The organism is Rhodanobacter sp. L36 (assembly GCF_009765755.1).
Lineage (GTDB): Bacteria > Pseudomonadota > Gammaproteobacteria > Xanthomonadales > Rhodanobacteraceae > Rhodanobacter.
Genome location: NZ_LMUV01000002.1, coordinates 115344 through 173014, shown reverse-complemented (window position 1 = coordinate 173014; position 57671 = coordinate 115344). Strand labels below are relative to the sequence as shown.

The 57671-nt window shown below is 63.1% G+C and carries 45 protein-coding genes (2 of these 45 cut by a window edge); 24 read left to right on the top strand and 21 right to left on the bottom strand.

The window, feature by feature from the left end:
• Positions 1-1793, top strand: the 3' portion of a protein-coding gene (secA, locus tag GSQ73_RS00685; RefSeq protein ID WP_158879896.1) for a preprotein translocase subunit SecA. It extends 943 nt beyond the left edge of the window; only the last 1793 of its 2736 coding nucleotides appear in the window; the start codon falls outside the window, past its left edge; its stop codon occupies positions 1791-1793.
• A 44-nt stretch (positions 1794-1837) separates the two neighbouring features.
• Here secA and GSQ73_RS00680 read toward each other — a convergent pair whose 3' ends face one another.
• The 9 genes from GSQ73_RS00680 to GSQ73_RS00640 all read right to left on the bottom strand — a co-directional run bounded on the left by GSQ73_RS00680 (position 1838) and on the right by GSQ73_RS00640 (position 11038).
• The gene (locus tag GSQ73_RS00680) at positions 1838-2689 is read right to left on the bottom strand and encodes a symmetrical bis(5'-nucleosyl)-tetraphosphatase (RefSeq protein ID WP_158879893.1); all 852 of its coding nucleotides are present in this window, start codon (positions 2687-2689) and stop codon (positions 1838-1840) included.
• 15 nt (positions 2690-2704) lie between these two features.
• Positions 2705-3088: a Co2+/Mg2+ efflux protein ApaG gene (gene apaG, locus GSQ73_RS00675; RefSeq protein WP_158879890.1), complete on the bottom strand. Its 384-nt coding sequence runs from the start codon at positions 3086-3088 to the stop codon at positions 2705-2707.
• 64 nt (positions 3089-3152) lie between these two features.
• Positions 3153-3941, bottom strand: coding sequence for a 16S rRNA (adenine(1518)-N(6)/adenine(1519)-N(6))-dimethyltransferase RsmA (rsmA, locus tag GSQ73_RS00670; protein ID WP_158879887.1), 789 nt, complete (start codon positions 3939-3941; stop codon positions 3153-3155).
• A complete protein-coding gene (pdxA, locus tag GSQ73_RS00665) occupies positions 3938-4933 on the bottom strand; it encodes a 4-hydroxythreonine-4-phosphate dehydrogenase PdxA (protein WP_158879884.1) in 996 nt (331 codons plus the stop codon). The genes rsmA and pdxA overlap by 4 nt, the downstream gene beginning before the upstream one ends.
• Positions 4934-4939: 6 nt before the next feature.
• The gene (locus GSQ73_RS00660) at positions 4940-6295 is read right to left on the bottom strand and encodes a peptidylprolyl isomerase (protein ID WP_158879882.1); all 1356 of its coding nucleotides are present in this window, start codon (positions 6293-6295) and stop codon (positions 4940-4942) included.
• 24 nt (positions 6296-6319) lie between these two features.
• The gene (lptD, locus tag GSQ73_RS00655; RefSeq protein ID WP_158879879.1) at positions 6320-8767 is read right to left on the bottom strand and encodes an LPS assembly protein LptD; all 2448 of its coding nucleotides are present in this window, start codon (positions 8765-8767) and stop codon (positions 6320-6322) included.
• A 157-nt stretch (positions 8768-8924) separates the two neighbouring features.
• The gene (locus tag GSQ73_RS00650) at positions 8925-9842 is read right to left on the bottom strand and encodes a histone deacetylase family protein (RefSeq protein ID WP_174236057.1); all 918 of its coding nucleotides are present in this window, start codon (positions 9840-9842) and stop codon (positions 8925-8927) included.
• Positions 9843-9853: 11 nt separating this feature from the next.
• A complete protein-coding gene (locus GSQ73_RS00645) occupies positions 9854-10426 on the bottom strand; it encodes a cob(I)yrinic acid a,c-diamide adenosyltransferase (protein ID WP_158879873.1) in 573 nt (190 codons plus the stop codon).
• 6 nt (positions 10427-10432) lie between these two features.
• The gene (locus tag GSQ73_RS00640) at positions 10433-11038 is read right to left on the bottom strand and encodes a hypothetical protein (protein ID WP_158879870.1); all 606 of its coding nucleotides are present in this window, start codon (positions 11036-11038) and stop codon (positions 10433-10435) included.
• Between the two features lie 88 nt (positions 11039-11126).
• On the opposite strand from GSQ73_RS00640, the gene ubiH reads away from it, so the two are divergent.
• From ubiH to GSQ73_RS00625, 3 genes are read left to right on the top strand one after another with little or no spacing between them, the layout of a single operon-like run.
• Positions 11127-12356, top strand: a complete 1230-nt coding sequence (gene ubiH / locus GSQ73_RS00635) for a 2-octaprenyl-6-methoxyphenyl hydroxylase (RefSeq protein ID WP_158879867.1) — start codon at positions 11127-11129, stop codon at positions 12354-12356.
• Entirely contained in the window at positions 12353-13561 is a 1209-nt protein-coding gene (locus tag GSQ73_RS00630; protein WP_158879865.1) for a UbiH/UbiF/VisC/COQ6 family ubiquinone biosynthesis hydroxylase, read from the top strand. The genes ubiH and GSQ73_RS00630 overlap by 4 nt, the downstream gene beginning before the upstream one ends.
• Positions 13562-13615: 54 nt before the next feature.
• Complete coding sequence (locus GSQ73_RS00625) at positions 13616-14410, top strand: dienelactone hydrolase family protein (RefSeq protein ID WP_158879863.1); 795 nt, start codon at positions 13616-13618, stop codon at positions 14408-14410.
• 21 nt (positions 14411-14431) lie between these two features.
• Here GSQ73_RS00625 and GSQ73_RS00620 read toward each other — a convergent pair whose 3' ends face one another.
• On the bottom strand, positions 14432-15448 hold the full coding sequence (locus tag GSQ73_RS00620; RefSeq protein ID WP_158879861.1) for a polyprenyl synthetase family protein: 1017 nt from the start codon (positions 15446-15448) through the stop codon (positions 14432-14434).
• Between the two features lie 196 nt (positions 15449-15644).
• On the opposite strand from GSQ73_RS00620, the gene GSQ73_RS00615 reads away from it, so the two are divergent.
• The 9 genes from GSQ73_RS00615 (at position 15645) to GSQ73_RS00575 (ending at position 26671) form a co-directional block, all read left to right on the top strand.
• Complete coding sequence (locus GSQ73_RS00615; protein ID WP_158879859.1) at positions 15645-16628, top strand: VTT domain-containing protein; 984 nt, start codon at positions 15645-15647, stop codon at positions 16626-16628.
• Between the two features lie 239 nt (positions 16629-16867).
• Entirely contained in the window at positions 16868-16960 is a 93-nt protein-coding gene (gene kdpF / locus GSQ73_RS00610; protein WP_158879857.1) for a K(+)-transporting ATPase subunit F, read from the top strand.
• Positions 16957-18735 (top strand): potassium-transporting ATPase subunit KdpA, encoded by a 1779-nt coding sequence (gene kdpA / locus GSQ73_RS00605; protein ID WP_158879855.1) that lies wholly within the window; start codon positions 16957-16959, stop codon positions 18733-18735. Before kdpF ends, kdpA begins: the two co-directional genes overlap by 4 nt.
• Positions 18736-18767: 32 nt before the next feature.
• Positions 18768-20840, top strand: coding sequence for a potassium-transporting ATPase subunit KdpB (gene kdpB, locus GSQ73_RS00600; RefSeq protein WP_158879853.1), 2073 nt, complete (start codon positions 18768-18770; stop codon positions 20838-20840).
• Positions 20841-20851: 11 nt separating this feature from the next.
• Complete coding sequence (locus GSQ73_RS00595) at positions 20852-21055, top strand: hypothetical protein (RefSeq protein ID WP_158879850.1); 204 nt, start codon at positions 20852-20854, stop codon at positions 21053-21055.
• 69 nt (positions 21056-21124) lie between these two features.
• Complete coding sequence (locus GSQ73_RS00590; protein ID WP_158879847.1) at positions 21125-22585, top strand: outer membrane beta-barrel protein; 1461 nt, start codon at positions 21125-21127, stop codon at positions 22583-22585.
• Between the two features lie 7 nt (positions 22586-22592).
• Entirely contained in the window at positions 22593-23195 is a 603-nt protein-coding gene (gene kdpC, locus GSQ73_RS00585; protein ID WP_158879844.1) for a potassium-transporting ATPase subunit KdpC, read from the top strand.
• A gap of 102 nt (positions 23196-23297) precedes the next feature.
• Entirely contained in the window at positions 23298-25979 is a 2682-nt protein-coding gene (locus GSQ73_RS00580; RefSeq protein ID WP_158879841.1) for a sensor histidine kinase KdpD, read from the top strand.
• Positions 25976-26671 (top strand): response regulator transcription factor, encoded by a 696-nt coding sequence (locus GSQ73_RS00575; protein WP_158879838.1) that lies wholly within the window; start codon positions 25976-25978, stop codon positions 26669-26671. Before GSQ73_RS00580 ends, GSQ73_RS00575 begins: the two co-directional genes overlap by 4 nt.
• A gap of 12 nt (positions 26672-26683) precedes the next feature.
• Here the strand turns inward: GSQ73_RS00575 and GSQ73_RS00570 are convergent, their stop codons facing one another.
• A complete protein-coding gene (locus tag GSQ73_RS00570) occupies positions 26684-27520 on the bottom strand; it encodes a hypothetical protein (protein WP_158879835.1) in 837 nt (278 codons plus the stop codon).
• Positions 27521-27711: 191 nt separating this feature from the next.
• Here GSQ73_RS00570 and ssb point away from each other — a divergent pair, with 191 nt between their 5' ends.
• The 7 genes from ssb to ligD all read left to right on the top strand — a co-directional run bounded on the left by ssb (position 27712) and on the right by ligD (position 36235).
• Positions 27712-28239: a single-stranded DNA-binding protein gene (gene ssb, locus GSQ73_RS00565; protein WP_158879832.1), complete on the top strand. Its 528-nt coding sequence runs from the start codon at positions 27712-27714 to the stop codon at positions 28237-28239.
• Between the two features lie 130 nt (positions 28240-28369).
• Entirely contained in the window at positions 28370-29116 is a 747-nt protein-coding gene (locus tag GSQ73_RS00560; protein ID WP_158879829.1) for a DUF3348 domain-containing protein, read from the top strand.
• Entirely contained in the window at positions 29109-31205 is a 2097-nt protein-coding gene (locus GSQ73_RS00555; protein ID WP_158879826.1) for a DUF802 domain-containing protein, read from the top strand. Before GSQ73_RS00560 ends, GSQ73_RS00555 begins: the two co-directional genes overlap by 8 nt.
• The gene (locus GSQ73_RS00550; RefSeq protein WP_158879823.1) at positions 31202-31852 is read left to right on the top strand and encodes an OmpA family protein; all 651 of its coding nucleotides are present in this window, start codon (positions 31202-31204) and stop codon (positions 31850-31852) included. Before GSQ73_RS00555 ends, GSQ73_RS00550 begins: the two co-directional genes overlap by 4 nt.
• A 4-nt stretch (positions 31853-31856) precedes the next feature.
• Positions 31857-32483 carry a DUF2894 domain-containing protein gene (locus tag GSQ73_RS00545; protein WP_216844708.1) on the top strand — a complete coding sequence of 209 codons (627 nt, stop codon included), beginning with the start codon at positions 31857-31859 and terminating at the stop codon, positions 32481-32483.
• Positions 32484-32605: 122 nt separating this feature from the next.
• Positions 32606-33544, top strand: a complete 939-nt coding sequence (locus GSQ73_RS00540; protein WP_158879818.1) for a Ku protein — start codon at positions 32606-32608, stop codon at positions 33542-33544.
• Between the two features lie 3 nt (positions 33545-33547).
• Positions 33548-36235, top strand: a complete 2688-nt coding sequence (gene ligD / locus GSQ73_RS00535) for a DNA ligase D (RefSeq protein ID WP_158879816.1) — start codon at positions 33548-33550, stop codon at positions 36233-36235.
• Positions 36236-36339: 104 nt separating this feature from the next.
• On the opposite strand, the gene GSQ73_RS00530 is transcribed toward ligD, so the two are convergent.
• From GSQ73_RS00530 to GSQ73_RS00500, 7 genes are all read right to left on the bottom strand, one after another.
• Entirely contained in the window at positions 36340-37419 is a 1080-nt protein-coding gene (locus tag GSQ73_RS00530) for an oxidoreductase (RefSeq protein WP_158879813.1), read from the bottom strand.
• A gap of 85 nt (positions 37420-37504) precedes the next feature.
• Positions 37505-39460: a M1 family aminopeptidase gene (locus GSQ73_RS00525; protein ID WP_158881629.1), complete on the bottom strand. Its 1956-nt coding sequence runs from the start codon at positions 39458-39460 to the stop codon at positions 37505-37507.
• Between the two features lie 54 nt (positions 39461-39514).
• On the bottom strand, positions 39515-42049 hold the full coding sequence (locus GSQ73_RS00520) for a GH92 family glycosyl hydrolase (protein ID WP_254063227.1): 2535 nt from the start codon (positions 42047-42049) through the stop codon (positions 39515-39517).
• Entirely contained in the window at positions 42036-43271 is a 1236-nt protein-coding gene (locus GSQ73_RS00515) for an AGE family epimerase/isomerase (RefSeq protein ID WP_158879810.1), read from the bottom strand. Before GSQ73_RS00515 ends, GSQ73_RS00520 begins: the two co-directional genes overlap by 14 nt.
• Positions 43268-44248: a carbohydrate kinase gene (locus GSQ73_RS00510; RefSeq protein WP_158879807.1), complete on the bottom strand. Its 981-nt coding sequence runs from the start codon at positions 44246-44248 to the stop codon at positions 43268-43270. Before GSQ73_RS00510 ends, GSQ73_RS00515 begins: the two co-directional genes overlap by 4 nt.
• 57 nt (positions 44249-44305) lie before the next feature.
• The gene (gene fucP / locus GSQ73_RS00505) at positions 44306-45538 is read right to left on the bottom strand and encodes an L-fucose:H+ symporter permease (RefSeq protein ID WP_254063271.1); all 1233 of its coding nucleotides are present in this window, start codon (positions 45536-45538) and stop codon (positions 44306-44308) included.
• Between the two features lie 98 nt (positions 45539-45636).
• Complete coding sequence (locus GSQ73_RS00500) at positions 45637-46689, bottom strand: LacI family DNA-binding transcriptional regulator (RefSeq protein WP_158879801.1); 1053 nt, start codon at positions 46687-46689, stop codon at positions 45637-45639.
• 131 nt (positions 46690-46820) lie between these two features.
• Between GSQ73_RS00500 and GSQ73_RS00495 the strand changes: the two genes are divergently transcribed.
• From GSQ73_RS00495 to GSQ73_RS00480, 4 genes are all read left to right on the top strand, one after another.
• Positions 46821-49157 (top strand): GH92 family glycosyl hydrolase, encoded by a 2337-nt coding sequence (locus GSQ73_RS00495; RefSeq protein WP_256371878.1) that lies wholly within the window; start codon positions 46821-46823, stop codon positions 49155-49157.
• A gap of 179 nt (positions 49158-49336) precedes the next feature.
• A complete protein-coding gene (locus tag GSQ73_RS00490) occupies positions 49337-51115 on the top strand; it encodes an ATP-binding protein (protein WP_158879798.1) in 1779 nt (592 codons plus the stop codon).
• A 10-nt stretch (positions 51116-51125) separates the two neighbouring features.
• Positions 51126-51566, top strand: coding sequence for a response regulator (locus GSQ73_RS00485; protein WP_158879795.1), 441 nt, complete (start codon positions 51126-51128; stop codon positions 51564-51566).
• 131 nt (positions 51567-51697) lie between these two features.
• Complete coding sequence (locus GSQ73_RS00480) at positions 51698-53236, top strand: response regulator (RefSeq protein ID WP_158879792.1); 1539 nt, start codon at positions 51698-51700, stop codon at positions 53234-53236.
• A 21-nt stretch (positions 53237-53257) separates the two neighbouring features.
• Here GSQ73_RS00480 and GSQ73_RS00475 read toward each other — a convergent pair whose 3' ends face one another.
• The 3 genes from GSQ73_RS00475 to GSQ73_RS00465 all read right to left on the bottom strand — a co-directional run.
• Positions 53258-54661 carry a sigma-54 dependent transcriptional regulator gene (locus GSQ73_RS00475; protein ID WP_158879789.1) on the bottom strand — a complete coding sequence of 468 codons (1404 nt, stop codon included), beginning with the start codon at positions 54659-54661 and terminating at the stop codon, positions 53258-53260.
• Between the two features lie 112 nt (positions 54662-54773).
• On the bottom strand, positions 54774-55847 hold the full coding sequence (locus tag GSQ73_RS00470; RefSeq protein ID WP_158879786.1) for an alpha/beta hydrolase: 1074 nt from the start codon (positions 55845-55847) through the stop codon (positions 54774-54776).
• Positions 55848-55891: 44 nt separating this feature from the next.
• Positions 55892-57671 carry the 3' portion of a glycosyl hydrolase family 65 protein gene (locus tag GSQ73_RS00465; RefSeq protein ID WP_158879784.1) on the bottom strand. Its footprint extends 479 nt past the window's final position, so only the last 1780 of its 2259 coding nucleotides appear in the window; its start codon lies beyond the right edge, outside the window — the gene reads right to left on this strand; the stop codon is at positions 55892-55894.

Below are 57671 nucleotides of genomic sequence, written 5' to 3'. Positions count from 1 at the left end.
ATCAGCGCGACGTGGATTACATCGTTCGCGATGGTGAAGTGATCATCGTCGACGAGTTCACCGGCCGCACGCTGGCAGGTCGTCGTTGGTCCGATGGCCTGCATCAGGCGGTCGAGGCGAAGGAAGGCGTGCCGATCCAGCGCGAGAACCAGACGCTGGCCACGGTCACCTTCCAGAATCTGTTCCGCATGTACAAGAAGCTGGCCGGCATGACCGGCACGGCCGACACCGAGGCGTTCGAGTTCCAGAGCATCTACGGCCTGGAAGTGGTGGTTATCCCCACGCACATGCCGATGGTCCGCAAAGACAACTCGGACATGATTTTCCTCGCCCAGGATCCGAAATATCGCGCGGTGATCGAAGACATCAAGGACTGCCACAAGCGCGGTCAGCCGGTGCTGGTCGGTACAACCTCGATCGAGGTTTCCGAACTGCTGTCGGGCCTGCTGAGCAAGTCCGGCGTCGCGCATGAAGTGCTCAACGCCAAGCAGCATGAGCGCGAGGCACACATCGTGGCGCAGGCGGGCGCGCCCGGTCAGGTCACCATTGCCACCAACATGGCTGGTCGCGGTACCGACATCGTGCTCGGCGGCAGTCTGGATGCAGCGCTGGCCAAGCTTCCCGAAGACGCCAGCGAGATGGATCGCCAGCGCGTCAAGAATGAATGGAAGAAGCTGCATGAGCAGGTACTCGCCGCTGGCGGCCTGCACATCATCGGTACCGAGCGGCACGAATCGCGCCGTATCGACAACCAGCTTCGCGGACGTTCGGGTCGCCAGGGCGATCCGGGTTCCTCGCGTTTCTATCTCTCGCTGGAAGACAATCTGCTGCGCATCTTCGGTGGCGAAGGCCTGATCCGCTGGATGAAGCGCTTCGGCATGAAGGACGACGACGCGCTGGAAGATCGCATGATCAGCCGGCAGATCGAGAAGGCGCAGCGCAAGGTCGAGCAGCACAACTTCGATATCCGCAAGCATCTGCTGGAATTCGACGACGTCGCCAACGACCAGCGCAAGGTGATCTATCGCCAGCGCGACGAGCTGCTGGAAGGTGATGACGTCTCCGGCACCGTCGCCGATATTCGCGAGGACGTCGTGCAATCGATGGTGCGCGCGCACGTGCCTGCCGAGAGCATCGACGAGCAGTGGGATATCGCCGGTCTCGATCGCGAACTGGAAAGCGAGTTCGGGCTGAAGGCAGATCTCAAGCACTGGGTTGAGCAGCAGCACGAAATCGATGCCGAGATGATTCTCTCGCACGCCCGCGGAGCGGTGAACGAACTGTTTCAGGCCAAGGAGTCGCAGATTGGCTCTGAAACCATGCGTCAGCTTGAGAAGCACATCATGCTGACCGTGGTCGACAACGCTTGGAAAGATCACCTGTCGAACATGGATTACCTGCGCCAGGGCATCTATCTGGTGGGGTACGCGCAGCAGGATCCGAAGCAGGCGTTCAAGCGCGAGTCGTTCAAGCTTTTCTCCGACATGCTCGATCGGATCAAGGCCGAAGTCGTGCAGATGCTGGCGCGTATCCGCATTCGCAGTGAAGACGAAGTCGCCGCGATGGAAGCCGAGCAGCAGCGCATGGCCGAGCGTCTGCAGAAGCAGATGCTGGCAACCGGTGGTGGCGCGCCTATCGATGCCTTCGGCAGTGCAGCGGAATTGCCGGCGGGCGCCGGCATGAGCGTAACGGCAGCACCTGCGCAGCACGACGGCCCCAAGGTAGGTCGCAATGATCCATGCCCTTGCGGCTCGGGCAAGAAGTTCAAGCACTGTCACGGACAACTGTCCTGATGGCATGAAAAGACCCCGCTGCGGCGGGGTTTTTTTTTAGTCTCTCAGTCGCCGCCGCCGGGCGGACGTTTGCGATGAGGTTCGGCGTTGACCGTGATGTACTGCGGCTCTTCCGTATCCAGCCGCAACGCGGTCAGCTGTCCGCCCCACACGCAACCCGTGTCGATCGCATGCACACCAAGCCCGGCGAAGCGGCCCAGCGCCGACCAGTGACCGCACACGATGCGGGTCTCGCGCCGGCGCATGCCAGGCACTTCGAACCACGGATACAGGCCGGCCTTCTGTGTTCCGGGAATGTCCTTGGCTTCGAAATCAATGCGGCCGTTGACGTCGCAGTAGCGCATGCGGGTCATCGTGTTGATCGTCGCGCGCTGGCGTTCCAGACCTTGCAGCCGAGACGACCACACCGCCGGGCGATTGCCGAACAGATTGCGCAGCAGGCGCGGATGGCGCGGGCTGGACAGCTCCCGTTCGACCTCCTGCGCCGAACGTTGCGCCTGGCGCAGGGTCCACATCGGCGCAAGTCCGGCATGCACCATCGTCCAGTTCAACTGCTCGTCATGATGCAGCAGTTTCTGCGAGCGCAGCCATTCGAACAGCACCGGCGCATCGTCGGCGAACAGCACTTCACGCAATTCCGGATTGACGCGTGCTTGCGCATCCGGCCGTCGCTGGGCGATGGCCAGCAGGCTCAAATCGTGATTGCCCAGCGTGACCACGCTGCACTCGCGCAGTTCATGGATCAGTCGCAAGGTTTCCAACGACTGGCCACCACGATTGACGAGATCGCCGCAGAACCAAAGCTGGTCATTCGCGGGCTCGAAGCGAATCTTGTCGAGCATGCGTTGCAGTTCGGGATAGCAGCCCTGAACATCGCCGATCGCATAAGTAGCCATGTCAGCGCAGGGCCATCAATGCAGCGTGCGCGGTATGGACAGAGTGAAGGTCGGGATCGGCGCCTCGAACTGCGTGCCGTCGTCCGCAAGCATCTGGTAGCTGCCGCCCATCGTGCCCACGGGGGTTTCGAGCACCGCGCCGGAGGTGTATTCGAAATCGTCGCCCGGTCGCATCCACGGCTGTTCGCCCACTACGCCGTCGCCGCGCACTTCTTCTACCTTGCCGTTGGCGTCGGTGATCATCCAGTGGCGGGTGAGCAGACGTGCGGGCATATCGCCAGCATTGCGCAGGGTGATGGTGTAGGCGAACACGTAGCGATTGTCACCGGGCTTGGATTGATCGGGGACGAAACGGGTTTCGACCTGCACGTCGATCGTGTAGGAAGACTTTTCATTCATGCCCGGATTGTAAGGCTTGCTGCCGTGAATGGGGCGAGGTCGCGCGGAGATACGGCGGAGAAGCTCAGAGCGCGCCGTAAACCTTCGCAAGCCGCACGAAATCCATCGGAGCGAGCGTCTCCGCGCGTGCCTTGGGATCAATATCGGCGCGACGGATCGCATCGCTGTCCATCAATTGCTTGAGCGCATTGCTCAGCGTTTTGCGACGCTGTCCGAAGGCGGCCTTGACGATGGCGTAGACGTGTTGGGGTTCGGCGTCATGCAATTCATGCGGTGCCAGCGGCACGAGGCGGACCACGGCGGATTCGACTTTCGGCGGCGGCCGAAACGCCTCTGCCGGAACGTAGAACAAGGGCTCCACACGACAGGCGAGCTGCAACATGACGGAAAGCCTGCCGTAGATCTTGCTGCCCGGTTCGGCCGCCATACGATCGACCACTTCCTTCTGCAGCATGAAGTGCATGTCCTGGATCGCCGCCGCGTGATCCACGCAATGAAAAAGGATCGGACTGGAAATGTAGTACGGCAAGTTGCCGGCGATGCGAAGACGCGGAACGCCGTGGTCGTGTGCCATCGCGGTGAAATTTACTTTCAGCACATCGGCCTCGATGACATGCAGTTCGCCTGCCGCTGCGGCGCGCGATTGAAGGCCGGGAATCAGATCGGTATCCAGTTCGATCGCGGTGAGCTTGCCGGCCACGGCCAGCAGTGGCAGCGTCAGTGCGCCCTCGCCAGGTCCGATCTCGACGACAAAATCGTCCGTGCGTGGCGCCATCGCGGTCACGATGCGGTCGATGTAGCGCCGATCATGCAGGAAGTGCTGGCCGAAACTTTTCTTGGGGCGTGCGCTCATGCAAGCGATGTCCTGCGTTCGATCAAATCCATCGCCATCCGTGTCGCTGCGATGAGGCTTGCGGGATCGGCCCGTCCGCTACCAGCCAGATCCAGCGCCGTGCCGTGATCCACCGACGTGCGGATGAAAGGCAAGCCGAGCGTGAGGTTCACCGTGCGATCGAACGCTTCGCTTTTGAGCACCGGTAATGCCTGGTCGTGATACATCGCAAGCACCGCGTCGTAGCGTTCGCGTTGCACCGGCACGAACGCGGTGTCCGCCGGCAATGGTCCGAGCAAAAACATGCCTTCGCGGCGCAAGGTTTCAAGCAGCGGGATCACCACGTCGATTTCCTCACGGCCCAGATGCCCGCCTTCGCCAGCGTGAGGATTGATACCGAGCACCGCGATGCGCGGTCGTTCGAAACCGAACTTGCTGCGCAGCTCCGCGTGCACGATACGCAAAGTGCGCTCGAGCGATTCGCGGGTAATTGCCGCGGATACGGCGCTCAGAGGCAGATGCGTGGTGGCAAGTGCGACACGTAATTCCGGGCTCGCCAGCATCATCACGACATCGGCATTGGCGCGCGTCGCGAGAAACTCGGTGTGCCCGCTGAAAGAAATGCCAGCCTCGTTGATGGTCGACTTCTGCAACGGTGCGGTGACCATCGCCTGGTACGAGCCATCCATGCATCCATCCGCCGCGATGGTCAGCGTCTCCAGCACATGGCGGGCATTGCGTGAATCGGGTTGGCCAGGTATTTCCTCGACCGCCAGCGCGACATGCCGGACGCGAAGGCTTCCGGGGCGTCGTTCGGTCTGTGCGCTGCCGTCATCGTCATGCAGATCGACAGTGATGCCGCATCGGGCGGCCGCGCGTTCGAGAAATGCGCGATCCGTGATCGCTACCAGATCCGCAACCAGCGAGGTGGCGGCGAGTCGTATCAGCAACTCCGCGCCGACGCCCGCCGGCTCACCGGCTGTGAGGGCGAGCCGGGGCAGGTGCGTGCTCAAATCGGGTTACGGCGACGTGCCGGTCGAACTATGGTCGTCCGTGTCGCGCAGCTCGGGAACCAGCACGTTGACGAAGGCGTTCGAACGCATGTCGCGAAGATAATCGTCATAGACCTGTTCGGCCTTCCGGTTGCCGATCGCCTCACGGGCCTGGTCGCGCGCGATCTCATTGGTTAGGTCGCTTTGACGTGAGCCAAGACGCTGCAGCACGTGCCAGCCTGCTTCGCTCTGGAACGGCTGCGACACTTCGTTGTCCTTGAGGCCAGCCAGCTGCGTGCCGATGGTCGAACCCCAATCCTGTTGCTTGAACCAGCCCATGTCGCCGCCGGCGTTGGCCGTGGTGTCGTCCTTGGAGTTGTCGCGCGCAAGTGCTGCAAAATCTTCGTGCTTGCTTACGATGCGGTTGTACAGATCCCTGGCTTTCTGTTCGGCTTGCGCCGGCGTCACCAGTTCGCTGGGCTTGATCAGAATCTGGCGCGCATGGAACTCGGTGACTACCTGGCGATCCGCCTGGCGCTGATCCACGAGCTTGAGAATGTGGAAGCCGGTCGGGCCGCGCAACGCGGCGCTGACTTCGCCGGGCTTCATCGCTGCCACCGTGTCGGCAAAGCCGGCGGGGATATCGTCCATCTTGCGCCAGCCAAGATCACCGCCATCCAGTGCGTCGGGTGCGTCGGAGAAACGGATGGCCGCCGCGTTGAAGTCCATGCCGCCCTTGATGGCCGCCAGCGCCTGCTCGGCCTTGGTCTGGCTGGCCTGGATGGCCGCTGCATCGGCACCGGAGGGGATGCTGATCTGAATGTGCGACAGATGAATCTCGCCGGCCTTGTAGGTCGGGCTGCTCAAGAGATTGTCGACTTCGCCGTCGGTGATCGACACCGAATCGTGGATCACGCTCTGGTGCAGGCGCTGCACCATCAGCTGATCACCCAACTGCTGGCGAAACTGGGCGAAATTGCCGCCGCTTTTCTCGACCTCCGCGCGCAATTCTTCGGGTGAAATCTTGTTCTGCTGGGCCACGCCGGCCACGGCCTGATCGATGTCCGCATCCGAGACGTGGATGTCCTGATCCTGCGCTTTCTGGATCTGCAGCTTCATCAACACAAGACGATCGAGCACCTGCTTTTGCAGCACATCCATCGGCGGCAGCTGGCCCGGCTGGCTGGCGTACTGCTGCTGCACCGAATGCACGGCGTCGTCCAGCTCGCTCTGCAGGATCACGTCCTCGTTGACCACGGCCACGATGCGGTCGATCGAGCCGTTGTTCGCCGACGCGGCGGGAGTTCCGGGAGTGAGCAGCTGGGCGTGAGCGGGAAGCGCGATCGCGAATGCGAGCAGCAGGAATGCAATGGGTTGCTTCATCAGTGAAAGCCGGTGCCTGAACGATTATTGATAGCCGAGAATATCACGGTGCAGCAGTGGATCGATTTGCCCGCCCGATGAACCAAGTCCCTTGAACACCACTTCGAACATCACTGCGTTGTCGCGAAGACTGTCGTTCGCAGGAACCGGACCGAAGCCGTAATAGCTCTGGTTTACATAGTTGCGATCAACCAGTCGCAGCGTGACGCAGCAGCTGTCGTACTCGATACCGGCCAACGCCTCAACGGTTCCGCGCAACGGGCTGACCACACCCTTGATGGGCTCGGCGTAAGTCCATGAGCCAATCAAACGCCAGCGATCGGACACCGGGTAGACCACGGACGCGCTGTATTGTTCCAGCAGGCCGCGACGGTAGTGATAGGAGAAGTTGAGGATGCCGTCGGTGCCCAGGCGGCGCTGCAGTTCGAACGAAGCCACATCGGTGGTGTGCGTGTTCGGGCTCCATTGGTACGTGGTGTTCACGCGCCAGGCGTCGCTGAGCTGAAGATCGAGCTGCACGACGTAGTCGGAGCCAGCCCAGTTTGTCATTGGAGAAACCGTGTCCGGACTGCTGGGTAACTGGACTTTCTGCGGCGTGAAGTAGCGAATCTGTCCGAAACTGGCCGAAAACTTTTCCACGCCGTTCTCGTCGAGGAAACGCGTGGTAAGTGCGCCGGTGAGGTTATTCGCATTCATCTGGCGATCGGCGCCGGAGAACTGGTTTGGCGAAAAGAGCTGCCAGTAATCGAATGACATCAGGTTGGTATTGAACAACGGCAGGTTGTTCTGGTTACGGTATGGCACGTACAGGTAATAGATGCGCGGCTCGAGCGTCTGGGTATAACTGTTGCCGAAAAAGGATGTACTGCGATCGAAGATGAGCCCGCTGTCCAGGCTGACGATCGGCAGTGCCCGACTGGGCGACTTGTCCGTAAACGGCGTGGCGTACCCGGTGGGCAGGACGCCGGTGTAACCATAATTCTGGTAACCATCTTGCAGCTGATATGACGTATAGCGATAGGCAACCTTGGGTCGCACGAACCATGCGGAGCTGCCGAAGTCAGCCTGCAGGTACGGGTAGAAATCCGCGCGCGCGCCATCGACATAACCGGTCTTGCGGAAATCGCCAATTTCGTTGTCCATGCCGAATTCAAGCCAGCGACTGATCGGCACGTTGAGGTTGAGCGTGGCGTATGGCAACTCGTCGTATGGAAGCGATGCATCCGTCGCGAAAGGATTCATGTTCTGGTACGAGGTGCCACCGATGGCAACATTCCACCATTTGCCACCGCCGACAATGGCCGCCGACGATGCGAGCTCATACACCTGGGTATTCGACAGCGCATTGCCATAGTCGTAGACGTAGCTGCTGTCGGATGCGCGGTTGATCGACGTGGTAAACCGCCAGCTCTGCCAGAGCGCGGTGTTGTCGGTGAAATCGATCAGATAGCGGTTCTGGCCGCTGGTGTCGGCCAGGCCGTCGCTTTTGCCGTGATCGTTTGGCACGTACTCGAAGTTGAGCTGTCCGCTGCTGTTCAGCTGGTTTTCGCTGTTGGGAATCAGGTAGCGGAATTCGCCTGCCAGCATTTCTCCACGCGACGAGTAGATACGCGGGTCCAGAGTGGCGTCGTAATTCGGCGCGATGTTGAAGTAGTACGGCGTGCTGAGCTCCAGGCCGGAGCGGCTGGTATTGCCCACCAGCGGAAACAGGAAGCCGCTCTTGCGTCGCTTGTCGAGCGGGAAGCTCATGTACGGCAGGTAGATGAAAGGCACCTTGCCTACCCACATGGTGGCATTGCGCGCCACGCCGACGCCGGTGTCCTTGTTCGTGGTGATCGACTTGGCGTGGAACTCCCACACGTGATGACCCACGTCGCAGGTCGAGTAGGTAGCTACTGAATAACGCGAATGCATCGCGTCGAACATCTGGCCTTGCTCTGCCACGCCGTTGCCACGCGAATCAAGCATCTGGTAGCGCACGTTGTCGGCGATGCCGCGCTTCGCCGTGGAGTTGCCGCGCATGTGCGAACCGGCCATCAGCTGGCTCGATTCCTGATAGCGCACGTGGCCGCGAGCGTCGTAATCGGTGGTATCGCTGTTGTAGTCGACGGTGTCCGCCTGCAACTGCTCGTCGGCTCGCGACATTTTCACGTCGCCTTCGAAGTGATAGACGGTCTGGTCGGAGCTGTCGACGGTACGCGCCTGATGCAGTTTCGTGGGGCTGGTGTCGCGCAGGTCCGGGCTCTTGTCCAGCGTCGGATCGTAGAACTCCAGCAGCGCATTGGGTCGGCAGATCGCGAAGTTGTACGGACGCGGCGCGCAATGGAAGGAACCCAGTGGGCAGGCTTCTTCCGAGCCATCGAGCGAACTTTTCGGCTTGGGATGGCCGCTCTTGGCGTCGACCTGTCCACCGATCAAGGCAAGTGCTGCGGCAACCGCCAGCAGGCGGCGAGGAGGGAACGTTGACGTCACGTGGGAATCTGCCGGCTTCGAAGGCTCGTTAAGCTAGCAGAAACGCCGCTTCCAAGGCAGGCGGAAGTTATTTCGCGCAGGTCGGGATTCAGCCGTCGGCGGCATCGCCATCACTTTGGCGTTGCACGCGAAACACGGTGATGAATCCGCGCAGCAGTTACTTCATCAACTCGTCGACGTGCGCCGCTGCACTCGCTGCCAGCGCGCCGAGGTCATAGCCGCCTTCGAGGGTCGAAACCAGCCGCCCGTTGGCATGAGCGCGGGCCAGAGCCAGCAATCGTCCGGTAATCCACGCGTAATCTTCCTGGCCAAGTCGGATGTCCGCCAACGGGTCGGCGCGGTGCGCGTCGAAACCGGCGGACACCAGTATCAGCTGCGGCTTGAACGCATGCATGCGCGGCAGCAATTGGCCATCCCATAGCTCGCGGAATTCCGCCGATCCTGCGCCCGGTGACAGCGTGCCGTTGACGATGTTGCCGACGCCGCGCTCGTCTTCGCTGCCCGTGCCGGGATACAGCGGAGACTGATGGCTGGAGAGAAACAGCACGCGTGGTTCACGCTCGAAAATTGCCTGCGTGCCGTTGCCGTGATGCACGTCGAAATCGGCGATCACCACGCGCTTCAGGTGATGCACTTCAAGCGCGTGCGCTGCTGCCGCCGCCACGTTGTTGAACAGACAAAAACCCATCGCCTGCTCGCCAGTGGCATGGTGGCCGGGTGGACGCACTGGGCAGAAGGCACGCCTGTCGTCGCCACTCATCGCGTAATCCACGGCCGCGACGACAGCACCCGCGGCGTGCAATGCCGCATCGAGCGAACCCGGTGACATCACCGTGTCCTCATCCAGGCGCAATGTTGCCGCAGCGGGAGCGATAGCGAACAGACGATCGACATGCTCGGCATCGTGCACACGCAACAACTGTGCACGCGTGGCACGCGGCGCCTCGATGCGATCGAGCGCCGCAAAGCGATCATGGTCCAGCGCCTGCAGCACGGCGCGCAGACGCGCCGGTTGCTCGGCATGACCCGGGCCGGGGTCGTGCCGCAGGCAATCGGGATGGGTATACAGCCGCAGCATGTGGCGGCTCAGCCGTCGGGTTGTGGCTTGCGGCGGCGCTCGTGTTGCCAGAGCACTTCGCCATGTCCGCTGGCGCGCGCCAGCACGCGTGAAATCACGAACAGCAGGTCGGACAACCGATTGAGGTATCGCTGCGCCTGCGGACGCACCGCCTCGGCGCGCGACAGCGCGATCACCTCGCGTTCCGCGCGACGACACACTGTGCGTGAGAGATGGCAGCACGCCGCCGCCATGCCGCCGCCGGGCAGGATGAAATCTTTCAGTGGCGGCAACGGATCGTTGAAGCCGTCGAGCACCTGTTCCAGGCGATCGATATCCGCGTCTTCGATCATCACCAAGCCGGGTATGCACAACTCGCCACCGAGATCGAACAGTGCGTGCTGCACCTGGCCGAGCACTTCGGCCACCTCAGCGTCCACGCCATCGGCGGCGAGCACCATGCTGATCGTGCTGTTGAGTTCGTCCACCGTGCCGTAGGCGGCGACGCGCAGCGAATCTTTGGCGACTCGCGAACCATCGCCCAGACCGGTGCTGCCATCGTCACCGGTGCGGGTATAGATTTTCGAGAGCCGGTTTCCCACAGTCGATCAACGCGGCAGATTGGTCAGGTCGTTGTGCTGGCGAACACGTGCAAGCTGCAGCGCGAGCACGTGAAGCACGGCACCGACGCCGACGTACATCGCGGTGGTTTCCGCGAACGGCAGATACCAGTCGCCAAGGTTTTCCCACCACGCACCCAAGCTGCGAGGCGCAGGCACGCTGCCGCTCAGCCAGTAGAAGCTGCCGTTGGAAATCACGTAGCAAGCAGTCACGCTCAGCACCAGCGCGAGAACCGCCAGACCCAGCGTGCGCACGTTGAGGCCCGACGTGTAGCGGGCCAGCAAGCTGCCGCCCATCCACAATGTGAAGTACGAAGGGATCAGGAACCAGTACGCCACCGACACGCAGTAATGGCTCCAGAAGTCGATGCCTTGGCCGTGGATCACCAGGTAATCCATCAGCACGGCTTCGACCATCAGCAAGGGGAACACCCAGCGCGCGCTGCCACGCAGCCAGAATCCGGCGAGAAAGAAAACCGCCCACGACGCATCGCGCACGTCGTGATGAAGCAGCGAAAGGTGGATGCGCGTGATCGCCATCACCAGGACGAGGGCTATGAGAATTGCCAGGCGTCGGCCCTGCGTCGTGACCATGCGTTTGCTCCGTTTTCGCGTCGAGTAGATCGCCATTCTAGCCCAATGCGCTACAACGCTGGCGGCATCGGCGGGTATCATCGCCCGCATGAATGCCTCGACATCCGCAGCTCCCGAAGACGCCGGCGTCCTGATCATCGGCGGTGGTCTGGTCGGCGCCAGCCTCGCCATCGCGCTCGATGCCGCCGGCATCGCTGCGACCCTGGTCGAAACCGCCGCACCGCGCGTCGACGCCCAGCCCAGTTATGACGAACGCAACCTCGCACTGGCGCGGGCCACCGTGAACGGGTTGGACACGATCGGCGTATGGCGGCATGCGGTGGAGAAAGCCACGCCGATCCGACATATCCACGTCAGTCGATCCGGCGAATTCGGCAGCGCGCGCATCGACGCGAAAAAACAGGGCGTCGAAGCCCTCGGCTGGACCTTGCCCGCGCGCGAACTCGGCGCGGCATTGTTGCGCCGTCTTGACGAATGCACGCATCTGACCCGACTCGCGCCGACGACCTTGGCCGCGCTGGAGCCATTGCCCGATGGTTGGCGCGCGACGATCAAGACGCCCGATGGAGAACGCGTCCTCGACACGCCATTGCTGGTGGGCGCAGACGGCACCGAGTCATTCGTGCGCGCGCAGCTCGGTATCGAAGTGGAGCGAATGGACTACCGACAGACCTTGTTCGTCTGCACGATCACGCCCGAGCGCGACCACGCGCATCGCGCCTACGAACGCTTCGCCGACGAAGGTCCGATCGCGCTGCTGCCACTGGCCGAGCGACGCTGCGGACTCGTACTGACGGTGGACACGAAAGATGCCGAAGCGGTGGCGGCGCTCGATGACGCCGACTTCATCGCGCTGGCGCAGCGCCGCTTCGGCTGGCGACTCGGCCGACTGGATCGGCCGGGCAAACGCCATCCATATACCGTCCATGGGGTCGCCGCGAAACAACTCATTGCCAAGCGTGCCGTGCTCGTCGGCAACGCGGCGCAAACGGTGCATCCGATCGGCGCGCAAGGATTCAACCTCGGGCTGCGCGATGCGCTGACTCTCGCGGAACTGGTCGCGGCAACGCGCGATCCGGGCGATGCCGCGATGTTGCAAACCTATGCCGAGCGCCGCGACGTCGATCGCGAAGGCACCATGTCCATGAGCCATGGACTGGTTCGACTGGCCTGCCTGCAGCAACCGCTGCTGGCGCCATTGCGTTCGCTGGCCTTGCTCGCGTTTGATCGCATCCCGCCGCTGCAACGCGCGCTGGCGAAACGCGGCATGGGTTATCGAGGAATCTCCCCGGTAGCTATCCGGGAGCATCTGCCATGAATACGCCACGCGACCTGCCGCCGCGCCGCCGGACGCCGTCGCTCGATGTCGCCATCGTCGGTGGCGGCATGGTCGGCGCTGCCGCCGCCTTGTCGCTGGCACGCGCCGGTTTTCGCACCGCCTTGCTGGAAGCGCGCGAACCCGCGCCATGGAACCAGAGCGACGAAGTGGATTTGCGCGTGGTCGGGCTGGCGCCTTCGTCCATGGCATTGCTGGATGAAATGGATGTCTGGACGTCCATTCGCAAATCGCGTTCAAGCGCCTATTCGCGCATGCATGTGTGGGATGCCGAGAGCGGTTCCGCGATTGACTTCGATGCTGCCAGCGACGGGCGCGACATGCTTGGCTGCATTGTCGAAAACAATCTCGTGCAATGGATGCTGTGGCACGCGCTGGAAGCTGCCGGCGTGCAACGCCTTTGTCCGGCGGAAGTGCGTGGCTTCGAAGCGATCGACGATCGCATCGAGATCGAACGAATGGACGGCCAGACGCTTGCCGCGAGTCTGCTCGTGGCGGCCGACGGCGCCGGATCGCCGCTGCGGAAACTGGCCGGCATCGGCACACGCGGACGCGATTACGCGCAGCGAGCGGTGGTCGCTCACGTGGCGACTGAGCGTCCGCATGAATCCACCGCGTGGCAACGTTTTCTCACCACCGGCCCACTCGCGCTGCTTCCGCTTGCGGACGGACGCAGTTCACTGGTGTGGTCGTTGCCGGATGCGGAAGCCCGTCGCGTGCTCGCGCTCGACGAGCGTGCATTCATCGACCAACTGGGCGTCGCCAGCGACTATCGATTGGGACGCATTGTCGCGACCACGCCGCGTGCCGCGTTCCCGCTGAAACTGCAGCTGGCCGAAAACTATCAGGCTGATCGCATGGTGCTGCTCGGCGACGCTGCGCATGCAGTGCATCCGCTGGCCGGGCAGGGCGTGAATCTGGGCCTGCGCGACGTGGCCGAATTGCGTGACACGCTGGTCGCCGCGCGCGATGCCGGTCGCGATATCGGCGCTGCCCATGTGCTACGACGCTACGCGCGCCGTCGCCGCAGCGCCGACACACTCGACGCGCTCGGCTTCGACGCGCTGGCACGCATCTATGCCTGGCAGTCGCCGTCGCTGGTGGCAGCGCGCGGCCTCGGCGTGCGCCTGCTTGATCGCATCGACCCGTTGAAGCGCCGCATCGCGGAGCACGCTGCCGGAATCTAGATTCGCGCCTTGCTGCACCAAAAACGACTCATCACCGACGCTGGAGAACCTGTCATGCGCATCGCCCGACTCTGTTGCCTGTTGTTGCTTGCCGGCACCTCGCTCGCCACCCAGGCCAAGATGGTCCACCGTCCGGTGAACTGGACGCTCGACGGCACCACATTCCACAGCGTGCTCGTCTACGACGACGCCAGTTCCGCCAAACGGCCCGGTCTCGTAATGGTGCCGAACTGGTACGGCGTGAACAATGTAGCCGTCCAGAAGGCCGACATGATCGCCGGCAAGGATTACGTCATCCTGCTCACCGACATGTATGGCGCCAGTGTGCGACCCACGGTTGGCAATGCGGATCAGGCTACCGCCGCGACGAAGCCGTTGTATGGCGATCGCGCACTGATGCGCAAACGCATCAACGAAGCGCTCGCGCAACTCAAGGCGCAGGCGAAAACGTCGCCGATCGATGCCGGCAAACTGGCCGCCATCGGTTTCTGCTTCGGCGGCTCGGCGGTGCTGGATCTCGCACGCAGCGGCGCCGATGTCGCAGCTGTGGTGTCGTTCCACGGCGGCCTCACCACAGACAATCCCGCACTCGGCAAGAACATCAAGGCACGCGTACTGGCGATGAATGGTGCCGACGACAAAGGCACCATGCCCGACGCCGACAAATTCATGGACGAGATGCGTGGCAGCCCGGCTGACTGGCAATTTGTGGTGATCGGCCATGCCGTGCATTGCTTCACCGAGAAAGGCGAAAACTCACCCGGCTGCCGCTACGACGAAAAAGCCGCGCAACGCAGCTATCGCCTGATGCACGATTGGCTGCGCGCGGCTTTCGCCGGCATGCCCTGATATCGCACGAATAAAGCTGTCTCAGAACGTGCGCTGCACCGAGTAATCGGCCAGCGTGGCAAGCGCATCGCGGTACGCCGACGGCGGCAATACATCGAGCGTATCGCGAGCGGCTTGGGCGTGTTTCAGCGCGCGTTCGTGCGTGCGATCCAGCGCGCCCGACTCGCGGATCGCCGCGATGATCAGGTCGAGCGACTCCAGTCCGCCTTGCTCGATCGCGTGACGCAGCGATTTCGCCTGGTCGCTGCTGGCCGAATTCGACTGTGCACATTCCAGCGCGTAGATCAGCGGCAAGGTCGGCTTGCCTTCGGCGAGATCGTCGCCGATGTTCTTGCCCAGCGTGTCCGCGTCGCTGATGTAATCCAGCAGATCGTCGGCGATCTGGAACGCGTAGCCGAGTTGCATGCCGTACTCGCGCAGCGCCGCAACCTGCGCATCAGGCAGGCCGCCGAGAATGCCGCCGAGTTCGGTGGCCGCGGCAAACAGCACCGCAGTCTTGCGCTCGATCACCGCCAGATATGACGCCTCGCTCACGTCCGCGTTGCCGATGTTGAGCAGTTGCAGCACTTCGCCTTCGGCGATCGTGTTGGTGGTATCGGCGAGGATGCGCATGATGCGCATGTCGTCCAGTTCCACCATCAGCTGGAACGAGCGCGAATAAAGAAAATCGCCGACCAGCACGCTGGCCGCATTGCCCCACAGCGCGTTGGCGGTCTTGCGGCCGCGGCGCAAGTCGGATTCGTCGACCACGTCATCGTGCAGCAGGGTCGAGGTGTGGATGAATTCGATCACCGCCGCCAGCTTGATGTGCTGCTCGCCCGTGTAACCCGCCGCGCCTGCCGCCAGTGTGTGCAGCATCGGCCGCAGGCGTTTGCCGCCGCTGGCGATGATGTGGTCGGCGATCTGGTTGATCAGCACCACGTCGGACGAAAGCCGGTGGCGAATCAGCGCATCGACGCGTTGCATGTCGTCGGCTGCGAGGTCGCGTACATCGGCGAAGTCGGCAGGGCGGCTGGCGTCGTCTGGCATCGGTTTCATGGAGGCTTCGGGGCGGCGTGATTCTTGATTATAGGGCGCGCCGTCCGTTGCGTCGCCGGGCATCGTGCCGCATCGTGACCTGAGCGACAGGTTCAACCACCGCGCAGGCACATGGCGTAGCGCATTTGCAATGGACGATGCCTGGCCCAATGATGGGCATCTGCGGTCGGGCGACCGCGCACCGGGACCCGTTTCGATGGCCCACGAAATCATCGCGCTCATCGCGCACTACGGCTTGCTGCTGGTCTTCATCAACGTGCTGGTGGAGCAAGCCGGCGTGCCTGTGCCTGCGGTGCCGACCTTGGTGGTGGCGGGCGCGCTGGCCGCGAATGGCGAGCTGTCGTTGGTCGCGGTGCTGGTTGTCACGATCGCCGCCTGCCTGCTCAGCGATCTCGCCTGGTACTGGGCTGGTCGCCGTTTCGGTGCGGGCGTCATGCGTACGCTCTGTCGCGTTTCGTTGTCGCCGGACTCCTGCGTGCGCCAGTCGGAGTTGCGTTTCGATCGCTGGCGCGGACAGATTTTGCTGGTCGCGAAATTCATCCCGGGCTTGTCGACGGTGGCGCCGCCGCTGGTCGGCGCGATGGGCCTGCGGTTGCCGGTATTCGTGCTGTTCGATGTGCTCGGTTCGCTGATCTGGGCCAGTGTCGCGGTGGCGCTCGGATTCTTTTTCTCGATGCAGATCGACGTGCTGCTCACGCGCATCGCCAATGCCGGCACGCTCGCGTTCGAAATTCTGATGGGCCTGCTTGCGCTCTACATCGTCGGCAAGTGGTGGCAGCGCCGGCGCTTGCTGATGACCTTGCGCATGTCGCGCATCAGCGTCGACGAATTGAACGACGCCATGTCGAATGACAAGGCGATTGCCGTGATCGACGTGCGCTCGGCATCGTCGCGCCTGCTCGATAATCGTGTCATTCCCGGCGCCCTGATGGTCGATGCGCAAGGCATCGATCGCACCGTGTACGACATACCGCTCGATCGCGAGCTGATCGTCTATTGCAATTGTCCGAATGAGGTCTCCGCCGCCAAGATCGCGAAGCGCCTGATGGAACAAGGTTATCGACGCGTGCGGCCGCTGCTCGGTGGGCTGGATGCCTGGGATGCCGCCGGCTACACCATCGAACGATTGCCGCAGGAAACGCTCGCGCCATCCGAAGAAGCACTGCACGCCGCAGGCTGATCGCGTTTGGCGCACGCCGAAAAATTTACGCGTTCTTTATACGCAACGGCCGAATCGCTACCCCTTTCATAGACCGCGCTTTCTAAAGTGCACGCCTCTCCCAAGCGAGCTGGCGTCGATGGATTTCGTCTATGTGTTGTTTCTCCTCGTACTCTGCGCGGCCACGCTGGGTTTCCTGCTGATCTGCGATCGGCTTGGCCCGCGCAAGTGATGCGCGTCTATCCGATGAGTACCTCGTCATGAACGTTTCCTATGCCATCGCCGCGGTCATCGCGGTGCTGCTGGTCGGCTACTTGTGCGTGGCTCTGCTCAAGCCGGAGTGGTTCGAATGACCACCAACGACTGCTTGCAGATCGCGGTTTTTTTGATCGTGTTGCTGCTGCTTGTGAAACCTGTCGGCAGCTACATGGCGCTGGTGTTCGCCGATGCGCCGAATCGCGTGACGCGTTTGGGCGGCCGTATCGAGCGCGGCATTTATCGCCTGTGCGGCATCAGCCACAGCGAAGACATGGGCTGGAAACGTTACGCGCTGGCCATGCTGCTGTTCAACGTGCTCGGCGTACTGGTGGTGTTCGTGCTGCAACGTGTGCAGCAGTGGCTGCCGTTGAACCCGCAGCACTTCGGCGCGGTGTCGTCCGATTCGGCAATGAACACGGCGATCAGTTTTGCCAGCAACACCAACTGGCAGGGTTACGCCGGCGAATCGACGATGAGCTACTTGACCCAGATGCTGGGGCTGGCCGTGCAGAACTTCCTTTCTGCCGCCACCGGCATCGCGGTGCTGGTGGCCGTCGTGCGCGGCTTCAGCCGGCGCAGTGCGAAAGGCCTCGGCAACTTCTGGGTCGACCTCACGCGCAGCACTTTGTACCTGCTGATGCCGTTGTCGCTGCTGATGACCGTGCTGCTGGTGTCGCAGGGCGTGGTGCAGAACTTCAAGCCCTACGTCGATGTCCCGGTGCTGCAGGCGAGCAGCTATGCCACTACGGCGAAGGATGCTGCGGGCCATGATCTGACCACGCAGACGGCGGTCACCACGCAGACATTGCCGATGGGTCCGGCGGCATCGCAGATCGCGATCAAGCAGCTCGGTACCAATGGCGGAGGGTTCTTCAACGCGAACTCGGCACACCCGTACGAGAACCCGACGCCGCTGTCGAATTTCATCGAGATGCTGGCGATCTTCCTGATCCCCGGCGGCCTTTGCTACATGTTCGGCAAGCAGGTCGGCGACCGTCGTCAGGGCTGGGCGATCCTCGCCACCATGCTGGTGATCTTCATTCCGTTGACCATCGGCCTGGTCGCGGCGGAGCAGGCCGGCAATCCGGCGCTGCATGGCCTGGCCATCGATGCGCACGCTTCGGCGACGCAGGCCGGCGGCAACATGGAAGGCAAGGAAACGCGCTTCGGCATCGCCTCGTCCGGACTGTTCGCCGCGATCACCACGGCCGCTTCGTGCGGCGCGGTGAACGCGATGCACGATTCGCTCACGCCGCTCGGCGGGCTGGTGCCGATGTGGCTGATGCAGCTGGGCGAAGTGATTTTCGGCGGCGTCGGCTCGGGTCTGTACGGCATGCTCGCGTTCGCGGTGGTCGCGGTATTCATCGCCGGGTTGATGGTCGGCCGCACGCCGGAATACCTCGGCAAGAAGATCGAAGCGTACGAGATGAAGATGGCCAGCCTTGCGGTGTTGTTGCCGTGTGCGCTGGTGGTGATCTGCACGGCGATCGCGGTGATGGTGCCGGCGGGTGTCGCCGGCGTGGCGAATCCCGGCGCGCACGGTTTCAGCGAAATTCTCTATGCGGTGAGTTCGGCTTCCAACAACAACGGCAGTGCGTTCGGCGGACTCTCGGCCAACACGCCGTTCTGGAATGTGCTGCTCGGCCTGTGCATGTTCTTTGCACGCTTTCCCCTCGCCATCGCGATGCTGGCGATGGCTGGTTCACTCGCCAGCAAGCGCCACGTGCCCGAATCCGCCGGCACCTTGCCGACGCACACGCCGCTCTTCGTCACGCTGCTGGCCTGCGTGGTGATCGTGGTCGGCGCGCTCACTTTTCTGCCCGCACTCGCACTTGGCCCGATCGCCGAGCAGCTGATGTCCGCGCACTGATGACTCATTGAATTATTCAGGAACTCGCTTCCATGACTTCGCAAACCCAAGCCGCGCGCAGCTTTGATCGCGCGCTGGTCGCCACGGCCCTGGCCGATTCGTTCCGCAAGTTGTCGCCGCGGTTGCAATTCCGCAACCCGGTGATGTTCGTGGTGTTCGTGTGCAGCGTGCTGACCACCTTGCTGTGGGTGCAGGCGCTCGCGGGGCACGGCGAGGCACCGACCGGTTTCATTTTCTGGGTGAGTTTGTGGCTGTGGTTCACGCTGCTGTTCGCGAACTTCGCCGAAGCACTGGCGGAAGGACGCGGCAAGGCACAGGCCGATGCGCTGCGCAGCTCGCGCAAGGACGTCGTCGCCAGGAAGCTGGCGTCCGCTGATCGGAACGCAGCGATCACTTTCACGCCGTCGAGCGAATTGCGCACCGGCCATCACGTGCTGGTCGAAGCGGGCGATTCGATGCCCGGAGACGGCGAGGTGGTGATCGGTGCAGCCAGCGTGGACGAGAGTGCGATCACCGGCGAATCCGCGCCGGTGATCCGCGAATCCGGTGGCGATCGCAGCGCGGTCACTGGCGGCACGCGCGTGCTGTCGGACTGGCTGGTGGTGCGCATCACCAGCAACCCGGGCGAGAGTTTTCTCGACCGCATGATCGCGATGGTCGAAGGCTCCAAGCGCCGCAAGACGCCGAACGAAATCGCGCTGACCATCCTGCTGGCCAAGTTCACGCTGATCTTCCTGCTCGCCTGCGCCACGCTGCTGCCGTACTCGATCTACAGCGTGCAGGCGACCGGTGCCGGTCATCCGATCACGCTCACCGTGCTGATCGCGCTGCTGGTGTGTCTGATCCCAACCACCATCGGCGCATTGCTCTCGGCGATCGGCATCGCCGGCATGGATCGGATGATCCGCGCCAACGTGATCGCCACGTCCGGTCGCGCGGTGGAAGCGGCCGGCGACGTCGACGTGCTGCTGCTCGACAAGACCGGCACCATCACACTCGGTAATCGCCAAGCGGTCGCGTTCCATCCAGCACCGGGCATCGCGGAAAACGTGCTGGCCGAAGCGGCGCAGCTGGCTTCGCTCGCCGACGAGACGCCGGAAGGCCGCAGCGTGATCGTGCTCGCCCAAGAAAAGTACGCCCTCGAAGAGCGCCAGCTCGCCGACGGCGAGGCGCAGTTCGTGCCGTTCACCGCGCAGACGCGCATGAGCGGCGTGGATCTGGGCAGCCGGCACATCCGCAAGGGTGCGCTCGATGCGGTGGAGAAACATCTCGATGCGCAAAACAGCCATCTGCCGCCGCTGCTCAAGCGCATGGCCGAGGACATCGCGCGTCGCGGCGCCACGCCGCTGATCGTCACCGAAGGTGCCATCGCGCTTGGCGTGATCGAGCTGAAGGACATCGTCAAGGTCGGCATCAAGGAGCGCTTCGCCGAAATGCGCAAGATGGGCATCAAGACCATCATGATCACCGGCGACAATCCGCTCACTGCCGCCGCCATCGCGGCCGAGGCCGGCGTCGACGATTTTCTCGCCGAAGCCACGCCGGAAGCGAAGCTCAAACTGATCCGCGACATCCAGTCCGAAAACCGATTGGTAGCGATGTGCGGCGACGGCACCAACGATGCGCCGGCGCTGGCGCAGGCCGACGTTGCGGTGGCGATGAACACCGGCACGCAGGCCGCGAAAGAGGCCGGCAACATGGTCGACCTCGATTCCAACCCGACCAAGCTCATCGAGGTGGTGGCGATCGGCAAGCAAATGCTGATCACGCGCGGCTCCCTCACGACTTTCTCGATCGCCAACGATATCGCCAAGTATTTCGCGATCATCCCGGCCGCATTCGCCACGACCTATCCGGCGCTCAACGCGCTCAACGTGATGCACCTGGCGACCCCGCGCAGCGCGATCCTGTCGGCGGTGATCTTCAACGCGCTGATCATCATCGCGTTGATTCCGCTGGCACTGAAAGGTGTGAAGTACCGCGCGCTCGGTGCCGGTGCGCTGCTGCGCCGCAACCTGCTGGTCTACGGCCTGGGCGGCGTGATTGTGCCGTTCGTCGGCATCAAGCTCATCGACATGCTGCTGGTCCTTTTCGGGCTGGCCTGAGGAACAACGCCATGCAAACCCTGAAACTTTCGTTCTCGCTACCCGACGACACCCATCCCGACATGGAGCTGCGGCTGTCGGCCAACGATGCGGCCTGCGACGTGGTGATCGCGCTGCCGATGCACGCGCATCCCGCCGCGCGGGTCAGCGGCGAAGCGCTGTCGACCGACAACGCCAACGACGACTACGTGCTCGGCGGCTACGCCGGGATCTGACGTCCGACCGCAAACATTCAACACACCAAGAAGGCGGCTCTCCTCAGAGGGCCGGATCCAGGAACCATCATGCAAGTGAAAAAGATCATCGCGTTCTCCGTGCTGCTCGCGCTGGCGCCAGCGGGTCAGGCCATGGCCGCATCGGCCACGGCAGCGGATAGCGCAACAGCATCGACGCAGCCGGCCAGCAGCGATTGCTCCAACGGTTTCGGCACGCGGCTCGCGGCGGCGTATCGCGAAGATGCGCAGCCGGCCGATCCGAATGCGACACCCACGCCGCGCCGCGCGATGGATGCGCCCCTCGATTCGCCGCCGTTTCCGTCGTCCGAGTGGCAGATCGGTGCCTTGCCCGCGCCGATCGGCGTGCCGGATACCAATGCGCAATATCCGCTGGAAAAAGCGCTGGCGTGCAACGCGCTCGGTCACTGGATGCAGCGCAACCGCATTGAGGTATTCGGCTGGATCACTCCATCGGCCAACCTCAGCAGCTCGGGCTTCACCAACTATCCGCTGTCGTACAACACGCGGCCGAACCGGCTCGAATTCGACCAGGCGGTGATCAACATCCAGCGCGTGGAAGACACCGTGCAGACCGATCACATCGACTGGGGCTTCAACATCTCCAACCTCTACGGTTACGACTACCACTACACCGTGATGAAGGGCGTCTTCAGCAACCAGTTGCTGAATCACCCCAACTCGAACGGTCCGCAGGCCGGCAAGGTGTATGGCGATGATCCGATGCTGTTCTACGGCGACCTCTACATCCCGTGGGTGGCCGAGGGCATGGTCGTGCGCGTCGGACGCTATCTGTCGCCGCCGGACATCGAGGCGCAGTTCTCGCCGCAGAACTACCTGATGACGCACTCGATTCTCTACACCACCGATCCGTACACGCAGATGGGCATCATGACCAGCACGCGATTGAGCCCTCAGTGGACGGTGCAGCTCGGCATCAACGCGAGCAACGACACGGCACCGTGGAATCACTCCGCACGTCCCACGCTGCAAGCCTGCGCGCGCTGGGTATCGGCCAGCAACAACGACATGCTGTATCCCTGCGTCAACAGCCTCAACGGCAGCGACTACAACTACAACAACGTGCAGATGTACGTGATGACCTGGGGTCATCGCTTCAGCGAGAAGGTGCACATCCTCACCGAGGCGTACCGCATCTTCGGCCGCAACATTCCCGGCTTCGGTCCCGGCGGCACGCCGGGCGTGGTGGCATCGTCGCCGCTGCCGGGCGAGGCGGGCGCGTTCGGTGCGGTCAACTATCTCAACATCGAGTTGAGCCCGCGCAACATGCTGTCGATCCGCAACGAGTTCTACAACGACGAACGCGGACAGCGCACCGGCTTCGCCACGCGCTACAGCAGCCACACCGTCGGCATCACGCACTGGGTGTCGCAGGATCTGGAGATCCAGCCGGAGCTTCGCTACGAGCATTCCTACGACGTCGACGCGTACAACGGCGGCAAGAAAAACGACCAGGCGGTCGCGCTCATCGACGCGATCATTCACTTCTGAGGCGACCATGAGCAAGCTACTGCGTCAATCCTTCTGCCTGCTGCTGGTGATGACCATCATCACCGGCGTGCTCTATCCGCTGGCTGCCACTGGCCTCGCGCAACTGATCTTTCCGCATCAGGCCAACGGCAGCCTGATCGTGAAGGACGGCAAGCCGGTCGGTTCCGCACTGATCGGCCAGTCGTTCACCGATCCGAAATACTTCTGGGGTCGTCCATCGGCCACCAGTCCGAACGCGTACAACGCATCGTCGTCGTCGGGTTCCAATCTCGGCCCGACCAACCCGGCGCTGACCGATGCGGTGAAGCAGCGCATCGCCGCGCTGCGCGCCGCCGATCCGGGCAACACGGCGCCGGTGCCGGTCGATCTGGTGACCGCGTCCGGCAGCGGACTCGATCCGCAGATCAGCCCCGCCGCCGCGCAATACCAGCTGGCTCGGGTGGCAAGTGCGCGCGGCTTGAGCGCGTCGCAGGTGCAGGCCTTGGTGAGCGAATACACCGAAGGGCGGCAGCTCGGCATGCTCGGCGAGCCACGCGTGGATGTGTTGCAGCTCAACCTCGCGCTGGATTCGCAACGTTCTACTTCGTCTTCCCATCGGGGAGAGGATTGAGGTGAGGGGTGGATGCTCGCCGTGGGGTGGTCGAAGCCGGTTTGCACATGAAAACGCCGCGAGTGCGCCAATCCCCCGCAAACCGGCGAAGATGGCGCACCCATGACCGAGCCCTCCCGCGAAGCCCGTGCCGATGCCTTGTTGAGCACCGCGCATGACGAACGAAGCCAGCATCTGAAAGTGTTTCTCGGCGCCGCGCCCGGCGTCGGCAAGACTTTCGCGATGTTGTCCACCGCGCGCGAACTGAAACGGCAAGGCGTGGACGTGGTGGTCGGGCTGGTCGAGACGCACGGTCGTGCGGAAACGGCAGCGCTGCTCGACGGCATGGAAGTACTTCCGCGTCGTGCGGTTCGTTACCGCACATCCGATGGCATCGATCGCGATTTCACCGAGTTTGATCTCGATGCGGCACTCGCACGCCGACCGGCCGTGCTGCTGGTCGACGAACTCGCGCATCGCAACCTGCCGGATGGTCGCCACGAACGTCGCTGGCAGGACATCGCCGAACTGCTCGACGCCGGCATCGAGGTTTACAGCGCGTTGAACGTGCAGCACCTGGAAAGCCTCAACGACCAGGTGCGGCGCATCACCGGCATCACCGTGCGCGAAACGGTGCCGGATGCGTTTCTCGATCGTGCGCGCGACATCGTGCTGGTCGACCTGCCGCCGCGCGAACTCATCGCGCGGCTCAAGCAAGGCAAGGTCTACGTTCCCGAAACGGCTGCTGCCGCACTCGATGCTTTCTTCTCGCCGACCAATCTCGCTGCGTTGCGCGAGCTTGCAGTGGACACGATCGCCAGCCATGTCGACAGCGATCTGCGCGAACACATGCTCGCGCGCGGTGGCGCCATGCCGGTGCGACGACGCGTGCTGGCGGCAGTCGACGGGCACGCGCAAAGCGAATACCTGGTGCGCATGGCGCGACGCATTGCCGAGCGTCGCGGCGCGCCATGGAGCGTGGCCTTTGTCGATAACGGCGGCACACTTGAACCCGCGCGGCGCGCACAGCTCGACGCGGCGATGCGGCTCGCGCGACGACTCGGCGGCGAATCAATCGTCCTGCGCGGCCATGCGATCGCGGACGAACTGATCGCCCATGCGGATCGCGAAGGCGTTGGCCAGATCATTCTCGGCCGCACGCGCGAGCGCCCGTTGGCGCGCATGCTCGGCCGTTCGTTGACCCAGCTACTACTGCGCCGTGGTGCGCATCTCGAGCTCACCATCATCGCGACACCGGCCGAACGCGCGCAGGCACGGCGGCGGTTGCGACTTCCGGGCGGGCGCGGATCGCGTGGGGAATATCTCTACGCGACTGCGGCGACGCTGGTCGCGTTCGGGCTGTCGTTTATCGCCGATCGATACCTGTCAGTCGCCAATCTCTCGCTGATCTTCCTGACCGCGGTACTCGCGGTCGCCGTTCGAACACGCATGGCCGTGGCCGTCTATACGGCCATCTTGTGTTTCGTCGGCTACAACTTCTTTTTCGCGCCGCCGCGCTACACGCTGGCGATCGCGAATGCCGACGACGTGCTGGCGGTGACGCTGTTCCTGGTCGTGGCGCTGGTCTGCAGCCGGCTGGCGACGCGGCTGGCCAGCCAGGTGGAATCGCTGCGCGCCTCGCATGCGCAGGCGCGCGCGTTGCTGGCGCTGGGTCAGCAACTGAGCACGAGTACCGATGCCGCGGGTATTCGCGACGCCGGCGCGAAGGCGTTGGCGCAGGCGCTACGTTGCGAGGTGGCGATGTTTGCCCGTGACGCGGATCAGGTCTTGCGCGTGGCAACGAGCGTACCTGCGAACCTCACGCTCTCCGCGCAGGAAATCGCTGCCGCGGACTGGGGCGACCGCCATGGCGAACAGGCGGGTCGTTATACCGATACGCTGAATGCCGCCGCCTGCTGGGTCCTTCCATTCGGCAATGAGACGCGTGCGCTGGGCGTTGCGGCGATCCGTTTCCCGGCAACGTCGGGCGAGCCGGATCCCGATACGCGCAGCCTGGCGCTGGCGATGATGCAGGACATCGGTCAGGCACTCGAACGCGCGCGGTTGTCCGGCGAACTCGAAGGTGCACGCGTGCAGGGCGAAACCGAACGGCTGCGCAATGCCTTGCTGTCGTCGGTATCGCACGATCTGCGCTCGCCGCTTGCGTCGATGATCGGCGCGGCGGGAACGCTGGTGAGCTACGAGGAAAAGCTGCCTCGCGAGGAACGCCGGCAATTGCTCGAAGCCATTCTCGGCGAGGGCCAGCGGCTGGATCGTTATATCCAGAATCTGCTCGACATGACGCGACTGGGCCACGGTACGCTGAAGCTCAACCGCGACTGGACCGACAGCAGCGAAATCATCGCGGCATCAGTGACGCGACTGCGCAAGCTGTTCCCGGACCTGCGCGTCGAAACCACTGCACCTGCGGACGCCGTGCTGCTTTATGTGCACCCTGCGCTGATCGAGCAGGCGTTGTTCAATATCCTGGAAAACGCAGCGAGGTTTTCACCGCCCGACGATGCGGTGCGAGTAACCGTGCATACCGACGCCGGGCGTTTGCTGATTGACGTGTCCGATCGTGGGCCCGGCATTCCGGAAGACGAGCGTGCACGCATCTTCGACATGTTCTATTCGGTGTCACGCGGAGATCGCGCGCCGCAAGGTACGGGACTTGGATTGGCGATCTGCCGCGGCATGATCGGCGCGCACGGCGGCAGCGTCGAAGCCTTGTCCGGCGACGGCATCGGCACCACCATCCGCATCAGCCTGCCTCTGCCGGCGCCCACGGAAACCTCCACGTGACATCGTCCGCTCCACGCATCCTGGTGATCGACGACGAAGCGCAGATTCGCCGCTTCCTCGACATCGGCCTCCGCGCGGAAGGCTACGAAGTGCTGCTCGCCGCCACGGCGAAAGAAGGCCTTGCGCTCGCCGCCACGCAATCACCGGATCTGGTGATCCTCGACATCGGCCTGCCCGATATGGACGGCCATGACGTGCTTGCCGAACTGCGCCAGTGGAGCCAGATTCCGGTGCTGATGCTCTCGGTGCGCGATGCCGAAAGCGAAAAGGTTCGCGCGCTCGATCAAGGCGCCAACGACTACGTCACCAAGCCGTTCGGCATCCAGGAATTGATGGCGCGTCTGCGCGCGCTGCTGCGTCATCGCACCGGCGAGCCGGACGTGCCGCCTCGCTACGACGACGGACGTCTCGCGATTGATCTCGCGCGACGAGAAGTCACTCTCGATGGAACGTTGCTCGCGCTCACGCGCAAGGAATACGCGGTGCTGGCGATGTTGCTGCATCACGCCGGCCGCGTGGTCACCCAGCAGCAACTGCTGCGCGAACTCTGGGGCCCGACCCACACCGCGGACAGCCAGTACGTGCGCATCGTGGTCGGCAAGCTGCGGCAGAAACTGGGCGACGATCCGGTGTCGCCGCGCTGGCTGAAAACAGAGCCAGGCGTGGGCTATCGATTTCTGAGCGGCGCCTGATTTTCGACGCGTTTACAGAATCGTGCAGCGCCCATCGAGCGCCAGCTTGCCCGCCGCATCGAGATCGGCTTGCTCCGCACGCTTGTCTTTCGACGGATCGAAAACGATTTTCACCTTGACGTTGCTGCCGCTGCTGCCGCGGATGTTGGCGATGCCTTCGAAGCTCAGCAGCTCTCGCGTGTTCGCGTCGTAGGCGACATGGAGGTGCGGCAGTGCAAAGCCGATCCAATTGGACAAGCCCAATTCGTAAAGGCGTGCGGCACGACCATTGATCGTTGTGTCGGGCAGCCGCTTCACGCTGAAGTTCATGCTGCCCAGGCGGCTGGGTATCAGGAACGGAAGGGTGTCGCTGCCGTCCTTGCCCAGCTTGTCCCAGTGCACGCGGATGTACGCGTCGAAGCCCGCGTCGATCACCGGCATCGGCGATGTCTTCAATGCCGCCGTGCGCTCGTCGGCGGTCTTCTTGTCGCGCACGTAAACCGTTCGTTTGTCGCCCTGGCCGCGAACGCCCTCCCGATAGCCGGTCAGCGCTTCGTCCAGTTCGAAGTCGGGTGACTGCGCGTTACCGTTGGCGTGGATGATCTTGCGCGCGAAGGGTTTGCCGTCCGGACAGCGATAAAGCACGAGGCGCGACATCTGGCCGCCTTCGCCAGTGATCCAGTGCGATTCGATGTACATCAGCTGCCCGCTCGACGGGTTCGACGCCTTGCCTTCGACATAGCGCACGCCTCCACCGGCTGCGGGCGCCCCGGCGAGAACGGGGCCGGGGGCCGCCAGCGCAGCGGTCAGTCCAAGCGCACAGGCGCGACAGTACATGCGGATCGTCAAGGTGCTTTCTCCCGTGGCCATGGGGTTTCTCGCCTCGGAGCGCGGTGGCCCGGGACGAAACGACTGCAGGAGTAGATACGGGCAAATCGGCTTTCGGGATGCCGCTGCATCTCATCCCGTGCGCCTGAAACGTCTATGATATGCGGGCCTGATTCATCACTCCGGCCCGCAACCCATCCCACACTTGCGGCCGGCCCAACAGAGGACATCCCATGGCACGCGGCATCAATAAAGTCATCCTGGTCGGCAACCTCGGTGCGGATCCGGAAATGCGCCACACCGGCAGCGGCACGGCGATCACCACCATCAACATCGCGACGTCCGAATCGTGGACCGACAAGCAATCCGGCGAGAAGCAGGAGCGCACCGAGTGGCATCGCGTGAAGCTGTTCGGTCGTCTGGCCGAGATCGCCGGCGATTACCTGAAGAAGGGTCGCCAGGTTTATATCGAAGGCTCGCTGCGCACTGACAAGTACACCGACAAGGCCGGCGTCGAGCGTTACAGCACCGACGTGATCGCCAGCGAGATGCAGATGCTTGGCGGCAATGAAGGCGGCGGCGGTGGCGGCGCCAGCGGTGGCGGTCAGCGCGAGCGCCCGCAGAGCTCCGGCGGCGGCCAGCGTTCGTCAGGCGGCGGAAATTACGGCGGCGGTTCGCGCGGTGGCGACGACTACGGCAGCCAGAAACAGTCGCCGGCACCGGCCGACAGCGGTTTTGCGGACGACGAAATTCCGTTCTAGGAGTCGCCTCAGGCTGAGTCGCTTTCTGTCATCAGCCCCTGGGAAATCAGGGGCTTTTCTTTGTTGGTCCCGCTCCTCGCAACGACAGGTTCCGCTTGCGTCGGGGTGAATTCACGGTCTTGTTATCAGCATGGTTCGCGCTCACCAACGGATGACTGTCCGTGGTTCCACGTTCATTCGTCTGCTTGCCCGCTTCGCCGACGTCGAGGGTTCTCAGTCCCATTCATCGCTATCGGACCGGCTGAGCCAGTGGCTGGACTGGAATCACGCCCTTGCGTTGTCCACGGCGCTCGATGGCGCGCCGTCTCATACCCCGGCAACGGGTGGCGTGACCGACGACGATTACGTTCGCGTGCGCAGCTCGCTGGTCAAGGCCATGGCTGATGACTTCGAATCGCCCGGCATCACGCACCATCGCCCCGGAGACTCTTCCGCCAGGCACGGCGACGCGAGCGAGGCGACCGGGTTCACGGTGTTTCGTCAGCGCTATCTCGCCAGACAGAGGGCGATGCAATCGGCTGCCGGTAACTTGCGTGGGCGCTTGCGAGACATGCTTGCCGGGCAATCGACAGCGATGGCACGGCTCGCGGCAGTGGATGCCGCCATGGAACTTGCCCTGAGCCCACGCGAGCAGGCACTGCTGGCGGCCGTGCCCGCATTGCTGGAAAGGCACTACGAACGCCTACGGCAAGCGCGCGCAACGCCGGCCGACGTGCCCGTATCGGTTCTTCCCACGGCAGCAACGCATGATGCGTGGTTGAACGTGTTTCGCAAGGACATGCAGAGCGTCTTGCTCGCTGAACTGGATGTTCGATTTCAACCGGTCGAAGGCTTGCTCGAGGCGCTTCGCACCTGCCAACAGGGACACCATGTCTAGAAATTTTCTTCACCTCTCGATCTTCTTCGCAGGGCTTGCCGTCGTTTGCTGGATCGGCCTGGGCTACATCCATGCGAACCCGCTGGGCATGGCCGTCGCGATGTTGATCGCCGTCTGCTATCTGGCCGGTGCGCTCGAACTGCATCGCTATCGTCAAGCCACCGCCACACTGCAACGTGCCGTCACCGATTTGTCCGTCGCGCCGACGCGGCTGGGTGACTGGATCGGCGGTTTGCACGCCAGCGTGCGGAACGCGGTGCGTTTGCGCATCGAGGGTGAGCGGGTGGCGCTGCCGGCGCCAGCGCTGACACCCTATCTGGTGGGCCTGCTGGTGCTGCTGGGCATGCTGGGCACGCTGCTGGGCATGATGGCAACCCTGAGAGGCGCCGGCATGGCACTGCAAAGCGCGACGGACCTGCAGGCCATCCGCACGTCTCTGGCCGCACCGGTCAACGGGCTTGGGTTTGCGTTTGGCACTTCGATCGCTGGTGTGGCCAGTTCCGCGATGCTCGGCTTGCTCTCCGCCCTGTGCCGGCGCGAACGGCTCCAGGCAGTGCATCTGCTGGATGCGAAAACAGCCACGACCTTGCGCATCCATTCGCAGGCCCATCAGCGCGAGGAAGCTTTCAAACTTCTGCAACAGCAGACCGACGCGATGCCTGTCTTGATCGATCGACTGCAGATGATGATGGCGACCATCGAGCAGCAGAGCGCCGACGCAAGCGAGCGACAGATGGCCAGTCAGGAGGCCTTTCACGCGACGACGAATCTCGTCTACACGCGGCTGGCTTCTTCCGTCGAGCAGTCGCTGAAAGAAAGCGTGGCTGAAAGCGCGCGCGCCGCCGGGGTGGCCCTGCAGCCCGTCGTGGAATCCACGATGGCGGCTCTTGCGCGGGAAACCGCCTCGCTGCATCACACGGTGACGCTCGCCGTGCGGCAACAACTGGATGGGCTATCGGTCGGTCTGGAGACAACCACCGCGAACGTGGCGGGCATCTGGGACCAGGCGGTGGCAACACAGCGGCAATCGAACCAGACGCTGACCGACGATCTGCGCCGCTCGCTGGAGCGATTCGCCGAAACCTTCCAACAACGTTCGGCCGGACTGCTCGAAGGCGTATCGGCCCACCTCGATGCCGCCGCGGACAACGCCGCAAACGCATGGGGCCAGGCGCTGTCGCGGCAGGAAGCTGCCAACGAAAACCTGGCCACGCGCAACCAACAGGCGCTGGCGGCTGCAACCGAGACCTTTGAGAAGCACGCGACGTCGTTGGTCCGCAACGTGAATCAGTCTCACGCCAACTTGCAGGCAGGGCTGGAATCTCGCGATCAGGAGCGCTTGGCAACGTGGACGGCGACACTCGGTTCGATGACCACCGCATTGAGCAAACACTGGGAGCAGGCCGGCGACCATGTCGCGAGCCGACAGCAGGAAATCTGCGACACGCTGGTGCGCACCGCCACCGACATCTCGGCCCGAACCCAGGTGCACGCGAGCGACACGATCGCCGAAATTTCCCGACTGGTGGCCGCCGCGTCGGAAGCACCCGGAGCTGCTGCCGAAGTGGTGGCCGAATTGCGCCAGAAACTTTCCGACAGCATGGTGCGCGATACCGCGATGCTGGATGAGCGCAGCCGTTTGCTGGCGACGCTGGAAACCCTGCTTGATGCCGTGAATCATGCGTCCACCGAACAACGGGTCGCCGTCGATGCGCTGGTCACCACCTCGGCCGACTTGCTGGATCGCATCGGCACGCGGTTTGCCGACCGTATCGATGCCGAAACCGGCAAGCTCGGCGCGGTGGCTGCGCAAATCACTGGCAGCGCTGCCGAGGTGGCCAGTCTCGGTGAGGCATTCGGCGCAGGCGTGGAGCAGTTCGGAAAGTCGAACCACGCGTTGATGGAGCACTTGCAGCACATCGGTGCCGCGCTCGACAAATCGCTCGGACGCAGTGACGAACAACTGGCGTACTACGTGGCGCAGGCGAGAGAGGTTGTCGACCTGAGCGTGCTCTCGCAGAAGCAGATCATCGAGGACATGCAACAGCTCGCCAGCCAGCGGGCAGCGGCCGGGATCGAAACGGCATGACGGACGAGGTCGAGTTCGACGCGGAATCCGGTGCGCCGATCTGGGCTGCCTTCGGTGATCTGATGTCGGTGCTGCTGGGGGCGTTCGTGCTGATCCTGGTGGGCGTGATCGGCATGCAACTGCAGCTCTCGAGCAAGCTGGATGAAGCGGTTCGCCAACGCCAGGTGGAGGCGCAACGCCGCACGGCTCTTGAGCAGGCGCTGGCCGCACCGCTGGCGGCGGGTCGCGTCACCCTCGTCAATGGGCGCATCGGCATTCGCGGCAGCGTGTTGTTCGCACTGAACTCCGATCAGCTCCAGCCCGAGGGACGCGATGTGCTGAAAAGCCTGGCCGCCCCGCTTTCCAACTACCTCAAGTCGCGCGACGAAATCCTGATGGTGAGTGGTTTCACCGACGATCAGCCGGTGCACGATGGCAACCGTCACTTTGCCGACAATTGGGAGCTGTCGGCCCAACGCGCGTTGACGGTGACGCGTGCGTTGGTCGCCGAAGGTGTCCCGGCATCGTCGGTATTCGCCGCCGCATTCGGCGCGGAGCAGCCCGTCGGTTCGAATGCCAATGATGAGGGGCGCGCGCAAAACCGGCGCGTGGAGATCGCTCCCATCCCGAAGCCGTCGACGACGACCGTGACCACCCATGGGTCATAGGGCAATGAGCGCACGCGCGATCATCGAAATGTGGCGCAAGCAGCATGCCGATCGCGTGGATCCGCTTCGCTTTCACTTCATCGATGCACTGGAAAAGCGGGCAGCCAGCCATGACGGCGAGGCACGCCGCATTCTGGACGAGCGGTTGTCCGCGCTGCTCAAGACCTATGCCGGGGATGTTGCCGGCGTGGGCAAGCATGTCCCGACGGAAGACGGCCCATTCGCGCCGAATGGGCCCGCCCAGGACCCGCTTGGAGCGCTTGTGGCGCACATGGCGGGCGACGCGGCGACGCGACAGGAGTCACTGATCGCAGACCACCCGGCCTCCTCCTTTCCGGAGCTGGCGGCGCTCGACGCGTTTCGGAAAACCTGGTCCCGGATTCGTTCCGAGGGTCAACTCAGAACGTCGCTGCAACACGTGCCTGCGAACGCTGGCCCGCTCAATTCCAGTGCGCTCGTCCACCGCTCGATCGCCCTCATGCGCGAGCTGTCGCCGGGGTATCTGCAGCACTTCCTGTCGTATGTCGATGATCTGTCGTGGATGGAGCTGATAGGCAGCGCCATGACGTCGACCAAGGACGGGCCGAGAATCGCACGCTCGAAAAGCACCAGACCCAAGCCGCGGGCGTGAAGCGGCCGAGATCCAGCTGAGGCGCCTGATGGCCTGCCTTCGTGCCGCGTGTATTGCGTTTTGCCGTTTCCTGCACGCGGCACGTGTCTACCATCGGCTTCCGAATCACGTGGAATGCTGCCATGGCGCGCCCGATCTGGACTGGTACGTTGTCGTTCGGCCTGCTCAATGTGCCGATCCGTCTGATGACTGCCGAGCGGCGCATCGACCTGCATTTCCGCATGCTCGACCAGCGCAGCAATACGCCGATCCGCTACGAGCGGGTGAACGCCGAGTCCGGTGACGAGGTGCCGTGGAAGGACGTCGTCAAGGCGTTCGAGTATTCCAAGGGCAACTACGTGGTGCTCGACGAAAAGGACATCCGCAGCGCTGCCAGCGAATCGCACGAGACGGTGGAGATCGATACCTTCGTCGACGCAGGCTCGATCGCGCCGACCTACTTCGAAAAACCGTATTTCCTGGTGCCGGCGAAGAAGGCCGAGAAAGGCTACGTGCTGTTGCGCGAAACCTTGAAGAAGACCAAGCGCGTCGGCATCGCCCGCGTGGTGATCCGCACGCGCGAATACCTCGCCGCGGTGATGCCGCAGGACGACGCGTTGCTGATGATCCTGCTGCGCTATCCACAGGAGCTGGTCGATGCGGCCGACTACGCGTTGCCCGACAAGGCCGCGTCAAGCTATCGCATCACCCCGCGCGAACTGGCGATGGCCGGCGACCTGATCGAATCGATGTCGGGTGAGTGGAAGCCGGGCGACTATCGCGACGAGTTTCGCGACAAGCTGCGCAAGGTGATCGAGAAGCGTCTCAAGACCAAGGGCGTTACCACCACCGTCGAGGAGGACGAAGAGCATGGCGAGGACGCGACCACGAATGTGGTCGATTTCATGGCGCTGCTGAAAAAAAGCATCGACAGCAAGCACCGCACGCCGGCGAAGAAGGCTGCGGGAAAGAAAGCCGCTGCGAAGAAATCGACGGCAAAGAAATCGGCCGCGAAAAAATCTGCGCGCAAGACGCCGGCGAAGAAATCCGCAACGCGCAGCAAGACCCGCAAGGCCGGTTGATCCATGAGCCTGCGCGAATACGCCCGCAAGCGGAAATTCGAAGGGACACCCGAGCCGGCATCCGGCGGGCGCGCGAGCGGCAAGGGACACAAACCCATCTTCGTCGTGCAGCTGCATCACGCCACGGCGCGGCATTACGACTTTCGCCTCGAAGCCGACGGCGCGCTGAAAAGCTGGGCGGTACCGAAAGGTCCGTCGTTGCGTCCGGGCGAGCAGCGGCTCGCCGTGGAAGTGGAAGATCATCCAATTTCGTACGCGACATTTGGCGGCGATATTCCGGAAGGTCACTACGGCGCCGGCCACGTCGACGTATTCGATCACGGCACCTGGCAGCCGGAAGGCGATGATGCGTTGAAGTCGATCGCCGCCGGCAAGCTGGATTTCGAACTGCACGGAAAGCATCTGCGTGGTCGCTGGACGCTGGTGCGAACGCGTCGGCAAGGAACAAAGAATCAATGGCTGCTGCTCAAGCGCAGCGACGATGAAGCGCGCGATGCGGAAGCCGACGATTTCCTCAATGCCGCGATGCAAAAGGCCACGGTGGCATGGCGGCGCGCGCACGGTCAGGAAGTCGATGCGAAAGGCAGGGTGATCGGACGCAAGGTGGCGATCAAAAAAGTTTCGCCAAAAAAATCCGCAGCGAGCATGACTTCCGCACGCAAGACGATCAGCAAAAAAACTGCGACAAAATCGGCGTCGAAAAAAAAATCCAGTGCAACGTCGCGTAAAAGCGAAGCGGCTTTCAAGGCCAGGGCGCTCGCACTGCAGGGCGCAAAAGCCAAACCACTGGCGGACGGATTCCAGGCACAGCTTGCGATGCAGAAAGCGACACCGCCCGCCGGTGACCAATGGCTGCACGAAACCAAGTGGGACGGCTACCGCCTGCTGGTAGATCTGGACAATGGCAGGGCGAAGCTGCGTTCGCGCAACGATCTCGACTGGACCGCGCGCGTGCCGCATGTCGTCAAGGCGATTGAGGCGCTGCCTGTGCGCCAGGCGCGCCTCGATGGTGAACTGGTGGCACTGGATGCGCATGGCAATAGCGATTTCGCCGGGCTGCAGAACGCGCTGAAGGAAGGCAATGGCCAGCGTCTTCGTTACATATTGTTCGACATGCCGGGCGTGGCGGGCGTGGATCTTACCGGCACGCCGTTGATCGAGCGAAAGGATCTGCTGGAAGAGCTGCTGGCCGACGCCGACGGCACGCTTGCCTACAGCACGCATGTGCAAGGTCACGGCGACGAGGTGTTCGCGGCGGCCGGCCATCGTGGACTCGAAGGTATCGTCAGCAAACGCATCGACTCGACCTATGAGAGTCGACGCACGCCAGACTGGATCAAGGTGAAGCACGCGAACTCCGACGAGTTCGTCATCGTGGGCTTCACACCACCACAAGGTTCGCGTCAGGGTTTCGGATCGTTGCTCCTGGCTGCACGCGAAAAAGGCGAACTGCGCTACGTCGGTCGCATCGGCACCGGCTTCGATGACGCGATGCTGCGCGACCTCGCCAAACAGATGAAAGCGCTCGCGGTGACCAACGCCGTGGTCGACATCCCCGCTCACGTACCGTTGCCCGCGCGCCGCATCCAGTGGATTAGGCCGACGCTGGTCGCCGAGGTGGCATTTCGCGGCTGGGGCGGACATCGCCTTCTGCGGCAGGGCAGTTTCATGCGATTGCGCGAGGACAAGAACGTGGATGATCTCGATGTGCAGATGACGAAGGCCACGCCACGCAAGCGCGCGGCGACGAAAGCGCCGGTCAAGACCGCGGCGAAAGCAGTTACCAAAGCCGTGAATAAAACGGCGAACACGCGCGCGCAGAAATCCAGCGAGCAAGTAACGATCACCCACGCCTCGCGTGTGGTGTATCCGGACAACAAAACCACCAAGGGCGACGTCGCCGCCTATTACACCGCGGTTGCAACATGGATCCTGCCCGAGCTGGTCGAACGTCCGCTGTCGATGTTGCGTTGCCCCGGCGGCGTCGGCGGCGAATGCTTCTTCCAGAAACACCACGCGGCCACCCTGGGCGGTAGCGTGAAAGCCATTCCATTGAAAGAGAAGGACGCGGGTGTGGACGACTACGTCTACATTCGCGACGTGGAAGGTTTGCTGGAGCTCGTGCAGATGAATACGCTGGAATTCCATCCGTGGGGATCGCGCGTGGACAAGCCCGACGCACCCGACCGCATCGTGTTCGATCTCGATCCGGCAGAAGGCGTCGCGTGGAAATCAGTGGTCGCCGCGGCGCGGGAAATCCGCGCGCGGCTCGAAGAGATCGGTCTGGAAAGTTTCGTGCGAACCAGTGGCGGCAAGGGCCTGCACGTGGTGGTGCCGTTCCGCCGCGGGCCGAGCTGGCCGACCGTGAAGCAGTTCTGCGAATCGTTCGCCGACGCGATGGTTTCTTTGCATCCGCTTCAGTACATCGCCACCGCGAGCAAGGCGCAACGCAAGGGCAAGATCTTCATCGACTGGCTGCGCAACGCACGCGGCGCCACCAGCGTGTGCAGCTGGTCGCTGCGCGCCCGCGCCGGCGCGCCGGTCGCCATGCCGTTGCAGTGGGATGAACTGGGCCGCATCAAGAACGGCGCGGCGTTTGATCTAAAGAAGGCGCTGAAACGCGCCGCGGGATTGAAGGCCGATCCATGGGAAGGGATCGCGAAGCTGAAGCAGAGTTTGCCGAAGCTCTGAGCGCACTGGGAGAAGAGGCAGGGCCAGTGCACGACGATGAAATTGCGATGTGTGCTTCGCGCGGGATTCAGCAAACCAACCATCGACCGGCACGTTCTGTCCGGTCAGGTCCAGCTCGCACGCTCGCCGGTGGTCAAGGCAAGCGGCTTGGCGCAGCCATCGCGGTTGGCGTCGAAGCCGGCTTGCAACACCGCCATCACCGCCAGCGCCTGGATCGGTGGCACCGGATTGGCGGCCGTGCCGTTGAGCGCATCGCGGATGCCGACGTAGTAACGGCGTTGATCCCCGGCGGACACGGGCAACACATGTTCGGTGCCGTCGCCATGGATATGGACCAGGGCGTCGCTGTCCCGGCCCCAGTCATCGCTGCCGGGTATCACGCCCGCCAGAAGCTGCTGCTCCTGCTGATCGATCCGTGTCTTGAGCAGACTGCCCTGGTCGCCATGCACGACGAAACGACGCGTGGCGCCGGCCACCAGCATGCTGGCGTGCAGGATGACCTGATGCGTACCGTAATCGAGCAGTGCATGCGCCCAGTCATCGGCCTTGCCACCTTGCCGCTGGATGGCCAGACGCGCATGCACACGATCGGGCAAGCCGAAAAGCTGCAGCGCCTGATCGATCAGGTGCGGGCCCAGGTCGTACCAGATGCCGGCGCCGGGACCGGACCCTTCGCGCCAGCGATCGCGTACTTCGGGGCGATAGCGACCGATGTGCGATTCGAAATGCGCGACCTTGCCGATCAGCCCGCGTTCGATCGCAGCGCGCACGGCGAGAAAGTCGCTATCCCATCGACGGTTGTGGAACACCGACAGCAGGCGTTGCTGCGTTTGCGCCAGCGCGATCACTGCACGCGCTTCGTCCAGATCCAGCGCCATCGGCTTGTCGATCACCACATGCTTGCCTGCAAGCAGCGCGGCTTTCGCCAACGGTGCGTGCAAGGCATTGGGCGCGGCGATCACCAGCAGATCGACGGCGTCGGACGCGATCAGCTCCGCGGCATCGTGGATCACTGCGACATCGGGCAGATCGGCATGCACCTTCGCCGCATCGCTGGATGCCACAGCCACGAGATCAAGCCCCGGCACGCTGTTGATCAAGGGCGCATGGAAGGTCCTGCCGGCAAAGCCGTAGCCGATGAGGCCGGTGCGAACCCGATCGACGTCGACAGGCGTGACTGTCATGGCATGGCACCTCGACTCTGATGAGAAGCCCGCATTGCAGCGGGCTCCCGGCTCGTCCGGCGTCTGAATGTTCGCCTTCGGCCGCCTACTTCACGGTGAAGCTGTTGTTGCCGCGATTCTCATCCGGTAGCTGATGCTGCGGGTCGAGCACAACGGACTTCACTGTTTTCGTGCCTTCGACCAATACGACATAGCTGCGATGCTGTTGCCAGGTTTCCACCGGCACACGCACGTCCTGCTTGCTGCCGTCGTCGTAGATCACTTCCAGCGTGGATGGCAGCACCAGCTGATCGAGGTTGGCGACGGTGACGGCGGCGCCGTGGCTCCAGTTGCCGTCGATCGGCGCGACTTTCTGCACCGCCAGGTCGAGCTGCAAGTTGTGTTCGTACCAGCCGCGCCAGAACCAGCCGAGGTCTTCGCCGGTCTCGCTTTCCATGAAGCGGAAGAAATCCGACGGGCTCGGATGGTGATATGCCCAGGTCGCGATGTACTTGCGGAAGGCATCGTCGAAACGCTCCGGCCCGATGATCTGCTCGCGCAGCAGCACCAGACCGAACGCGCCCTTGAAGTAGGTGATCGGGTGTCGATATTTTTCCGGTGTCATGTCGGCGCCGATCAGCGGCGGCGTGGCCTGCGGGTCCTTCAGTACTTCGGCCATCTGCTCGGCGGGCGTGCCCTTGTGCGGTGCGTACTCGCCATCGCGTTTCGGCGCGTATTCGCCGTGGTTGAACGCATCCGACTCGTAGACATCGATGAAGGTGTTGAAGCCTTCGTCCATCCACGCGTCGCGGCGCTCGTTGGAGCCGACGATCATCGGGAACCAGGTGTGGCCGATCTCGTGCGCGAGCAGGCCGTGGAGGTCGCCACCGGCGGCTTCCTTGCTGTCGAAGGTGATGCCGGGATATTCCATGCCGCCCGCAGTACCGGCTTCATTGATCGCCACCGGGTACGGATACGGATACCACTGCTTCGAAAAATACTCGGTGGATGCCTTGAGGTATTCGGTGGCGCGACCCCACGCCGCGTTGCCGGCACTCTCGACCGGATACACCGACATCGCCAAGCCGGTTTTGCCGCCGGGAAGGTTCATGCGTGCCGCATCCCAGATGAACGCCTTGGACGCGCCAAACGCGACGTCGCGGGTGTTCTGCATGCGGAAGCGCCAGGTCAGCGTGCCCGGCTGTTTTGGATCACGGGGTTTTGGACGGCTGGACGGCTGCGCGATCTCATCGGCGCTGCGGATCATCACCGTCTTGTCGCTGTGCCGTGCCTGTTCGAGTCGCTGCTGTTCGGTGGCGGTCAGCACTTCCTTCGGGTTCAGCAGTTCGCCGGAGCCGGCGACGATCATGTCCCACGGCACGGTCACGGCGTAGTCGAAGTCGCCGTATTCCAGATAGAACTCGCTGTTGAGATACGGCGCGGTGTCCCATCCGCGCAGATCGTCGTAGACGCACAGACGCGGATACCACTGCGCCATCTCGAAGATGTCGCCGTTCTTCGTTTTGTTCACATCCATGCGCCCGCCGAACTCGCCCGGTACGGTGAAACTCCATGCGATGTGCAGACGCAGTTGCCCACCATTGCCTTTGAGCGCTTCGGGCAGACGCACCTGCATGCGTGTGTCGGAAATCACCCAGGTGGCTGGACGCCTGCGGCCGCTGGCGTCCTCCACTTCGATCGAGGCGATGTGTTCGCCGTCGGTGAACTCGGTCGGAAACTCGCCGGTGAATGCGCCGCGTGCATCTTTCAGATAGCGGTTCTGCTCGACCTGCAGCCACAACACGTCCAGCGTGTCGGGGCTATGGTTGGTGTAGGTGATGACTTCACTGCCGCTGAGCTTGCGGCTGGATGGATCGAGCGTGGCCTTGATCTGATAGTCGGCGCGGTTCTGCCAGAACAGCGGGCCGGGTTTGCCGCTGGCCGAGCGGTACGCGTTCGGTGCTTGCGGATAGATGTAAGGCGCGAAGGTCTGGCGCGGATCGAAGCGCGACGTGCCGGATGATGACGCATTGTTCGAAGAGGCCGCATGCGACGGCAGCATCGCCAGCGCAAGCAGGCAGACGGCAAAGCAGGAGAGGGTGGGGATTTTCACGTATCAGTTCCGGGGAGTGGTGACAGCGGGTGGCGCGAAGGAGGGTGGTGCGTTTTTCACGGCATTTCCCCAGTGCGTGTCGGCATGCGCAGCGAGCGTGAAGTCGAGCTTGCCGCCGTGCTCGACGAAGCCCGGCGCGAGCCACGGCTGCTCATGCGCCTTGCCGTCGACGCGCAAGGCGTGCACGTAAGGCATCGTGGATGAAGCGCCGGGAGCGTCGACGATCACATCGCCACCGGAGCCGTGCACCAGCGCATGCGGAAACAATGGACTGCCGAGCAGCAGCTCGGCGCGACCGGGAATTTCGGGATACATGCCGAGCGCAGCCCACACGTACCACGACGACATTTCGCCGAGATCGTCGTTGCCGGGAATACCGTCGGGCGCGTTCTTCCAGATGGTGTCGACCACGATGCGCACGGCTTCCTGCGTCTTCCAGGGTTGGCCGGCAAAATCGTAGAGCCACGGTGTGGCCACCGAAGGCTCGTTGTCCAGTTCGGCGTGCAGCGGGCCGGCCTTGGTCAGCGCCCAGTGGCCGTCCTTGTCGTGGAAAAACGCGTCGAGTCGGGCGGTGGCCTTGTCGCGGCCGCCGAGTGTGTCGAACAGACCACGCACGTCGAATGGCACCATCCACAAATAGACGGCTGCACTGGCTTCGACGAAGCCGTCGTCGGTGTCCGGCGTGAATGCCGGCCAGCTGCCATCGGCGTTGCGGTTCTGGATGTAGCCGCCTTCCGGTGTGGCATGCGGATTGAACAGGTTGCGCCAGTAACCCGCGCGCGTCAGGAATTTCTTCTGGCCGTCCTTGTCGCCGACGCGACCGGCGAGCTCGGAAAGCGCGAAGTCGGCGCTGACATCCTCCAGCGTTTCGCCGGCTCCGCCCCATGCATTCGACTGGCTGGCGATGTAGTGCAGCGACAGCCATTGATCGAGCGAGGGTCGCTGCCCGGGACACTTGACGTTGCAGCCGGCATCGCTGAGGTCGTTCGCCGTGGGCACGGTCGCGGCGGTGACCAACGATGCATAGGCACCGCGCAAGTCGAAATCGTGGCCGCCGAACGCGTCGATATCCGCCAGCGCAGGCACTGCCGGGTCGCCGCTCATCACGTGCGTGCCGCCGGAGTTGTGCGTCCAGCGATCCCATTCGCCATGGTTTTGTTGCGCTTGCAGATAGAGCGACTGTGCGATGTCGCTACCGACCTTGGGCTGCAGCCACGTCAGCAGTTGCAGGTGCGAGCGGTAGACGTCCCAGCCGGAGAAATTGGCGTACTGCACTTTCTGCGTGCCGCTGACGCGATGGATCTTCTGGTCGAAGCCGCGATATTCGCCGTTGGTATCGCTGTAGATATTCGGATGCAGCATCACGTGGTAGAGCGCCGTGTAGAACATGCTGCGCTGATCCGCGCTGCCGCCATCGATCGCGATGCCTCCGAGCACGGCGTTCCACGCATCCTGCGCACGCTGGCGCACCTGCGTCAGCGTGGTGCCGCGCGGAATCTCCGAGGCGAGATTGACGCGCGCGTTCGCGAGGCTGACGTAGGAAATGCCGACACGCGCTTGCACCGTGCTGCCATCGGAAAAGCTGACCCATGCACCGGCGCCCTTGCCGTTGATCGGAAAACCCTTGTCGGTGAACCCGGTGCCTCCACGCGCGGCGTCGCGGCCGGGATGCAGACCTTGGTCGTCCCAGCTTCCGGTATCCGCGAAAGGCTGATCGAACTCGGCGACGAAATACATCGTGTAGTAACTGCGCTGGCCGTCCTTGGCGAGATATCCGCAGAAATTGCCGGCCGTGACTTCACCGGTGACGCTCCGGCTCGCGCGGTCGACATGCACGCTGGCGTCGGTACTGCCGACTTCCGAATCGGACACGCGGATCAGCAGGTTCGCCGGTTTGCCAGGCGGAAACGCGAAGCTCGCCACGCCGCTGCGTAGTGCGGCGCTCAATTGCACGTCGGTGCCGTTGGCGAGTTTCACCTGATAGTGGCCAGCCTCGGCGTGTTCGTCGGCGTGCGCGAAATCACTGGCGTAGTGGCTGTCGTCGGTGTCCAGCGACGGCGACCGATCGATCGCCTGCGTGACCGGCATGAACGGCACGTCGCCGCTGGCACCAGCACAACCCGCGCCGGAAAGATGCGTGAGGCTGAAGCCGCGGATGCGCGGCGCACTGTAGCGATAACCGCTGGGCGACGCCGTGCGATCGTGTTTGCCGCGGGTGTTTTCCGGGCTCCACTGCAACATGCCGAACGGCAGCACGGCGCCGGGAAACGTGTTGCCGCCGTTGTCGCTGCCGATCAGCGGATTGACGCTGGCAGCGGGCGACATCGAAGGCGTCTGCGCAGCGGCGATGCCGGCAGTGAACGCGGCGCCGAGACAGGCGATCAGCGCAACGGATCGGAAGGATTGGGACATGCGAATCTCCAGCGGGTGATGCAACACGAAGTGACGCGTGGCAACGACGATCGTCGCGATCGCCACTTCCTGTCCGATCGATGCACGCTGGAAGAAATCCGCTCCGCGGAAATTACGGTTCGCCACCGCCGGCGATCAGTGCCAGCACTTCGTAGCAGGCGCCCATCGTGTGGTAGTCGGTCTTGCCGGCGGGACTTTTTTCGTCGTCGTATTTTTGGTTGTCGTGGGTAAGGATGCGGTACCACGCGCCATATCGGTGATCGATGAAATGCTGCCACGCGTACGACCAGAGTTTTCCGTACCAATCGTCATAGGCGGGCAGCCCGGTACGTGCATGCAGCAATGCCGCGGCGGTCAACGATTCGGCCTGTACCCAGAAATACTTGTCGTCGTCGCACACGCTGCCGTCCGGTGCGAAGCCGTAGCAGATGCCACCGTATTGCTTGTCCCATGCGTGTGCCAGCGCAGTGTCGAACAAATGTTTGGCGGTCGGCACCAGCCAGTTTTCTTCGCGTCCGCGCTCCAGCAGCAGCGGCTCCATGATCAGCAGCAACTTGGCCCATTCGGTCTGGTGACCGGGCTGGAAACCCCACGGGCGAAACAGGTCTTTCGGGTTGTCGCGGTGATAGTCGAGGTCGACTTTCCAGTCGCGGTCGTAGTGTTCCCACACCAGTCCCTGCGATTGCGCGGCCTGGCGGCGCGTCATGTGATCGGCGAGCGTGTAGGCGCGTTCGAGATAGCGCGGATCGTCGCTGGCCTGATACGCGGCGAGCATCGCCTCGCACATGTGCATGTTCGCATTCTGGCCGCGGTAGTCGCTGAAGTGCCAGTTCGCATCGGCTTCGTCGCGATACAGCCCGGCGTCGGCATCCCAGAAACGTTGCTCGAGCAGTTGCCAGGTTTCGTCCATCCACGCGGCGGCTTCGTTGAAGCCGGCTTTCACCGCGGTGGCATAGGCGAGCAATACGAACGCCACACCGTACGCGTGATTGGTGCGATCTTCCGGCTGGCCATCGCGGATGGTCCATGCGTAACCACCGGTTGCCGGGTTGCGATGCACGTCGCGCAAATAACGCAAGCCATGCCGCACGGCTTCGATGTATTCGTCATGAAGTTTTTTGTCTTCGTCGAACTCGATCGATGCCATCGCGTAGTTGAAGACGAAGCGCGTGCTGCTGACCAGGTGCCGATGGCTGCGGTCGTAGATCGTGCCGTCGTCCTTGAAGTAATGGAAGAATCCGCCGTCGGGATCGATCGCGTGCGGATGGTAGAACGCCATGGTCTGCGCGATGTGTGCGCGCAGGAACGCGGCGGATCGGAAGTCGGATTCGGCGGCGATGTCGCTCATGCGTGGCGTTCCATGAAATCGAGTACTTCTTGTTCGTTTGGCAACGCGCTGAACGAACCCTTGCGCGTCACGGTGAGCGCGCCGCATGCAGCAGCGAATCGCAGAATCGCGTGCAGGCGCGGCAATTCCGTCACCAGATGGTCGAGCCGGTCGGGCGTGGCATCGAGCTCGGCCAGACGGCAGAGCAGGCCGCCGACGAACGCATCGCCGGCTGCCGTGGTATCCACCGCATCGACGGCGTAGCAAGGCAACTCGCCGTCGGCATCGGGATGAAACCAGCGCAGCGGCCTGGCCGCGTCGGTCACGATCACCAGTCGCGTGCGACCAAGCCAGATGCGATCAAGCGCGGCTTCTTCGCCATCGACTGCGAGCCATTCGAATTCTTCCGCCGACATCTTCAGCACGTCGGCGAAATGGATCGCCGGCCACAACAACGGACGCGCATCGACATCCGCCGGCCACAGGGCCGGGCGCAGGTTGATATCGAAACTCACCAGCGCGCCGGCGCCGTGCGCACGCTGCATGCCTTCGCGCGTGGTGGTCGCGAGCGTGGTGTCGGTCATGCTGTTGGAGCAGACGTGGAACACCGCGACATCGCGAAATGCATCGGCCCGAAAGTGCGCGGGACGAAACAGCAGGTCGGCGGTTTGCTCGCGGTAGAAGCTGAAACTGCGTTCGCCGTGGCCATCAAGCGTCACGAACGCCAGTGCGGTGTTGCCGTCGTCCGTGCGCACCACGTCATCGACGCCGACGTTCGCGCGCTCGAGGCTGTCGAGCAGGAAATCGCCGAAGCGATCGCGTGCCAGCATGCCGGCAAAACGCGCGCTGCCGCCCAGCAACGATGTAGCCACCGCGACGTTAGCTGGCGCACCGCCAGCGAATGGCGTAAAGCCTTGTGCAAAGCCGCGGTCGTCGTTGCCGTCGGCGTGGAAATCGATCAGCGCTTCTCCGAAGCACAGAACGGGTCGCATCGTCATGTTGTTGTCCCGTAATTGAAAAGAGCGAGCGGCCAACGCCACTCGCTCTGCAAAGACTTATTCGACCGTACGGATTTTCGAGCCGCTGAGGCCGTAGAAAACGATGTACGCGTAGCAGAGCAGCGGCAGGAAAAACGCGTGCTGCAGACCGATGTGATCGGCAAACACGCCGACCAGCGGCGGGATGATTGCGCCGCCGACAATCGCCATGATCAACAGACTCGATGCCTTGCTGGTCATCGGTCCCAGCCGCTCGATGCCGAGTGCGAAGATGGTCGGGAACATGATCGAGTTGAACAGGCCGATGGCGATGATGCTGTACATCGCCACGTGCCCGGTGGTGAGCATGGTGGTGAGCACGAGCAGAACATTGATCGTGGCGAAAGCAGACAGCAGTTTTCGCGGTGACAACGCCGCCATGAGTGCCGAGCCGATGAAACGGCCCACCATTGCGCCGCCCCAGTAGAACGAGGTGTAGTAGGCCGCTTGCTGCTCACTCATGTGGCCGATATCCGGCATCGAGAGATAATTGACCATCACGCTGCCAATCGAGACTTCGGCGCCGACGTAGAAAAAAATTCCCAAGACGCCGAAAAGCACGTGCGGATGGCGAAGCACATCGATATAGCTGTGATGAGCAGTGTCGGCCTTGTCAGTTGCCTCGCGCAAGGCAGGCAAGCGAAAGAGCCATACGAATACCGCAAGCAGAAACAATACTGCCGCCAAGCCGATATACGGCCCTTGCACTGCATGTGCTTGCTGTACCTGATAGGTAATCTGATCGGCCGACGCGAGCTTGGCGATGTCGGCCGGAGTCTTCACCACGCTGGAAAGAATCAGCTTGCCGCCGTAGAGGAGTGCGAGCGTTGTGCCTAGCGAGTTCAGCGCCTGCGCGAGTGTGAGCCGGCTGGAGCTGGTTCGTTCCGGACCCAGCAGCGAGACATACGGATTGGCCGCTACCTGAAGCACAGTGATGCCGGTCGCCAGCACGAACAGCGCAGCGAGAAATGCGCCATAAAGATGCAGTGCGGCTGCAGGCCAGAAGCCGAGTGCGCCGACGCCGGCGATGGCCAGCCCTGCGACAACGCCATTCTTGTAACCCAGCACGGCGACAAGCTTGCCTGCTGGCAGGGCCATCAAAAAGTACGCGCCGAAGAAGGTGAATTGCACCAGCATCGCCTGCGCGTAATTGAGCTGGAACGTCGATTTCAGATGCGGAATCAGGACGTCGTTCAACGCCGTGAGCAAACCCCACATGAAGAAGACGGTGGTGAGCACACCCATCGCCATCGGGTGATCGGTGTAGCGCTCGCCCCCGGATGAGGTTGAACCCGAGGCGGGTGGTGGAGCGGCTGAGAAGGCCATGCGGAATCCCTGTCGTGTGGGTGTCAGCTTGAGAGCGGTGGGCAACTGCTGGCGCGAACTACCAGTTGCACCGGCGCCACGGTATGCGAAGCAAGGGCGAACGGGTCGCCCATGCGCTGCAGAATCATGCCAGCGGCCTGCCGTCCGCGCGCGCGCGGGTCGGTGGATAGCGTGGTGAGCGATGGCAGTGCGAGCGCGGCTTCGGCGATGTCGTCGAAGCCGGTAACGGCGAAGTTCTCGCCCGGTTGGTGACCGAGTTGGCGCAGGCCGAGCATCAGCCCGAGCGCCACCGCGTCGTTGTAGCAAACCGCGGCCGTCGGCCGATGGTTATCGTCGAACAATGCGGCGCAGCGATGCGCCGCTTCGGTGCGCGTCGGCACGCATTCGATCTGCAACGCGGTTGGTGTTTCCAGTCCGGCTGCCTGCATCGCTTCGACGTAGCCCGTGCGTCGTTGCCGGCAGGAACTCGAATCGGCATGACCGCCAAAAAACGCGATGCTACGATGGCCCAGCGCAATAAGATGCTCGGTGGCGAGGCGCCCGCCGTTCTGGTTATCCAGCGCGAGCAGATCCCAATGCGACAACTCGGGACGCCCGCCGACGGGTTCGCGGTTGAACAGCAGCAGCGGCGTATGCGTGCCGATGGCCGAAAGCACCTGTTCCGAATCGCTGCCTTCGGCCGGTGACAGGATGATGCCGCCGGGTCCGTGTTCGACCAGCGAGCTGAGCACCATCTGCTGTCGCTCGCTCGATTCGCCGGTACTGCCGAGCAGGGTGACGAAGCCCGAATTGCCCAGCGCCTCATCCACGCCCGCGGCGAATTCGGCGAAGAACGGATTGCCGATGTCGTTGATCACCAGCGCGATGCTCGACGAGGTGCGCCGGCGCAAATTGGCGGCGGCGCGGTTGTAGACGTAGCCCTGTTTGCGCAGCTCTTCCTCGATGCGTGCGCGGGTGTGCTTGTTCACCAGCGGGCTGCCGCGAAGAACCAGCGACACCGTCGCGCGCGACACGTCGCAGCTCGCGGCGATGTCGTTCAGGGTGATCTTTCGTCCGATTTGAGTGGTCTGTGGCATGCCGTCGCGGGAATTTGGAACGATCCAAAGGTAACCGATCACCGCCGTCGAAAGATCACGCAATGCAACATGCGCAGCCGGTTGGCCGATGGTAGCGTGTAAAGTTTGGAACGATCCAATTGAGGTGTGCCGTGCATTCCGTCCCATTTCTTCGACTGCTTGCGCTGACGCTGCTGGCGTCCGCTGCAACGCCGCAGGTTTCTTTCGCCGCCAGTCACGGGCGTGATCCGGCATCGGCCGTGGATCCCCGCATCGGCACCGGCGGCGACGGCCACACCTTTCCGGGTGCCACGGTTCCTTTCGGCATGATCCAGTTGTCGCCGGATACGGCGATGCCCGACTTCAAGCACGCCTACAAGTGGGCAGCCGGTTACCAGTACGGGGATTCGAGCATCCTGGGGTTCTCGCATACGCATTTCTCCGGTTCGGGTCATTCCGATCTTGGCGATGTGCTGGTGATGCCGATCGCCGGCGATGTGAAGCTGGAGCCAGGCGATGCGGCGAAGCCGGGTAGCGGCTATCGCGCGCGTTTTTCGCACGACACCGAAGTGGAACAGCCCGGTTACTACGCGGTGACACTGGCGGATGAAGGCATACGTGCCGAACTAACGGCCAGTCGGCGAATCGGTTGGCATCGCTATACGTTTCCGGTCGGCAAGCCGGCGCACCTGCTGCTGGATCTGCGCCCGAGCATCTACGACTACGACGGCAAGGTGCTGTGGTCCAGCCTGCGCGTGCATCCGGATGGCACGGTGACCGGCTGTCGCACCACGCGTGGCTGGGCGCCGGGACGCGAACTTTGCTTTGCCATGCGCTTCTCGCAACCGATGACGTCGCGCACGCTGTACAACCGCGAGGCGGCTCAACTCTACAAAGGCTTCAAGGGCCCGGGCGAACAGGCGCAGGACAACGATGCGCAGAACGGTCGCGCGCTGGTCGGCGTGTTCGACTTCGGCGCGCTGAAGCAGCCGCTGGAAGTGAAGGTGGCGATCTCGACGGTGAGCGAGGCCAACGCCAGCACGAATCTCGATCAGGACGGCAAGGGCTGGGATTTCAACGCGCAGCGAACGGCGGCGACCGCGGTCTGGAACAAGACACTTTCGGTCATCGATATCGATGCGCCGAACGACACGCGCACGAGTTTCTACACGTCGCTCTATCACGCGATGCTCTCGCCGACCTTGAGCATGGACGTCAACGGCGACTATCGCGGGCCGGATCATGCCGTGCATCACGCGAAAGGTTTCGAGTTCTATTCCACCTGGTCACTGTGGGACGTTTATCGCGCGCAGCAACCACTGATGGTTCTGCTGAATCCGCAGCGCAGCAGCAATTTCGTGCAGTCGCTGATCGCCGCGCAACAGGCCAGTCCGTTCGGCATCCTGCCGGTGTGGGCGTACCAGGGACTAGAGACGTGGTGCATGATCGGTTATCACGCGGTGCCGGTGATCGCCGATGCGTACATCAAGGGCGTGCGCGGATTCGATGTCGACGCGGCGATGAAGGCCATGGTGGCCAGCGCCACGTATGCGCCATACGGCGACATCGGCGACTACATGAAGCTCGGGTACGTGCCGATCGACAAGGAACCGGAAGCGGCATCGAAAACGGTCGAGTACGCCTTCGACGACTGGTCGCTCGCGCAGATGGCCAAGGCCATGGGCAAGACCGATATCGCCGCGACGTTCAACAAGCGCGCCGGCAACTGGCGCAATGCCTGGGATTCGAAAACCGGTTTCATGCGTGCGCGCAAGAGCGACGGCAGCTTCCGCGATCCGTTCAACCCCGAAGCGGCCGGTTACGGCAGCGACTACACCGAAGGCAACGCGTGGCAGTACTCATGGTACGTGCCGCAGGATGTCGCCGGGCTGGTGACGGCGTTGGGCGGCGATGCGAAATTCGTCGACAAGCTCGACCAGTTGTTCGATGCCAAGGTCGATCCGTCGCATTTCAAGAACGTCGAGGACATCACCGGGCTGATCGGCTGGTACGCGCACGGCAACGAACCGAGTCATCACATTGCCTATCTCTACGACTATGCCGGCGCGCCGTGGAAAACCCAGCAGCGGCTGAAGCAGATCATGGACAGCCAGTACGCGCCGCGCCCGGATGGGCTGGCCGGCAACGATGACCTTGGCCAGATGTCCGCGTGGTACGTATTCAGCGCGCTGGGTTTCTACCCGGTGACGCCAGCCAGCGACGAGTACGCCATTGGCCGTCCATTCGTGGCGCGCGCCACGATTCACTTGACCAACGGGCGCGACTTCACGGTCACCGCTTCACCGCTGGACGATGCGCATCCTTATGTCGGTTCGGTCACGCTCGATGGCAAGCCGCTGTCGCGGGTGTTCCTGCATCACGCGGAAATCCTTGCTGGCGGCAGCTTGCACTTCAACATGCAGGCGACGCCGAACAAGACCTGGGGTGCCAGCGACGATGCACGGCCCGCGGCGATGAGTCGTCACTAGCCAAAGTGCGGGCGAATGAAGCGTCGATCGGCGCATACGAATTCAGGTGAAAGATTTGTGAGCAAGGCAGGCTGAAAAAATCAGGTCGGCAGCGACGATTCCGACTGCTGGACGGCCTTTGAAAACCTGCCAGAATGCCCGGGGCAACTCACTCTGGGCACGCGGATGCAGCAAATTTCATGAAAGTCGATGGTGTCCTTCGATGGCGTACGGCCGGCTTGTTGCTGGCCGTGCTGGCCATCGTGATCTTTCCGTATTTCGTCACGCTCAACAGTTCGCGCGATACGCAACAAGCGGTCACGTGGGTCAACCACTCCACCACCGTCAAGGCGATCACCTACCAGATTGCCTTCGTCGTTCGCGACAGTGAATCGGCGGCGTATCGCATGCTCGCCGGTGACGGCACACCATCGACGCAGCAGCGTGCCGAGCGCACCAGCCAACAAGGCCCGGTGCTGCTGGAGCAGCTGAGAGCCAGCACGCGCGACAACCCCGATCAACAGTTGTTGATTGGTTCGCTGGAGGCGCGCATCAACGGCCGCATTGCGCTGATGAACCAGGCAACGAAGCGGATTGGCCAAGGCGACGTTGCCGGCGCACGACAGTCGCTGCGCGATGCCGGCGATCTGTTTGCAGTGGACGATTTGTTTTCCGCCATCGTGCACAACGAAGACGCACTGCTGCAGACGCGGCAGGTAACTGCGAACCAGCAGCAATTCAACGGCCGTCTCGCGTTGACACTTACCGCGCTTGCGCAGCTGGTGTTGCTCGCCATCATCGTGATCATTTCGGAACGGCAGATCAGCCGTCGCCAGGTCGCCGAATCGCGTGAGAACCAGGCGGTGCAGCGTTCGCAACAAATCCTGCAGGCGGTGCGCGAACCGATCGCCCTGTTCGATACCGAGTTGAAAAGCCTGGTGGTCAATGCCGCTTTCAGCGAGCTGTACGGCATCGATTCGGAAGCCACGCTACCGCTGGCGAAGATCGGCGACGGCGCGTGGGGCGACAGCGTGTTGCTGCAAAGGCTGCGCGACGTATTGCTGCGAGATCGCGAGCTTTGGGATTACGACACCATCCAGCGCACCGCCGATGGTACAGATCGACACGTGGTGATCAACGCTCGCCAGTTACAACAGCAGGATACCGGCGAGAAGGCGCTGCTGGTCACCATCAGCGATGTCACCGTGCGCGCGCTGGCCGAGCAGCAGGTGAGCGACCTCAATCGCCAGCTCGAAGGCAAGGTCGAGCAGATTTCCGACGTGAACCGCGAGCTTGAGGCTTTCAGTTATTCCGTGTCGCACGACCTGCGCGCGCCGTTGCGGCACGTCTCGGGTTTTGCGCGAAAACTCGAAACGCATCTCGCCGATCGCATGGACGACAAGGCCCGTCACTACATCGACGTGATGGCGAACTCCGCGCAGCGTATGGCGCAATTGATCGACGACCTGCTGGTGTTTTCGCGGCTGGGCCGTGGCGCACTGCGCCTGCAGGCCGTGGACATGCAATCGCTGGTGGACGAGGCGCGCGCGTTGTCCGAATCGGCCACGCCCGAACGACATATCGTGTGGACAGTGGCGCCGCTGCCCATGGTGATCGGCGACGAAAACATGCTGCGCACCGTGTGGCAGAACCTCGTCAGCAACGCGGTGAAGTACACCGGAAACACGCAGGCGCCGCGCATCGAGGTCAGCGTGCAGCAAGGCCGCCATGGCGATTACGAATTCACCGTGGCCGACAATGGTGCCGGCTTCGACATGCAATACGCGGACAAGTTGTTCGGGGTGTTCCAGCGCCTTCATCGCGCTTCGGAATTCCCCGGTAACGGTATCGGACTGGCCAATGTGCGGCGGATCATCGCGCGACATGGCGGACGGGTCTGGGCCGATGCCGAACCAGGGCAGGGAGCCCGTTTTCATTTTTCGCTTCCAGCCACCGACCTGGCCGGGACACGCACCTGAGTATCCGAGCATGAACAAGAAAGAGCTGCGTACGATCCTGCTGGTGGAAGACAGCATGGCCGATGCCGAGATGGCGATGGATGCACTGCAGGAAGCGCATCTGGCCAATCCGGTGATCCACGTCGAGGATGGCGTGGAATGCCTGGATTACCTGCACGCGCGTGGCGCGTGGGCCGAGCGCGAACCGGGCGACCCTGCAGTGGTGCTGCTGGACATCAAGATGCCGCGCATGAACGGGTTGGACGTGTTGACCCACATGCGTGCGGACGAAAGACTTCGGCGCATTCCGGTGGTGATTCTTTCGTCGTCGCGCGAGGAGAGCGACCTGGCGCGAAGCTGGGACCTTGGCGCCAACGCCTATGTGATCAAGCCGGTGGACGTCGACCAGTTCTTCGAAGCCGTTCGCACATTGGGACAATTCTGGGCAGTGCTCAACCAGGCGCCCGAGTAGGATGCGCGAGTAGGCTGGTCAAACGTTGCAAGGGGCGCGGGCCGGAGATCCGGTTCGCGGTAGGTGCGAAAGCACCGAAGCACACGAGAGAGTCGCAGGTAACAGTCATGCCAAGTCGGCAAAACCGACCGATGCCTTCCATTCGTATCCTGCAAGTCGAGGATAGCCAGCCCGATGCCGAGCTGGTGCTGGCCGAACTGGAAAACGACGGAATCGAATACGAGGTCGTGCTGGTCGACGACGAGCCGCGTTATCTGTCGGCACTGAGCGAATTCAAGCCGCACATCGTGCTGTCGGATTTGAGCCTGCCGGGTTTTTCCGGCGAGCGAGCGCTGGAGTTGTTGCGTCAGTACGACGAAGATCTTCCTTTCATCTTCGTGTCCGCCACGCTCGGTGAGGACGCGGCGATCGAGGCGTTGCGCAACGGCGCCACCGATTACATTCTCAAGCAGAATCCCGTGCGGCTGGCCAGCGCGGTGCGACGCGCACTGATGGAGGCCGAATCGCGTCGCGCGAATCGCCGCACCGAAGCCGAGCTCATCCGCGCGCAACGCTTCGAAAGTCTGGCCATGCTGGCCGGTGGCCTCAGTCACGATCTGCGCAACCTGCTGCAACCGCTGTTGCTGGCGGGCGACAGCCTGCAGGATTACCAGGACGACCCGCGCCTCGCACGCCTCGGCAAGCTCGTGCGCGATTGCGGCAAGCGCGGGCTGGACATGGTGCAGTCGATGTTGTCGTTCGCGCGTGGTGCGCGCCGCGCGGAGCAGGTTCGCCTCGGCGCGCTGTTCAGTGCGTTTGATCTGCTCATGCAGGGCAGCGTGCCGCGCTCGGTGGCGATGGAACTGGTGATCGACGATCCGGAGTTGTCGTTCGAAGGCAACCACACCGAATTGCAGCAGTGCCTGTTGAATCTGTGCCTCAACGCGATCCAGGCGATGCCCGACGGCGGACAACTGCGCGTCGAAACCGCACAGGCGCAGTTGCCGGTGGATTTCTTCATGGCCGAGGAACATCCGCGCCACGGTCGCTATCTGCGCATCAGCGTGATCGACAACGGCCCCGGCATGGATCACGACGTGCTGGAGCATCTGTTCGAACCGTTCTTCACCACCAAGGAAACCGGTACCGGCCTGGGTCTGCTTTCATGCAAGCGCATCGTGAGCAGCCATGGCGGCGTGATGCGTGTCGACAGCGGCGCCGGCCGCGGCACGCGATTCGACCTGTACATACCGCTGGAAGAACTCCTCATCGACGCCGAGCAGCTGGTAGACACCGACAGCCTGGAAGGCGAGGCCGAACGCGTGCTGGTAGTGGTGGAGGAAGCCGGCCAGCTATCGCTGCTCACCGACATGCTCGATGCCTACGGATACCAGGCGCATGCCAGCCAGAGCGGCACTGCGGCGTTGCAGTGGATCGGAGCGTGCGGCCTGCCCGATCTGGTCGTGCTCGACGCGGACATGAATCTGTTCACCGGCGTGCGCACGCTCGCTGCGTTGACCGAGCAAGGCTACGACGGCGCAGTGATTCTGCTGGCACGCCCCGGCGCGTCACCGGACCTGCAGGAGTTGCCGCCGTTGCGGCGGCTCTACGTGATCGACAAACCCGTGACCACGCAAGTCTTGCTGCGCACGTTGCGCAAGGCGTTGACGCCGGGCGATCAGAACGAATGATTCGTCAGCCCCTCAACAGCCTCAGTCGATGCCGAGCTTCTTCAGCTTGTAGCGCAAGGCGCGAAAGGTGATGCCGAGTTTGCGTGCGGCGGCGGTCTTGTTGTAACGCGATTCCTCGAGCGCTTTCACGATCGCGGTGCGTTCCAGGTTGCTGATGTAATCGTCGAGGCCACCATCGCCGTTGCCGCCAGCTGCTGCCTCGGATACAGCAGCGTGTTCCTGCGGCTGAGCGGCAGGCAAGGTGTCGCTTGATGCGCGCGCGGTGCGCTGCGGCAGCATCAGGTCGGTGGCGTCGATGACTTCACCGTCGCTCATCGCCATCGCGCGTTCGAGGATGTTTTCCAGCTCGCGCACGTTGCCGGGGAATTCGTAGGACTCCAGCGCCTGCTGCGCACCGGGCGACAGCTTGCCGACGGCTTCGCCGCTTTTTCCGGACAGCGCCTTGAGGATGAAGGCCGACAGCTGCGGCACGTCGCCGCGACGCTCACGCAATGGCGGCACGCGCAATTCGATCACGTTGATGCGATAGAACAGATCCTGGCGAAACTGACCTTGCTCGACGAGGTGGCCGAGGTTCTTGTGCGTAGCGGAAAGGATGCGCACGTCCACCGGAATCTCGTCGCGACCACCGATCGGGCGCACGGCTTTTTCCTGGATCGCGCGCAGCAGTTTCACCTGCATGTGCAGCGGCAGTTCGGCCACTTCGTCGAGAAACAGCGTGCCGCCCTGCGCCGCCTGAAAAAGACCTTCCTTGTCGCTGCTGGCGCCAGTGAAACTGCCTTTGCGATGGCCGAAGAATTCGCTTTCCATCAGCTCGGAGGGAATCGCGCCGCAGTTGACCGGAATGAACGGGCCGCTGGCGCGCGGGCCCTGCTCGTGGATCAGTCGCGCGACCAGTTCCTTGCCGACGCCCGATTCGCCGGCGATGTAGACCGGTGCCTGGTTGCGCGCGAGCTTGCCGATGGTGGCGCGTACCTGCTGCATGGCGGTGGAGTCGCCGATCAACCGATCGCTGGAGCCTGCCGCCTTTGCTGCGCCGCCACCGTTGCGCTTCTCGTCCGCTAGACGCAGCGCGGTGCGCACGAGTCCGCGCAGCATCTGGATGTCGACCGGCTTGGAGACGAAGTCGAACGCGCCGGCTTTCAACGCGTTCACCGCCGCGTCGACATTGCCGTAGGCGGTAATCATCGCCACCGGGGTGTCCGGACTGGTTTCGGAAATCAGTTCGATGATTTCCTGGCCGTTGCCGTCGGGCAGGCGCATGTCGGTGAAGCAGAGATCGTAAGTGCGTTCGGAAAGTGCGCGACGCGCATCGGCGACGGTGCCGACGGCGTCGACTTGCAGATCCATCCGACCCAAGGTGATGGTCAGCAGTTCTCGAATATCGCGTTCGTCATCGATGACCAAAACGGTCTGAAGGCTCATGGCACGCCGCACGGTAATGGACAGACCAAAGAATACCCGTCGCCACGCCAGCCGGCAAAGGCCGCGACGGCCACGGCGGCCGGTAAATGCGATCGCCGTCGTGAGCGCGTGGTCAATGTCCGAGCTTGCGGTCGAAGAATCCGACCATCACCGCATAGGCCTGGCGCGACTCCGGCATCTCCGGGTCGGAGAAGAACGAATGCCACATGCCGTCCCAGACATGCAGTTCGGCATCCACGCCGGCGTCGGTCAACAGCGCTTGACTGTGCACCACGGCACTCATGGTGAAGTCGCGCGTGCCGGTGATCAGCAGGGTCGGCGGAAATTTCGCCAGCAGCGCCGGCGACTGCGCCGGAAACACCATCGGGTCGTTGGCCTGCGCGCCCTTGAAGTAGGGCAGGTCGGTCAGCTGCATCGGCCGGGCCGGCGGCGGATCGCCGCTGAGCACGCCGGAGATATAGGTCGAATCGCCTTCCATCGTGGTGATGGAGCCGCAGAACGTGCCGATGGCGCCGGGCGTCGGCAACTTGTGCGCGATGATGCGCGCGGTTGCTTCGGCGGTGAGCACGCCGCCGGCGGAGCAACCGTAGATGCCGATGTTCTTCGCCGGATAACTCTTGAGCAGCGCGCGATACACCGATTCGACATCCTCGCTGGCCGCGGGGAAAACGTGATCGGGTCCCTGTCGGTAATCCACCGTGACGACCTTGATCCGACCCAGGTTCGCCAGCGGGATCGCCTCGACCAGCCCGCCGCTGTGCGCGCCCCAGAGGAAGGCGCCGCCGTGCAGATTGATCAGCACACGATGCTGCTGTCGCGCGGCGATCCCCTGCGCCGGCTCGACCACATCGGTGGGCACGCCACCGATGGTCTGCGCGTGAATCTTCACCGGATACAGCTTCTGCATCCGTTGCGCGCGATCGGTGTTGATCTTGTCGTAATAGGTGCGGCTCGCATCGATCGATGCGGGGCCGGGCGCGTGTCGGCCCTGTTCCAGCATGATCTGGAACTGCTTGCGGGCTTCGGGCGACGCGAACGTCGAATACGGCACCGCGTACGAAGGCAAGGTAAGCGTGCCTTGGGCATCCACGGCGGGATGCCCCGCCTGCGCAAACACCTGCGCACTGGCGAGCGCCGTGCAGAGCAGGGCGCTGCGAAGAATCCGTCGAACATGTCGTGTGTGCATGAAGCGTTCCTCGATGGTCGATGTCGTGAGCGATGTGTTCGTGTTCAAAGCGCCTTGCGCGTCAGCTGCACCTTGCCGGCTGCGTCGCGTTGGACGGTGATGTCGTAAAGCTTGCCGCGCCAGGTGACGCGTTTGAGCGTCAGCGATTTCCAGCCTGACGGCAGCACCGGTGCATACGCTTGAGTCAATCCGTCCGGCTGGATGCGAAGGCCGGAAAAACCGTAGACGATGTTCTGCATCAGCCCCGCTGAAGCGGTGAGGAAATAGCCGGTGTTGTTGTTGGCGGTTTCGGTGCGCACGTCGAACGGCGGCTTGATCACGTTGGCGGTGATGTTGCGATCGAACCAAGCACTGGCGCCGGCGGCATCGCCGAGTGTGGCGGCGGCGATCGACATCGGCGCCAGGCCCATGCTGTTGGGATCGTGGTGCGAACGCGCGATGGGGCTCACCGCGTAATCGAAATCGCGGCGGCGCAGCCCGGCGTCCATCGGGAAATCCAGCGATGGATACGACAGCATCGGGAGCGAACTGCCGCCCCACGAATCGATGTCGTGCGGCACGCTTTCGTCGAAGTCGAGGTGATGCGAGTCGGCGGCGGAAAACGGCACGTGCATCTTCTTCGCCACCTCCGTCCAGTGCGGGTCGGCGTGTTCGCCGACGATGCCCGCAGCCGCAGTGGCGATCTCCAGCGCGCGTACGGCAGAGACATTCGTGAAGGTGTCGTTCGGCACGTCGTTATAGTCCTCGTCGACCGACGTGACGTGCAGGATGTCGTAGCGTTTCTGCGCGACGTTCCACGTCGCACGGCTTGCCCAGAACTCGGCGACATTGCGAATCACCGGCCAGCCGTATTGCTTCAGCCAGGCCTTGTCGCCGCTGGCGAGGTAGTACTGCCACTGCGCAATGGCGATGTCGGCGTTGACGTGGATCTCGCGCTCGCCCAGCACATAGGCGAAGTGCGGCGTCTGTTCGGTGCCATTCTGCGGATCGGCTTCCCACGGATACATCGCCCCTTGCAGATGTCGTTCGCTTGCGCGCTGTTGTGCGGCGGGCAAAGTACGCGAGCGGAACATCACCAGCGATTTCGCGCGTTGCGGATGCAGCAGCAACAGCGCGGGAAACACCCAAGAATCGCTGTCCCAGAACGCGTGGCCGAGATAACCCGGCGTCATCGCGCAGGCACCGATCGGCCATGCCGTGTCGCGTGTGGAATTGGAAAGCAGGTAGTAAAGATCTGCGTGGACGATCTGCTGGGCCTTGGCGTCGCCATCGATCCGGACGTCCGTTTGCCACAGCGTGTGCCACGCGTCCTTGTGTGCATCGAGCAGGGATTCGAAACCTTTTTCACGCGCGGCTTTTGCCAGCGCCATGTCGGCATCCGCGTCACCGCCCCAACTTTCGCGCGACGCAGCGACATACTTGGTGAAGGTGTAAGTAACGCCCTTGCGCACGGATACGCGCAGGTTCAACGCGAGTCGATAGTCACTTTTGTAGAACGTCGCCTCGCGTGGCTTGAGTCCGGCAGGCAGTTCGATCGCCGCCGCTTCGGCCATGCGCAGTCCCTGTTCGGCACGGCCATCGAGCGACAGCGTCATGTCCTGCGTGTCGCCGTCGCTGTGCAGCACGTGCGTATCGCCGTGATACCAGAGTGGCGCGCGATCCGCGGTGGCTGGCGGAATCGCCTGCAGTTTCATGTTGCGCGAGGCGACCTGTTCCTGCATCTGCTCGCCGGTGATCTTGCCGAGCGCAAAACGCGGTTCGTACGGCGCCCAGGTATTTAACGCGAACGACAGTTCGACCTCGCCGTCGAATTCCGGGGTGAAC

Coding starts and splice junctions, on each gene's coding strand:
- GSQ73_RS00680 (WP_158879893.1), bottom strand. CDS start 2,689: ATGGCTACTTATGCGATCGGCGATGTTCAGGGCTGCTATCCCGAACTG.
- apaG (WP_158879890.1), bottom strand. CDS start 3,088: ATGAATGAAAAGTCTTCCTACACGATCGACGTGCAGGTCGAAACCCGT.
- rsmA (WP_158879887.1), bottom strand. CDS start 3,941: ATGAGCGCACGCCCCAAGAAAAGTTTCGGCCAGCACTTCCTGCATGAT.
- GSQ73_RS00660 (WP_158879882.1), bottom strand. CDS start 6,295: ATGAAGCAACCCATTGCATTCCTGCTGCTCGCATTCGCGATCGCGCTT.
- GSQ73_RS00640 (WP_158879870.1), bottom strand. CDS start 11,038: ATGGTCACGACGCAGGGCCGACGCCTGGCAATTCTCATAGCCCTCGTC.
- ubiH (WP_158879867.1), top strand. CDS start 11,127: ATGAATGCCTCGACATCCGCAGCTCCCGAAGACGCCGGCGTCCTGATC.
- GSQ73_RS00630 (WP_158879865.1), top strand. CDS start 12,353: ATGAATACGCCACGCGACCTGCCGCCGCGCCGCCGGACGCCGTCGCTC.
- GSQ73_RS00625 (WP_158879863.1), top strand. CDS start 13,616: ATGCGCATCGCCCGACTCTGTTGCCTGTTGTTGCTTGCCGGCACCTCG.
- GSQ73_RS00620 (WP_158879861.1), bottom strand. CDS start 15,448: ATGAAACCGATGCCAGACGACGCCAGCCGCCCTGCCGACTTCGCCGAT.
- GSQ73_RS00615 (WP_158879859.1), top strand. CDS start 15,645: ATGGCCCACGAAATCATCGCGCTCATCGCGCACTACGGCTTGCTGCTG.
- kdpF (WP_158879857.1), top strand. CDS start 16,868: ATGAACGTTTCCTATGCCATCGCCGCGGTCATCGCGGTGCTGCTGGTC.
- kdpA (WP_158879855.1), top strand. CDS start 16,957: ATGACCACCAACGACTGCTTGCAGATCGCGGTTTTTTTGATCGTGTTG.
- kdpB (WP_158879853.1), top strand. CDS start 18,768: ATGACTTCGCAAACCCAAGCCGCGCGCAGCTTTGATCGCGCGCTGGTC.
- GSQ73_RS00595 (WP_158879850.1), top strand. CDS start 20,852: ATGCAAACCCTGAAACTTTCGTTCTCGCTACCCGACGACACCCATCCC.
- GSQ73_RS00590 (WP_158879847.1), top strand. CDS start 21,125: ATGCAAGTGAAAAAGATCATCGCGTTCTCCGTGCTGCTCGCGCTGGCG.
- kdpC (WP_158879844.1), top strand. CDS start 22,593: ATGAGCAAGCTACTGCGTCAATCCTTCTGCCTGCTGCTGGTGATGACC.
- GSQ73_RS00580 (WP_158879841.1), top strand. CDS start 23,298: ATGACCGAGCCCTCCCGCGAAGCCCGTGCCGATGCCTTGTTGAGCACC.
- GSQ73_RS00570 (WP_158879835.1), bottom strand. CDS start 27,520: ATGGCCACGGGAGAAAGCACCTTGACGATCCGCATGTACTGTCGCGCC.
- ssb (WP_158879832.1), top strand. CDS start 27,712: ATGGCACGCGGCATCAATAAAGTCATCCTGGTCGGCAACCTCGGTGCG.
- GSQ73_RS00560 (WP_158879829.1), top strand. CDS start 28,370: ATGGTTCGCGCTCACCAACGGATGACTGTCCGTGGTTCCACGTTCATT.
- GSQ73_RS00555 (WP_158879826.1), top strand. CDS start 29,109: ATGTCTAGAAATTTTCTTCACCTCTCGATCTTCTTCGCAGGGCTTGCC.
- GSQ73_RS00550 (WP_158879823.1), top strand. CDS start 31,202: ATGACGGACGAGGTCGAGTTCGACGCGGAATCCGGTGCGCCGATCTGG.
- GSQ73_RS00545 (WP_216844708.1), top strand. CDS start 31,857: ATGAGCGCACGCGCGATCATCGAAATGTGGCGCAAGCAGCATGCCGAT.
- GSQ73_RS00540 (WP_158879818.1), top strand. CDS start 32,606: ATGGCGCGCCCGATCTGGACTGGTACGTTGTCGTTCGGCCTGCTCAAT.
- ligD (WP_158879816.1), top strand. CDS start 33,548: ATGAGCCTGCGCGAATACGCCCGCAAGCGGAAATTCGAAGGGACACCC.
- GSQ73_RS00530 (WP_158879813.1), bottom strand. CDS start 37,419: ATGACAGTCACGCCTGTCGACGTCGATCGGGTTCGCACCGGCCTCATC.
- GSQ73_RS00525 (WP_158881629.1), bottom strand. CDS start 39,460: ATGCTGCCGTCGCATGCGGCCTCTTCGAACAATGCGTCATCATCCGGC.
- GSQ73_RS00515 (WP_158879810.1), bottom strand. CDS start 43,271: ATGAGCGACATCGCCGCCGAATCCGACTTCCGATCCGCCGCGTTCCTG.
- GSQ73_RS00510 (WP_158879807.1), bottom strand. CDS start 44,248: ATGACGATGCGACCCGTTCTGTGCTTCGGAGAAGCGCTGATCGATTTC.
- fucP (WP_254063271.1), bottom strand. CDS start 45,538: ATGGCGATGGGTGTGCTCACCACCGTCTTCTTCATGTGGGGTTTGCTC.
- GSQ73_RS00500 (WP_158879801.1), bottom strand. CDS start 46,689: ATGCCACAGACCACTCAAATCGGACGAAAGATCACCCTGAACGACATC.
- GSQ73_RS00490 (WP_158879798.1), top strand. CDS start 49,337: ATGAAAGTCGATGGTGTCCTTCGATGGCGTACGGCCGGCTTGTTGCTG.
- GSQ73_RS00485 (WP_158879795.1), top strand. CDS start 51,126: ATGAACAAGAAAGAGCTGCGTACGATCCTGCTGGTGGAAGACAGCATG.
- GSQ73_RS00480 (WP_158879792.1), top strand. CDS start 51,698: ATGCCTTCCATTCGTATCCTGCAAGTCGAGGATAGCCAGCCCGATGCC.
- GSQ73_RS00475 (WP_158879789.1), bottom strand. CDS start 54,661: ATGAGCCTTCAGACCGTTTTGGTCATCGATGACGAACGCGATATTCGA.
- GSQ73_RS00470 (WP_158879786.1), bottom strand. CDS start 55,847: ATGCACACACGACATGTTCGACGGATTCTTCGCAGCGCCCTGCTCTGC.